The following is a 57,671-nucleotide window of genomic DNA, read 5'->3' as shown; positions in this document are numbered from 1 at the left end:
ATCCAGCAAACCTGCTCGTCTTTTTTCCCGTTCCTTGCCCAGGATACTACCGATGTGATCGAGGGCAAGTTTGCGCTCTTCCATGATACTTTTGGTAAACTTCACGCCTACTTCCCTGTTTTCTACCAGGCCGGCATATTGGTTCATGATTTCTTCATCAGCATTTAATAAATTCGTCTCTACCTGGATCAATACATACCGTAGAAGAGGCCAGGTAGAAGCTTGTGCCTGGATCTTACTATAGTCCTCGGGATGCTTTCTTTTCATCTGATCGAGTGCCGCCCCTATGCCGTACCAGCCGGTAAGATTAAACCTGGATTGGCTCCAGCTAAAAACCCAGGGAATGGCCCGTAGGTCATCCAGGGACCGCTCACCGGTCCTTCTCGATGGGCGTGATCCAATCTTACTCAGTTCCAATATATCGATAGGCGTGGCCTGACCGTAAAATTCCAAAAATTCAGGATGGCCAACCAGCTTTTGGTAATGCTGCCGGGCGATGCTTGCCATCAATTCCAGGCTTGTCAATGGGTAGGAGATTCCCTTTTCCGGGAAAAGCGAAAAGGACGTTTGGAGTGCGGCTCCGGAAAACAACATTTCCAGATTATAGGCAGCGGTGAGCATATTGGCAAATTGCTGGGCAATCGTCTCGCCCTGCACGGTAATCTTGAGGGAACCCTGCAAGCTTCCCGCGGGCATGCTCTCCAGAAACCGATGGTATTTGCCGCCTCCGCGACTGATGGTTCCACCTATACCATGGAAAAAACGAAGTTTAATGTGGTGTTTGCCGGCTGTTTGCGTTAATTTTTGTTCGGCTTGAAAAATATTCCACCTGCTTGCGACGATACCTCCGTCTTTGTTGCTATCGCTATAGCCCAGCATGACTTCCTGCAAGCCGGATGTATTGGGATACGCAGGATGCGACAAAAATGTCTCCAGGATGCGGCTTGAATGCTGAAGATCTTCGATCGTTTCAAAAAGGGGTACGACCTGAAAATCCCTTCCTTCCAATCCGGCCTCCCGTAAAAACAAATATACTACCAGAAGATCGCTCAGGCTTCTGGTCATGCTGACAATAAAGGAGCCAATGCCTTCGGCACCGAATTGGTCAATATGGTTCCTTACTGCCTGAAAACAAGCCAAAACCTTATCGGCCTCCGGACCAAAAGATTTACCGGGGTAGGCAAACGGTCTCTTGCTTTCTAATTCTTTGCTTATAAATTGGATTTTTTCTTCCTCAGACCATTCGGAATAGGGCGCGAGATCCGCAAAGGTTCCCGCAATGATCTGTTCCATGGCCTTTTCATGAAAGCTGCTGTTTTGGCGGATATCCAAACGTGCCAGGTGAAAACCAAAGCTTTTTACCTGTCTTTCGAGCGGTAGGATAAACTGGCTGACTATATGATCTGCATCGATATCCAATAGGCTTTTGCGCAATACATGCAGGTCTGCACGCAGATCAGATGCTGAGCTATAGATGGATTTATCCCTGGCATTTTGGAAGGTATTTTTTGCCTGGAGCAGTATAAGATTGATAAATTGTCGCCAGGGTTCCATAGGATTCCGGGAAAGTGCAGCATCGCTTTCCGGCCCGATAAGTTTTGCCTTTTCCTGTATTTTTTCTTTAAAAAATTCGGGTACGGTGTTTCTTATGGCAGAAAAGCTCATTCTTGATCCCAACAACTCAAGATTTTCCAACACCAGAGAAAGTGCAGCTTTTCTATGCTCCAGCAAGGTGTTTTCTGTAAGCGCAGCACTAACGTAGGGGTGTCCGTCACGGTCTCCACCCACCCAGCTTCCCAACTGGAAATCCGGAAAGGCATCTGCATCGGCAAACACCGAAGGGTCAAAACCCATCGCAGCCCAGCTATCCATCAATTGCTGATCAGCTTTAAGCAATGCTTTCGGAAATACTTTTGTAAAATAATGCATGACATTATTTCTTTCCATCTCCAGCGTTGGTTTTTCCAGATATACCTCACCGGTTCGCCACCAGCGTTCCAGCAGGGCAATGATTTCCCTTTTCAATCCGGACCTTTCAAATTTTGAATAGGCATTGTTTTCCAATTTGACCAGGTTCAGGTAGATTTCCCGGTGCAGCTCCAGAATGGATTTTCTTTTGGCCTCGGTAGGGTGTGCCGTCAATACCGGATATACTTGCACCTGACGGATGGCGGTTGCCATTTCATTGCTTGTCAATCCTTGGGCTTGCCAGCGCTGTAGGGTCTCACCCCAGGATCCTCTTATGGCAGCAAGACCGTGTTCATTTATCTCTCTCCGGCGTATCTGAACCCCGGCGTTTTCTTCTACCAGGTTCATCAGTTGAAGGTAAATACTGAGTACCTGTATGTGTTTTTCTTCAAAATCTCCGGCTTCCAAATCTATTTCCATCGGCTCGGTCCTTTGTATGACGGCCTTCTCCAATTCATGTTCACCAAGCTGTTGCAGTACCCTGCGAAAGCAATCGGTGAGGAATTCCATATCTTGTGTAATTTTTTCGAATAGTGGTTTGTTAGTAGTCATCGTCAATGTTAAGCTTGTTTTTCGGCCTGATGTTATAAAGATAAGCCTTCGGCACCGGGGATAAAAGTTATAGGCCATACAATGCATTCCATTTACCAAAATGGTGCAGGAGCCCTTGATAAGAAACTTGAAAGGCAGTTAGAGAAAGCGGAGACTGTAGATATCGGCATTATACTACCAGAATTAAGTATTCAAGCACTGTGAATGATATTTGGGATTCTCCTGGGAATGATAGATGTGCTGTTGAGATAATAATGGATTTATTCAATGCAGGTTATTTTAATTGGAACTAAAATTTCTATATTCAGCTATTGTTTTTTGTTTACCGAAAAAAACCATTAGATGAAGTTTCCTTCAACACCATCCATACTGATTATGGGTTGTTTCGATACCAAGGCAGCCGTTTTTTCCAGGCTACGGGACCAGATTATGGCTTGTGGCGAAAATGTTTTTTGTGTAAATGCGGGTATTATGGGTACGACCGACTTGTTTCCTGTGGATCTGGAAGCCGAAACGGTAGCGGAATATGGAGGGATGTCACTTCAGGAGCTAAGGAACAAAAAAGACAGGGGACTGGCTCTTGAGGTGATGGCCGAAGGTCTGCAGAAGATACTTTCCATCTATGACAGGCAGCAGCAATTGAAAGGAGTGATCGGTATGGGAGGCGGCGGAGGGACCTTTCTTACGCTTTCGGCAATGCAAAGTCTGCCCCTTGGTTTGCCCAAGATGTGCATTTCTACGCTTGCCAGTAAAGATGTATCTGCACTGATGAGGTACAAGGATATCGTGCTTATACCTTCTGTGGTAGATGTGGCGGGATTAAATAGTGTAATAATACCCATTATTGACCAGGCGGCAGCAGCCATAGTGGCCATGGGCCGGGTGGATGTTTTGTCAGCGATCAAGGTTCGGGGAGTCATTGCCATCAGCATGTTTGGCAATACCACAGCATGTGTCAATGAATGCACCCGGATACTGGAAAAAAAAGGATTCGAAGTTATGGCTTTTCATGCCAATGGATTGGGGGGACAAACCATGGAGGCGCTGATCAGGGAAGGTGTGTTTGATGGGGTGATCGACCTGACCACTACTGAATTGGCAGATGAACTTTGCGATGGAATCCTGAGCGCTGGTCCGGAAAGGCTGACAGCAGCGGTGGATACCAATCTGCCACTGATAATTGCTCCGGGATGTCTGGATATGGTCAACTTTGGCCCACGACCATCTGTACCGGATAAATTCAAGCACAGGAAGTTTTATCAATGGGCGCCGGATGTGACCCTCATGCGGACCAATGAGGAGGAAAACCGGGAACTGGCAAAGCGAATTGCAAGAAAACTTAACAAGAGCAGGGACAAATCAAAGATCAGGGTGATGATCCCGCTGCATGGGTTTTCGCAACTGGATGCTCCGGATAATATTTTTTATAACAGGAAAATGACGACCGCATTTCAGGATTCCCTTTCCGGACACCTGAAAAAAGATATTCGTATAATAACAACCGCTGCCCATATCAATGATCCGATTTTTGCCGAAATGCTCGTTGAGGAGCTTTTGGGTATTATGGAAAGGGATTGCCTCTGACTAAATGTCTTGCCAGGATTTAAAATACCTCTTCCCAGGTTTTATGCTTGGGAAGAATTTTTCATTTCATCAATAGGCCAATGGATCAGGCCGCATTTGGAAATGGTACACCTTACTGGTGGTGCCCTTTCCGCCTTCCATATGAAATGGAGCCCGGGTACTGATAGTAGCCCATATCCCTCTTCCTTTCCATCCTGTATCGGGATCATCGATGCGGCCATCCATCCACTTGGTATAAAATCCCATCGGATAGGGTACCCGCAGCACGATCCATTCTCCGTCTTTCAATACCAGCAATCCTTCCGATTCGTTTCCGGTGTTGATCGGAATGTTTTCGCCCAGGCCTAAGGTGTTGAATTGATCCACCCAGGTATAATAGCTGGATTCGGCACTTCCCGGATAGTCTACACCTTTCATTTGGGGAAGAGGTTCCGGATAAAAGGTCCAGCCTTCAGGGCAATGCTGTCCGGTAGCATCCGGTCCATTTAGCGGGCCGCTACACTTACTCCTGTCAAAGCTGGCCATATGGCCGCTGGCAAGAGCAACCCAGGCTACCCCATTTCGGTCGATATCCATTCCCCTTGGCGACCATCCTTCCAAGGGTTCCCCCGCCTCATCCAATGGCAATTCGTAATATTCGGTTATTGCTGTTTCAGATGGATTGTCGCCTGGATCTATCCGTACAACTGCTCCCGGATATCCGAGAGAAGAACCCCATACTGAACCATCTGCTGCCGGTGCCACCGCATAAAGGCCGTTGGTGATCCGTTTGTCTTTTTTCGGATCTACAGGTTCACCCGGCTCCACATAATCATCCCTTTTCCCATTCCCATTGGTATCGAGAATGAGCGGAGTCCAACCTTGTGAAGAGATTTCATCTCCCGTTTCAAGATATTTTTTGGTGTCGAGCCATCCTACCACCTGTCCACCACCGCTGGTCCAGAGGGTATTGGTTTCGTCTTCAGCAAACATCAGGTGATGGGTACTGAATCCCGTGCTGATATGTTCGTAGGTTTGGGTTTCGGGATCATATACACCCAGGTGCCGGCTGGCTCTGTTTAATGGAAAAACCTGGGCCGAAGGATGCGCCGAACCCGCTCTAAATTCCTCAGGATTGTCAAAAGGTCTTACCGCGGCAGTAATCCATACCCTCCCTTCTTCATCCAGCATGGGGTTGTGCACATTCGCTTTGCTGTTCCAGATGGCTTCTTCCCCCCAATAGGGTGAAGCCGCCGGCATTTCCGGTCCTGAAGCTACCGGAGTATTTGGGTCCCGCACGGTGAGTGGTACCCGCGAGGTAGTATGGTTGACGGGATCCAGTACGGGTAGGTAGTCTGCGCTGGCTTCCAGCGCACCATATATCAGCCCATTGGCGTTGACAGTTGGGTTTCTTCGGTCTGTGGAGACCAGGTCATGCAAATAAGCCTTGGGATCTGCCCAGTCCCACTGGGTGATCACTACATTTCTTTCCAGGCCTTGAGGTCGCTCCGGCATTTCGGGCGTTTCCCCTGCCGCTATTCGATCGGTCCAGTCGGCAAACATTTTCAAAAATCCTTCTTTTCCCAATTGGTGGAGAGAAGAGGTCATACTGCCGCCTGCCTGCCCCGATTGCAGCCGCCTTTCCCAGGCAGCCGCTGAACTTTCAATTTCTCTGAAACTTGGGTGAAATTCACGGGTACCTTTGCTGCCCAGTTGATGGCATGCCAGGCAATTGCCATTTTTTATGTTTCTCAAATACTGAGCCTGATTGGTAATATCGGGAGATATGCCATTGCCGTCTGGTCCGGTGCCCGGAAAATTACTTGCATCAGGAACTTCCAAAAGGGAAAACCAATAGCCGGCCGGATAATATTCAGCGGCTTCTTCAGGTCCCGACGCTGCGACAGCTTCCAGATCCAGAGATTGGCCCGGCCGGGCTTTTTCTTTGGGAGAATCCACCAGCCCATAGCCCCTCACCCAAACATCAAAGTCTGCATCCGGTAGGTTCGGGATCAGGTACCGGCCCTCATCGTCCGTGACAACAATTTTGGCGTAGCGGGTGGGGAGTTCGTGGGTTTCGGCAATAACCCAGACACCAGCCTCCGGCCCGTCTGGCCCGCTGACCACACCGGAAATGTCCATTTCGCCCCTGGGGACGCTCTTTTTTTCGCCCTGGCAAGCAACCAGCCCAAGGAACAGGAAAAGCGCAATAACTTGCAGTAGGGTTATGAAATTCAGGTGATTGAAAATTCTTTCTTTTGGGTCCATGGTCATAGTAGGGTTAAAATACGGTGGAAATGATCTGAAAGGAAATATTTTATAAGTTAATCAATTTTAAAAAACCAAGCAAAAAATGAAAAAAATAGATCTTTTAAACTGTCCGCTTCTTTGAATCCATCCTGCTTTTGAGGTATCTTGCTTTTTTATTTATAAAATTAAACTTTAGTTCAATATGCCTAACCCCTGGACAGGAAAGGGCAATCCCTATACACGAGCGGAAGTAAGGGATCGCCTATGGAAGACCATCAATCAAAATCATGCTGTCATTGCTGCCGGAGCGGGCACCGGGATCAGCGCTAAATTTATCGAAAAGGGTGGTGCTGACCTGATCATTATCTACAATTCCGGCAGATTCCGCATGTCTGGGCATGGCTCTACTGCCGGTTTAATGGCCTATGGTGACGCCAATGCTGTGGCCATGGAGATCGGAGAATATGAAGTATTGCCGGTCGTGGAAGATACCCCCGTAATATGTGGTGTCCATGGTTCTGACCCCAGACGACGTATCTGGCACCACTTGCTGAAAGTCCGGGATATGGGCTTTTCTGGCATCAACAACTTTCCCACCCATTCTATTGTCGATGGGCAGTTCAGGCAGGTTTTGGAAGAGACAGGTATGGGCTTTGAAAAAGAGGTCGAAATGGTAAGTATTGCCAACAAAATGGAGCTTTTTTCCATTGTTTATGTGGCCAGGCCTGAGGAAGCTGTCGAAATGGTAAAGGCCGGCGCTGATGCGATCATTTCCCATGTGGGTACCACGGTAGGGGGCTCTGTGGGAGTGAAAGGTGCTTCCTGCACCATGGATGATGCGATTTCCCGGACCCAGGCCATTGTCGATGCTTGCAAAGGGCTGAATGAGGACCTTATTTTTCTTGCCCATGGCGGGCCAGTCAATACGCCGGAAGATGTCAGGCAGGTTTTGGCTCATACGCAGTGTCATGGTTTTGTAGGAGCCTCGTCTCTTGAACGGATGGGTGTGGAACAATCCCTTTTGGACCTCACCCGCTCCTTTAAAAAAATCCGGCTGGATCAGTAACATTTGTTTTGATAGGCGTTTCTATTCCACGTGAAAGACCACAAAAACAGACTGATTGAGGACTTGCTTCGGCTTGGTTTAAGCGGTGGGGATCACCTTTTGGTGCACGCCTCATTAAATGCGGTAGGAAGATTTCGGGACCGGGCTGGTATCTTGGTGGCTGCCTTGACGGAAGTTCTGGGGAGCTCAGGCACATTGTTGATGCCCTGTCTTTCCTACAAAACTGTCACGCAAGATCATCCCGATTTTGATGTATCAGCAACACCTTCCTGCGTAGGAGGGCTTGCCGAATACTTTCGTACTTGTGAGGGAGTAGACAGAAGTCTGCACCCTACCCATTCTGTCTCCGCACGCGGTCGTCTTTCAGTCTTCTTTCTGGCGGAACACTGGAAGGACAGCACGCCCTGCGGCACACATTCGCCTTTTGCCAGATTGCCGGAAGTGCAGGGTAAAGTCATGTTTCTCGGCTGCGGAAGCAGGCCAAATACTTCCATGCATGCGATCGAGGAAAAAGTAATACCTCCCTACCTGTTTGGTAGTCGGGTCCGTTACCAGCTCAGATTGAAGGACGGAAGCCGGATGCAAAAAATCTATCTTGCTCATGGGTTTAAGAATTATGAGCAGAGATATGATAGACTACTCTCACTCATGGATCCAGGTGCCTGCAGAAGGGGGAAGGTGCTGGATGCAGATACCCTGGTATTGGATAGCAGGGAAATGTGGGCAAAAGGGTTCCGCCAGCTAAAGGAAAATCCATTTTTCTTTGTGGATCAAATGTAACCCTTTGAGGAGATCATTTGAGAGTGCGGGTTACAGAAATTAGTAGGTTAGCGGTAGTAATGCAAACAGAAGATTATCATGTACAGATAGAAAATTTTGAAAATATGGTTCAACTTTTACTCGATTTCCCTAATTTCAAAAATTAAAATTCCCGGTAATGCCCGAAAAAGATCATTCATATTGAAATAGCCCGAAAACCGCCTGCCAAAATGAATACATTTTTAAGTTGCGATTGGGGAACGAGTTCCTTCAGGCTCCGTCTGGTCAGCAGGACCGGTGGACATGTGCTGCAGGAGTATACCTCACCTGATGGGGTCCAGCAGATTTACAACGCGTATCAGCAGGAATTGCAGTCTTCCGATAGAGAATCGTATTTCTTTGCGTTTTTAAACAACAAAATAAGTGCATTCTCTATGCAAACGGATATTGATCTGGATGGATTGTTACTGGTCTGCTCGGGGATGGCTTCGTCTTCGATAGGAATTAAATCCTTAGCCTATGCCGGTTTGCCTTTTAGTTGTTCAGGCAGGGATGTTGTTTTTCATTTTTTTAAGCCTTCTGCGAATTTCGGACATCCCTTGCTTTTGGTCTCCGGGGTTCGGGCAGAGGAAGACGTGATGCGGGGAGAGGAGACCCAATTGATAGGTGTAATGGCCAAAATAAAAGATGTTAAGGGCAATGGAATGTTTATTTTTCCGGGCACCCATTCCAAGCATGTTGCTGTTCAAAACCAGAAAATATCAAATTTTCAGACATTTATGACCGGTGAGGTATACAGTTTGATGTCCCGCGCCAGCATATTGTCAAAAAGTGTTTCAAGCTCCGATTCGCAGGGTCCTGAAATGGAAAAAGCCTTTGAACAAGGTGTCGCTGACGGAGCAGAGCAGAATTTGTTGTCTGCGTTTTTTAAGGTTAGGGCAAAGGACTTGTTTGGCAAATTCAATAAGTTTGAGAACTCACAATATTTAAGCGGTTTGTTGATTGGAAACGAACTGGGTAATTTGGCAGATGAATCAGGTAACAGTGTATTCCTTTGTTCAGATGCCCGGCTTTCCGGGTATTATTCGAAGGCTTTGCAGATATTGGATATTCCTTCAACGGTACTTTCTCCGGAACTCCTCAGGTATGCCGCTGTTTACGGGCAAATAGAAATAATCAATCAAATAGAAATGCATGAGAAAGACATTTTCCTGGGATGCCTTTGAGAAGGCACCCATTGTATCCATTTTCAGAAACCTGGACAGCCGGGATTTGATGCAAGTGGCTTCCTGTTTTCGGGAAGCAGGACTTTCAACCATGGAGATTACGCTAAATTCTGTCAATGCCACGGAAGATATTGCCCGTCTGGTTGAATCATTTGGTGAGGATCTGAATATAGGAGCCGGCACTGTGTGTGACCTGAATGGCATGCACCGGGCCCTGGATGCCGGAGCGCAATTTATAGTAACACCTATTTCCGACATAGACGTGATCAATTTTTGCGTAGCACAAAAGATCCCGGTATTTCCCGGAGCTTTTACACCTACTGAAATCTATAAATCCTGGCAGATGGGAGCGACCATGGTGAAGGTTTTTCCATCGGGATCTGTGGGACCGGAATACATCAGGGACATACAGGCTCCGCTGAATGAAATCAAATTAATGCCTACCGGAGGAGTAAATCAAGATAACATTAGGGCGTATTTTGAAGCAGGTGCCCATGCAGTGGGCGTAGGCAGTGCGCTCGTACCCAACAAATATCTTAATACCCAGGACTGGGAAGGGCTGACCAAACACCTGAAAGCCTTTCTCGGCGCCTATCAGCAGTACGCTACTGATCAGAAATCCTGATTCAGCAAAAAATTCAAATTATTATTGACCGCATTACCCAAGATACCTATGGATCCGACCATCTACCTTTTGACCATTACCATACTTTCCATTTTGCTCTTGTTGGTTTTGGTAATGAAATTAAAAGTTCATGCCTTTATCTCTTTGCTTCTGGCGAGCGTTTTTGTAGGCCTGGCTGCAGGCATGCCGTTTATGGAGTTGATAGGCAGCTTGCAAAAGGGGATGGGAGATATACTGGGTTTTATCACCATCGTGGTCGGGCTGGGTGCTATCCTGGGCAAGTTGCTTGAAGTATCCGGAGGGGCACAGACCATGGCACATTTTTTAATCCGGGGATTTGGAGAAAAGCGTACCTCCTGGGCGCTGATGCTTACAGGATTTATAGTTTCCATTCCGGTTTTTCTGGATGTAGGCTTCATCATCTTGATTCCCCTTGTGTATGCCCTTGCGCATAAGGCCGGTAAGTCGCTGCTTCATTTTGCGGTGCCGCTTTTGGCAGGGATGGCGGTGACCCATGCATTTATCCCTCCAACACCCGGGCCGGTGGCAGTAGCTGAAATCATCAATGCGCCTCTGGGATGGATGATCCTCTTTGGCGTTCTGGTAGGTCTTCCCTGTGCCATCCTTGCCGGACCGGTTTTCGGAACATTTATTTCAAAAAAGATATTCGTACCTGTACCGCAGCACATTGAATTTTCCGATGAGAAAGCAAAAAAAGCATCGAGGGCTGATTTTTTTATGATCGCCTTTATCATCATTCTGCCTTTATTCCTTATATTAATAGCCACTACTTCTGATATGCTGATGGATATGGGCTATTTCAATCCCGAAAATGCGCTCATACAATTGGCACAGTTTGTCGGTCACCCTTTTATCGCACTTACCATTGCCACCCTTCTGGCATCCTACTTTCTGGGCTTTCGAAAAGGGTTTAAGGCAAAGCAACTATTGGAGTTTTCCGATAAAGCCCTTGCGCCTGCAGGGTTGATCATTGTCATCACAGGGGCAGGAGGGATGTTTAAAGAGATCCTGGTACAAAGCGGAGCGGGAGAAGCCCTTGCAGCGGTATTTATTGCCTATAATGTTGCACCCATTATCATGGCTTATCTGATCGCCGTGATCATACGTGTGATACAGGGATCTGCTACCGTAGCCATGGTAACGGCAGCGGGCATGATAGCACCTATCATTATCGATATGGACATTTCGGATCCGCAAAAAGCATTGATCGGAATTGCGATTGCAGCCGGTTCCTGTATACTTTCCCATGTGAATGACAGTGGGTTTTGGCTGGTAAGAAAATACCTGGACATCTCCGAAAAGCAGACGCTCAAAACATGGACAGTATTGGAAACGATCATCTCACTTACTGGTTTTGTTTTGGTTTTGATCGTATCTTTGATGGTACCTTGAAAATTTTTCAATCACATTAATAAATACCCGGCAAATGAGAATTTACAGAACTACCCAGGGAATCGCCATCGAAAAGGAAAATAAGTTTTACGCTTGGAAAGATCAGGATTGGGATACGTTTGTCAACGATGACCAGCTCCATTCAAAAATTAAAGATTTTCTGGCCAATGCGGCTCCATCTGATGCAGTCCGGGAATGGACCCGCGCAGGACTGCTTGCTCCCGTGGATACTCAGGAAGTATGGGCAAGTGGAGTAACCTATTACAAGAGCAAACTGGGGCGGCAGGAGGAATCCAAAGATAGTGGCGGAGGCACTTTCTATGAAAAGGTATACCATGCGGAGCGACCTGAATTGTTTCTGAAATCCAGCGGGTCCAGGGTACGTGGACATGGGCAAACCGTGCGGATCCGAAAGGATTCTACCTGGGATGTACCCGAACCAGAGCTTACCTTGATGGTATCTTCGGGAGGTAAAATCATTGGCTACACCATAGGTAATGACATGAGTTCGAGAAGTATAGAAGGGGAAAACCCTTTGTACCTGCCCCAGGCCAAAGTTTATGACGGTAGCGCTGCCTTGGGTCCCTGTATATTAGTTACCGACGATGCCCTGCCATCAAATACCGAGATCAAGCTTGAAATTGTCCGGGATGATATTGAGGTTTTTACCGATACCATTACCATTGATCAGATTAAAAGAGATTTTAATCAATTGGTAGAATTTCTGTATCGGGAATATTCGTTTCCCAGCGGAGCGTTTTTAATGACAGGGACAGGCATTGTACCGGACCAATCTTTTACCCTGCAGTCTGGTGATGTGATCAAAATTCATATCGATCAAATCGGTTCGCTGATCAATACTGTGGCCTGAATTTGTCTGGTTTATCCCAGGGATGGGTAATCTCTTGCTATTGGGGAGGTTAGCGGCTTTTTTTGTAGGCCAGCAGGAATGCGCCATGTTTTTGTCCCAAAATTTTAAACCGTTTAGAGTCAAGCAAGTCAATTATTTTACGTAATTTTGAATCCCATAAGAATATAAACAAAATATCATATAAGCGTTCTTATGGGTTCACCTACTAAACACATCTTTATAACAGGAGGGGTTACTTCTTCACTTGGAAAAGGTATTATTGCTGCTTCCCTGGCCAAACTTTTGCAATCCAGGGGAATTTCTGTTACCATACAAAAATTTGATCCCTACCTGAATATAGATCCGGGCACGCTGAATCCCTATGAGCATGGTGAATGCTATGTCACTGAAGATGGGGCCGAAACAGACCTTGATCTTGGACACTATGAGCGTTTTTTAAATAATACTACCTCGCAGGACAACAATGTCACCACCGGAAGGATATACAACAATGTAATCACAAAAGAGCGGAAGGGAGAGTATCTCGGCAAAACCGTTCAGGTAGTGCCCCATATCACAGATGAAATCAAGAACAATTTTTACAAGCTAGGACGGGACGGCAAGTATGAAGTGATCATCACCGAAATTGGAGGCTGTGTAGGAGATATAGAATCGCTCCCCTTTGTGGAATCCGTCCGGCAGGCACGCTGGGATTTGGGTCCAAACAATTTTCTGGTGATACACCTGACGCTGATACCCTATCTTTCGGCGGCCAAAGAGCTTAAAACCAAGCCCACTCAGCATTCCGTAAAGCAATTGCTGGAAGCAGGTGTGCAGCCGGATATTCTGGTATGCAGGACTGAGCACCATTTGCCGGCTGATGTAAAAAAGAAGATTGCGCTATTCTGCAATGTGCAGTTAAACTGTGTCATTGAAGCCATGGACGCGGATTCCATTTATGATGTTCCCCTCCTGATGAAGAAGGAACGTCTGGATGAGCGGGTCATGAGCAAATTAAAGATCTCCTCCAAATCCAACACCGAATTGGAGCAATGGAAGGAGTTTCTGGGCAAACTGAAAAATCCCACGATTGAGGTAGATGTGGCATTGGTGGGCAAATATGTATCCCTGCCTGACGCATATAAATCCATTATCGAATCCTTTATTCATGCCGGAACCTCCCTGGAGTGTAAGGTCAATCTCCATCTGGTATCATCAGAAGAGTTGAATAAAGACAATGTGGACAAGAAAATGCAGGACATGGACGGCGTGCTGGTAGCACCCGGCTTTGGTATCAGAGGCCTTGAAGGCAAACTTGAAGCCGCCAAATTTGCCAGGATCAACGAAATCCCCTATTTCGGCATTTGCCTCGGCATGCAGGTAGCGGTAATTGAATTTGCCAAAAATGTGGTAGGATTAAAAGAGGCTTCTTCAACAGAAATCAATCCGGACTGCAAGGATCCCGTTATATTCTTAATGGAAGGACAAAAGGACATTACACAGATGGGAGGGACCATGCGGCTGGGATCCTATCCCTGTGAATTGCTTAAAGGAAGCCGGGCATTTACCGCCTATGGAAAACAAAAAATAACGGAACGGCACAGGCACCGATATGAGTTTAATAACAAATATCTGAAGGATTTTGAAGCACATGGCATGATCGCCTCCGGTAAAAATCCGGAAAAGGGACTGGTCGAGATCATTGAAATCAAAGACCATCCCTGGTTTGTAGGCACCCAATTTCATCCGGAGTACAAAAGTACGGTTTTGAGTCCCCACCCTTTGTTTGTCCGATTCATCAGATCGATGATCGATAAGAAACAAAATAGATCATAAGAAAAATCAAATAAAAAAGCAGGTTACTGAAACCTGTGCATAAATGTTTACAATATGGATAGAAATCAAGCGACAGGACTAATTCTTTTCGCCGCGGTAATATTGGTTTACTCACTTTTTTTCGCAAGTGAGCCCCAGCCGGTATCTGAGCCATCCCGGGACAGTACCACACAGGTACAGTCGAAAGCTGATGACGACGACAATCTGGATCAGGGGGATACTGATGTCTTGAGAGATAGTATAAGGAAAGAACAAACCCGGCAAAGGTTTGGTGACTTTTCCAGTCTGCTCGAGGGGGATGAACAAAACTATGTTCTGGAGAATGAAAATCTCAGGATAGTGCTCTCCAATAAGGGGGGAGAAATTCAGCAAGTAGAGCTAAAGAATTTTAAAACCTACGACCAACAACCATTGATCTTATTTGATCAGGAATACGGAGAACTGGAATATGAGATCAACTCCAGACAGGGGAAGATCAGCTTAAATGACCTGTTCTTCTCGGTGGAAGAGGACAGAACTGAAGTAGATGGTGTACCTGTTCAGCAATTGACTTTTACGGCCAATGTCGGATCCGGATCCCTTTCAAGGACCTATTCTCTGGCAGGTAGCGGATATGAGCTGGACCATGTGCTGCAGCGTTCGGGACTAGATGACCTGGTTGCGGATGACCTGCTTACCGTAAACTGGAGCAGTGAACTCAAAAAGCTGGAAGAAGATATGGAGGAGTCCAGGAGGAAAACCTACATGAATTTCTTTACCCTGGATGAAGATTACGACTACCTCACCACCGGAGATTCGGAGGATGCCCAGCAAGTCGGGGAGCCTCTGAAATGGGTGGCATTCAAACAACGGTTTTTCACTTCAGGGATCATTGCCAGGAATCAAATCAACGGAGCCAACCTTGCTCAGGAGACACCCTTGGACGCCTCGGCGGTAAAACACATGTACGCGACCCTTTCGCTTCCGGTAAACGAGGAGGTAGCCTATTATTTTGGGCCCAACAACTACAAAATCCTCAAACAGGTCGCCCCTGAGTTTGACAAAAACGTGGACATGGGCTATGTGCTGGTAAGCTGGGTAAACAAATACATCATCGTCAATCTTTTCCATTGGCTGGAGAATTTTTTCGATAACTATGGGGTCATCATTATTTTGATTGTGTTTATCATCAAACTGTTTTTACTGCCATTGACCTATAAATCGTACATAGGGATGGCAAAGATGAGGGTGATCAAACCGGAGATAGACGAACTGAAGGAGAAATACGGTGAAGACCAAACCAAAATGCAGCAGGAGCAAATGAAGCTCTTTTCACAACTGGGTGTGAGTCCCATCTCGGGCTGCCTGCCAATGGTTTTGCAAATGCCATTTCTTCTGGCCATGTTTTTCTTCTTCCCCAATTCTATCGAGTTGCGGCAGGAATCGTTTCTCTGGGCACATGACCTGTCTACCTATGATTCCATCCTGAACCTGCCCTTTACCATTCCATTTTATGGTTCACATGTCAGTCTGTTTACCCTGCTCATGACGCTTTCACAGATTGCGTATACGCATTTTAACAACCAACTGACCACAGCACAGGGCCCCATGAAAAACATAGGCTACATCATGCCTGTCGTGTTCATGTTTGTGCTCAATTCCTTCCCTGCGGCACTGAGTTTCTACTATTTTGTATCCAATATGGTAACATTTGGCCAGCAGGCCCTGATCAAGCAATTTGTAGATGACGACAAAATCAGGCAAAAAGTAGAGGAAAGCAAGGCGAAAAATGCCAATAAGAAAAAATCGAAGTTTCAAATGAGAATTGAGCAGGCCATGAAGGCTGCTGAAAATAAAAAAGCTGAACCTAAGAAAAAGAAAGGCAAACAAAAGTAAGCGGTTTAAGCAGCATTTAATGGGCATGAATCTTTTCATGCCTTTTTTTGGACCCGTTCCGGGCAAAGCGAAACAGATTCATCAGGCCTTTACCGGCTAGCCTGACTACTTATCCATAAATATCTGCCGGTTTTCCACCGATAGGTGTGGAAAAGTAGCTTCCCATAGTTCCGATTTTAATGATATATTTGTAAACCTATCAGAAAAAGGAAAATCAAATGAGTATGATTGAACTCAAATATTTTGGTCATTCCAGCTTCCTGGCCAGGATAAACGGAACCGAAATATTATTTGATCCATTTATATCACCCAATCCATTGGCTTCGGCTATCGATATAGATGCGATACAACCGAAATACATATTGATCACCCACGGGCATGAGGACCACGTAGCTGATGTGGAAAGAATTGCACAAAATAGTGCAGCCATGCTGGTGTCTAATTTTGAAATCGTCACCTGGTTTCAGGGAAAGGGCATCGAAAACGTTCATCCGATGAATCATGGAGGCAGCAAGGAGTTTGATTTCGGGAAAGTGAAATATGTAAATGCCATTCACAGCAGTACATTGCCAGATGGGTCACCTGGGGGAAACCCGGGAGGATTTGTCATCAGCTCAGAGCAGGGAAATTTTTATTTCGCGGGAGATACTGCGCTTACCTACGACATGAAGTTGATCGGTGACTCCTACGACATAGATTTTGCCGTGCTGCCGATTGGAGATAACTTTACGATGGGGATCGGGGACGCCACCAAGGCGGCAGATTTTGTGGGAACGGACAAAATTGTAGGCATGCACTACGATACCTTTCCATACATCGAGATCAATAAATCAGCAGCGATACAAATGGCTCAGGAAGCCGGGAAAGAGTTGTATTTGCCTGCCATAGGGGAAAGTATTACGCTATAAAAATAATGGGAAAAGTAATAGCTATTGCCAATCAAAAAGGGGGAGTGGGTAAAACCACCACCGCTATGAATCTGGCGGCCAGTCTGGCTGTTTTGGAGTACAAAACTCTTGTCATTGATGCAGATCCACAGGCCAATACTACTTCGGGATTAGGTTACGATCCTAAGAGCATCGATACCAGCATTTATGAATGCATGGTGAATGAAAATGACATAGAGGAGATCATCATTTCCACTGAAATAGACAACCTTGACCTCGTGCCCTCCCATATAGACCTGGTAGGCGCAGAAGTAGAAATGGTAAACCTCGAAAACAGGGAGGAAAAAATGAGGGAGGTGATCAGTGAAGTTCGGGAGCGATATGATTTTATCATTATCGACTGTTCACCCTCGCTGGGTCTGATAACCATCAATGCCCTGACTGCTTCCAACTCCGTGATCATTCCGGTACAATGTGAGTATTTTGCCCTGGAGGGTCTGGGCAAGCTATTGAATACCATAAAAATTATTCAGACCCGGCTCAACCAGGATCTGGAAATTGAGGGGATTTTGCTGACCATGTATGATGTCAGGTTAAGGCTTTCCAATCAGGTAGTAGATGAGGTCAGGATGCATTTTAAAAACATGACCTTTGAAACCATTATACCCAGGAATGTTAAATTAAGTGAATCACCTAGTTTTGGTATGCCGGTAGTGGCATTTGATGCCACAGGTAAGGGAGCCGTGGCATACCTGAACCTGGCCAACGAAATAGCTACGAAAAACGGAATGGCTAAGGTTAATTGAATACGATATAGAAAATGGCTGTCAGTAAAACAAACAAGAAAAGAGGGGCATTGGGAAAAGGACTGGGTGCCTTGCTGCAAGATTCACCCCAAAAAACGGAGCGTGGTGAAAACCATCCTATAGCAGGTATATTTGAAGTACCGCTGGACCAGATCCAGGTGAATCCGTTTCAACCGAGGACGCATTTTGACAAAACAGCACTTGAAGAACTGGCTGAATCCATTACTGTTCAGGGGATTATCCAACCGATTACCGTCAGGAAGCTGGCAGATGATGAATACCAGTTGATCTCCGGTGAGAGGAGGTATCAGGCTTCGAAGATGGCCGGTCTGGAAAAGATTCCGGCATACGTCCGTTTGGCGAATGACCAGCAGATGCTGGAAATGGCACTAATCGAGAATATCCAGCGGGAAAATCTGAACGCCCTGGAAATCGCCCATTCCTACCAGAGACTCTTGTCGGAGTGCGACCTGAAGCAGGAACAGCTCGGAGACAGGGTGGGTAAAAACCGCACGACGGTAAACAACTACCTTCGCCTGCTCAAATTGCCACCAGACATACAGGCGGGGATCAGGGATCAGAAGATCAGCATGGGACATGCCCGCGCCCTGATCAATATAGAGGATGTAGACAAGCAGCTCGCTATCTTCAAAAGAATGCTAAATGAGGAGCTGAGTGTCAGAAAAGTGGAAGCTCTGGTAAAGGATCTGAGTGAAAGTAAAGAGAAAAAGGATCCTGTATCCGGTACCAATACCGACCCGGTCAGGAAATATGAGATCAACAAACTCCAGCAGAAACTGGCTTCCCATTTTGGCACTAAAGTATCTCTGAAGGCAGACAATAAGGATAAGGGTGAAATTAAAATTCCTTTCCATTCTACCAGTGATCTGAACAGAATTTTGGAAATTCTTGAATTGATCTAAGTGAAATGCCAGATCGTCTTTAAGCCATTGCTCACAGGTGCGAAATATAAAATTTCATGTTACCTGATGTTCTTTTGCTGCATACTTTATCATCAAACGGTGAAGGCGCAGGAAAGTGATTCCCTGGTCTACGAACAGGATTCGATAATCCTGGAGGAGCCCGAAAATGTTAAAGATCCTAAAAAAGCCCTGTTTTTATCCTTATTTTTGCCGGGTGCCGGACAGGTATATAATGAAAAAGTCTGGAAATTACCTTTACTTTACGGGGGAGTAACCACCGCTGTGTATTTTTTGGGATTTAACAACCGGAGGTACCAGGAATTTTTGGTTGCTTTGGAAATCGTACGGGAAGGCAATGAGCCCAGTCCGTTTCCAAACCTGAATGAAGACGGAATAATAAGAAATGTAAATTACTGGAGAAGGAACAGAGATGCGATGTATATGGTTTTTGGTGCCATCTATGCAGTAGGTGCTGTGGATGCTTTCGTAGATGCGCACCTGTCGAGTTTTGATATCAGTGACGATTTGAGCTTGAAATTTGAACCCTCGGTAGAGCCGCTACTTGCAAATCGCAGCAGTATGGGGTTTTCTGTAAAATTAAATTTTTAAATGAATATTTTGATTTTAGGTTACGGCAAAATGGGTAAAATTATCACCCGGATAGCCGAAGAAAGGGGCCATCAGATCGTGGCCAAAATAAACATAGAGAATGTGGCAGACCTGGAGAAGCTGGATACCAGTCAGATTGATGTTGCCATTGAGTTTAGTCAACCGGATGCGGCTGTAGGTAATATGGAATGGTGCCTGAAAAAAGGTGTACCGGTCGTGGTGGGTACTACCGGATGGCTAGACCAGAAAGAGCAGGTCAGCGCACTTTGCCGGCTGAATAACGGAACCCTATTCCATGCTTCCAACTTTAGCATCGGCGTCAACATTTTCTTTAAAGTCAACGCATACCTGGCCAGGATGATGCAGGATCAGAAGGGATACAGGGCCAGCATAGAAGAGATCCACCACACTGAGAAAAAAGATGCTCCAAGCGGGACCGCGATTTCACTTGCAGAGGGCCTGATTGAGAGCAATGCCAATTATAAGAAATGGGAGCTTCAGGAGGGGAAACCGGTAGCGGAAAACACCCTTGCTGTCAGCTCCAAGAGGATTGACCCTGCTCCCGGCACCCATATCGTCCGGTATCGGTCTGAAATAGACGATATCACCATTCAGCACGAAGCCCATAGCAGAGAGGGTTTCGCATTGGGAGCTGTAAAGGTAGCGGAATGGCTTCCCGGGAAGAAGGGGATATTGTCCATGAATGATTTTTTGGACTTTTAACGTAGAAAAAATGAGTCAAGAAAAAAAGAAAAAATCTGCCGCCAGAGAATGGGTGGATGCTTTACTGTTTGCCGTTATCGCTGCAAGCCTTATTCGTTGGTTGCTATTGGAACCATTCACCATTCCTACTGCCTCCATGGAAAAATCTCTACTGGTTGGCGATTTTCTGTTTGTCAGCAAAATGCATTATGGCACCAGGGTACCCAGGACGATCCTTCAGGTTCCATTGACCCACCAGAAGGTCTGGGGAACCGATATTCCATCTTACTCAGAAGCCATACAATTACCCTATTACCGCCTTCCGGGATTCACATCGATCAAGCGAAACGACGTGGTAGTATTCAACTATCCGGAGGAATTTCAGTATCCGGTAGATTTAAAAACCAACTATATCAAACGAGCTGTTGCAGTTCCGGGGGATGTCATTGAAATCAAAGAGGCACAGATATTCGTCAATGGTGAGGCCGCCGAGACACCGGAAGAAATGCAGTTTTCCTACGATGTGATGACCAACAGGCCGTTGAATGCGGAGTTCTTCGACCGTTACGGGATCAATCCCGACAGTTATTTCCCCTTCAAGGACAATTCCGGGTATTTTGTGTTTGCTACTGATGAAATGGTGGCCGAACTGGAGAAGTCTCCGGCCATTGCCTCAGTCACCAAAAGACTAAATAAGCCGGGACAGGGGGATCCTAATATTTTTCCGGATGGGGCGTATTACAACTGGAACAAAGATAATTTTGGTCCATTGGAAATTCCGGCGGAAGGGCAGACCATCACCCTGGACGAAGACAATGTAAGGCGCTATGGATATACCATCAGGGAGTTTGAAGGCCATGAAGACATCCGGATTGATGGAAATGAACTTTTTATCAATGGAGAAAAACAGGAAACCTATACTTTCCAGCAAAATTATTATTTCATGATGGGGGACAATCGCCACGACTCCCTGGACTCCCGCTTTTGGGGCTTTGTTCCGGAAGACCATGTGGTGGGTAAAGCCTGGTTTCTATGGCTCTCTCTGGAAAAGCACAAATCCATGTTCAACAAGATCAGATGGAGCCGCTTCTTCAAATCCATTGATTAGCATGCGGTTACTTCCGCTGGAAATATGGCCTACCTCCGGTAAGGGTCGTATTTGGATTCCGCGGGGGCTCTGCTGAAGAGAGAAATTAAAAAAGTCCTTTTGCCTGTGCTGTAAAAGGGCTTTTTTAATTTACCATTGAATGGGCTCTTTCCCGTTTTCTGCCAGGTACTCATTGGTCTTGCTGAAATGCCGGCAGCCGAAAAAACCCCTATGGGCAGAGAGGGGACTCGGGTGTGGTGCATGGAGTTTGAGGTGTTTGTGCTCCGGGATTATCCCCGCTTTCTTCCGGGCATAGGCGCCCCAAAGCATAAAGGCCAGGTTATCTTTTTGGTTTGCCAGTTTCTGTACCACCACATCGGTAAATTGCTCCCAGCCTTTTTGCTGATGGCTTCCGGCCTTGTGGGCTTCTACTGTCAGCGTAGCGTTGAGCAACAATACCCCCTGTTTTGCCCATTTTTCCAAATTGCCATGGGAGGGAAGCGGGATGTCGAGGTCGCTCTTCAGTTCCTTAAAGATATTTAATAAGGAGGGAGGAAAGGAAACACCCTCCGGAACCGAGAAGGATAGCCCATGGGCCTGTCCCGGGCCATGGTACGGATCCTGGCCGAGGATGACTACCTTGACACGGTCTACCGGGCACAAGTCAAAGGCCCGGAAAATATGCTCTCCTCTGGGATATATGGTCTTATGTTGATAGGCATTCTTCACAAACTGTACAAGTTCGATGAAATAGGGTTGCGAAAACTCATCTTCCAGGAGCTGTTTCCAGGTATTTTCTATTTTGACGTTCATTTATATCGTTTCTCTTGGTATATTTGCTCTGCGAGTCAAATTTCAGTTAAGTTTCTGTATTTTAAAAAAACATGGTAACCGCAATTACAGAAGGTGTAAAAGTAAGCGTTGAAGCCGAATACCAAAAGGGTTTTTCCAATCCTGGTCAGCACCACTATGTTTTTACCTATAAGGTTACCATAGAGAACCACAGTAATTTTACCATTCAACTGTTGAAAAGGAGGTGGGAAGTGTATGATGCCACTTCAGAATTAAAGATCATGGAAGGTGATGGGGTGGTTGGTCAGCAGCCTGTGCTGGAACCTGGTGCTACACATTCCTATATTTCCGGTTGCAATCTGAAATCAGGAATGGGAAAGATGACCGGACAATATACCATGGAGAAGCAGGTTGATGGCAAAATAATCCATGTGGCCATTCCGGAATTTCAACTTATTGCCAATATTTTTGACAATTGAGTCGGTCTTCATGCTGTTTCATTTCTGGGAATACCTGATTTATTTTTTAAGAAAGGAAGATAGCCATAGCATACACTCCCCCTTTTTCTATAAGCTGTATCGTAACCTGCAATCCTACCTTAAGGAACACAGAAAGGGGGATGCTGCTATTGAAGCCAGTAGATACAATTTTCTGAGATCAACGGAAAGGATACCTGTTACCGACTACGGTGCAGGTTCGCGCTGGATGAGAAGAAGGGAAAGGCGGGTTTCTTCCATTATGAAAATAGCAGGCACACCACTCAAATTTTCGTTGGTGTACAGCTTTTTTTGCAGGCAAACGCCGGGTATGACTGCGTTGGATCTGGGGGGCTCTCTCGGGATAAATACAGCCTATTTGTGCAAAGAGGTGAAAGGAATACTCTATAGTTTTGAAGGAGATCCTGCTTTGTTAGGCCTGGCACAAAGCCATCTTCACCGTTTCCCGTCAGCCCAGTTGATTGAGGGTAATCTGGATGAATCGCTGTATCCGATATTGGAAAGACTTCGCTCCATCGATTTTGTTTTGATGGATGCCAATCACCGGTATAAGCCCACCATGGCATACTTTAACGCTATTTTGCCCAGGCTGCATGCAAAAAGTATTGTCGTGATTGCGGACATTCACTGGTCCTGTGAAATGAAGAGGGCCTGGCAAGAGATAAGTTCAGGGCCGCATATCCGGGCCTACATAGATTTATTTGACTGCGGCATATTATTTTTTCAACCCTCAGCTTACAAACAACAGTATGTGTGGGAGATATAATTATTCTAGGATTATGAGGAATCTGTACAAATTGTTAGCTTTCCGGCATGATTTGACGGGAAGGATGACATCCGGATAGATTAGGCATCAGGGGTTTTGAAACGGTAACTATTCCGGACTGCCTTTCGAACAATGGGAGATCCCGAAATCGGAAACAAAAGCTACCAACGTAATTTAGGAGCATTGCGCAGGGAACAGGTCTGCAATCGGATAATTCGGGTAAAAAACCGAAGTTTAACCGAATTGGTCTAATAATTGAGGCTTCATGTGTTTCGTCCCGAAAGTAAATTTCGCGAATCAGTAGCAATAAATTACCGATTAATGATAAAGTTAAATGATTGATTTTCATAAGCTATGACAAAGGAAGAGCAGCCAGAAAATAATCAAAATGGCACAGAAAAAGGGAAGAACATCCTGATCATCGTGTTGATCATTTTGGTGATTCTTAGTGGATGGAGGCTTTGGAACGACCATCGCGAAAAATCGCAGAAGAACGAAGAAATATTGATCTTAACTGAAGAAAATAGTGATCTGAATATACGACTGGATTCCATGACCTACCAGTTGGACCTGAGGATTCAGGAAATTGAGAAGCTGGGAGGTAATGTAGATTCTTTGCTTACAATCAAGGACCAATTGATCAGAGAAAGGCAAATGGAGCGGAGCAGGTCTGCAGCCGAGATAGAACAGCTTAACTCCAGAATCGATGCCTATGGTAAGATGCTGAGCGAGAAAGATGCCGATATTCTCAGATTACGGGAGCAAAACGTACAGCTATTTGCAGAAAATGAGGAATTGAAAACAGACAAGGCAGAGGTTGAGGAGGAAGTGGTCAAACTCAATATTGAAAAGGGCGAACTAGAGGAAAAAGTCACCATTGCTTCGAAATTGAAGGCAGAGAACATCGTAGTTTCTGCGGTGAATTCCCGGGGCCGGGAGCGGGAGGACGAATTTCGAAACAGGCAGTTGACCAAACTGAAAGTATCATTCAATATTGCGGAAAATTCCGTGGCTCCGGAGGGTATCCGGGATGTTTACATTCAGGTACTCTCGCCTAATGGTCAGGTGATCTTCGATATCGCCAAAGGCTCAGGCACTTTTCAGATGAACGGGAAAGAGGAATTTTATACTTCAAAGCAGGATTTTTTATTCAATAATTCTCAACAGCAGTTGACCTATTATTATGAAAAGGGGTCTGATTATGCAAGAGGCATTTATTCGGTAAAGGTTTTTTCGGAGGGAGCGGAAATCGGCCAGGGAACGTTCGAAATAAAATAAAGCACCAATTTTTTGTTTATCTGTCTATATGCCTTAATTTTGCAAACTGTTTTAAAATAACAAACAAAAATTTAAAAGAATGTTCCAAAAAAATTACGAGACGGTATTCATACTTACTCCCGTTTTGTCTGAAGTTCAGATGAAGGATACTGTCGACAAGTACGTAGGCTTGTTAAAAGAATTGGGAGCAGAAATTACTAATGTGGAGAATTGGGGGCTTAAAAAATTGGCCTATCCCATTCAGAAGAAGACCACTGGGTTTTACGTATTGGTCGAGTACAAGGCTGAGCCGACTGCAATCAAGAAATTTGAGCTTGGCTTCAGGAGAGATGAAACGGTTTTGCGTTTTCTGACTACTTTCATGGACAAACATGGTATCAAGTATGCGGAGAGAAGAAGAAAGGGTGAATTCAATAAAAAAACCGAAGCTAAGGAGGAGCCAGCGAAATGACATTAAAAAACGAACCGATCAACAGAGAGCAAAACAGGAAAAAATATTGCAGATTCAGGAAACTGGGTATTGAATACATCGATTACAAAGATCCTAACTTCCTGTTGAAATTTGTAAACGAACAAGGCAAGATCCTTCCCAGAAGGCTTACAGGCAATTCCGCAAAATTCCAAAGAAGGGTCGCTCAGGCTATCAAAAAAGCCCGACACCTGGCCTTATTGCCTTATGTAGCAGACGGCTTGAAATAAAGTGGTCTGTATCCTTCATTTAAATAAATTATTACAATAATGGAAGTCATCTTAAAAACAGATATAAAAGGACTTGGCTATAAGAATGACCTGGTGGACGTCAAGCCCGGTTATGGCCGGAATTACCTCATTCCGCAGGGATTTGCAGTTTTAGCTACTTCTTCCAATAAGAAAATATTGGATGAGAACATCAAACAGGCAGCGCACAAGGCGGAGAAAATAAAAACTGAAGCTCAGGGAGTCGCTGAGAAACTGGAAAACATTACCCTTGAAATCAAGGCAAAAATTGGTGATTCAGGTAAGATTTTCGGAAAAGTTACCACCTTGCAGCTTTCTGACGCACTGGCAGAAAAAGGTATTGATATAGACAGAAAGAAAATTTCAATTAACCAGCCGGTATCGACAGCAGGTGAATATGAAGCTGAAGTAGATTTGCACAGAGAAGTAAAAACCAATGTCAAATTTCAGGTAGTAGCCGAATAGGTCAACCCCATCAGTTTAATGAATTAAAAAAGCCAGGCTTGTCCTGGCTTTTTTTAATTTATAGCTGCATAGGACCTCAATTTTGTCCTTTGGCTGGTGGTCCCGCCTGAGCCGGTTTACTTTATACTCTGCAGACTTTTCTTCCTCCGTGTCTTTTTTTAATTTGCTATTAATTTAAGGAAAAATGAAAAGTTTCAGAACTGAATTTTCGATCGATCCCAGTCCGCATCCCATCAGGCATTCGGATCGGCTCATTACCATGGGCTCTTGTTTTTCCGAAGTGATAGGTGAAAAATTGACACAAAGTAAATTTCCCGTATTGGTAAATCCTTTTGGGATAATTTACAATCCCATATCTATTTTTGAATTGCTTTCGCTGTCGTTGCGACTGCAAAAACCGGAAACGAACCTTTATCTGAGCAGACATGGCAGGAATTATCATTTTCAGTTTCACTCTCGTATCCATGCCCGCAGCAGGGAGGATCTGGAGGACCTGATTCAGAGAAGACTGCAAGAAGTGTATCAAATGTTCAGTAAGTGTAGCCAGCTAATGATCACGCTGGGTACTGCATTCGTCTTCCGCCATCTTAGTACTGGCAGGATTGTTGCCAATTGCCACAAGCAGCCCTCCAAACAATTTCAAAAAGAACGACTGAGTCTGGACCAAATACTTGCAGCGTTTGATAACTGCTATCGCCCGTTAAAAAAATGTAATCCCGATATCAGGATTGTGCTGACGGTAAGTCCTGTGCGGCATGTGAAAGATGGTATTCCGCAAAACCAGGTGAGCAAATCCCTGCTCAGGTTGTTTTGCGATGAGGTAGTGAAAAGGTATGAGGATATATATTATTTTCCGGCCTACGAACTTCAAATGGATGACCTGAGGGATTACCGCTTTTATAAAGATGATTTGATACATCCCAATGCCACTGCTGAGAACTACATCTGGGAAAAATTTAGGGCAACGTTTTTTGAGCAACATACTTTGGACATTTTAAGTGACCTGGATCAGGTTCGAAAAAACTTAAATCACCGTCCCTTCGACCCTTTATCCGAAGCTCATTTTCATTTTTTAAACCATCTGCTTCAAAAGATCGATCAGATGCCTTCCGAATTGAATTTTTCTGAGGAACGAAATGGTATCCTTGCACAATTACAGCAGATAGAAGCCTACCTGCAGCACCAAAAATTAAATCCAGGAAATGAAAGCAAACAGATTAGTTGATAGCAAGAGCCTCTACTTATTGCAACACGCCTACAATCCGGTGAATTGGTACCCATGGTCTGAGGATGCCCTGCAAAAAGCCAGAACCGAACACAAACCCATGCTGGTAAGTATCGGGTATTCCGCCTGCCATTGGTGCCATGTCATGGAAAGAGAATGCTTCGAAGACCAGGATGTGGCGAATATGATGAATGAATCTTTTGTCTGCATAAAAATTGACCGTGAAGAACGTCCGGACCTCGATAATATTTATATGGAGGCGATTCAGGTGATGGGCCTGCAAGGAGGATGGCCATTGAATGTTTTTTTGATGCCCGACCAAAAACCATTTTACGGGGGAACCTACTTTCCAAAAGAGCAATGGGTGAAAGTATTGTCCGGAATTGCGAATGCCTTCAAACATCAGTATAACGAGCTAAAGCAGAGTGCAATAGGATTTGGCAACAGCATAAACCGATCATTGGTAGAAAAATACGGTCTCCGGGAAAGCAATTCGCCTTTTAATGCCAAAGAGCTAATCGATATTGCCGATAAACTGATGGAGGGATTTGATCCGCAATGGGGTGGTATGAACCGGGTACCCAAATTTCCCATGCCCGCGATCTGGAATTTTCTGATGGACATGTCCATAGCCAGCAGGCAGCAGGATCTTGGCGATAAGGTTTGCTTTACGCTTGAAAAGATAGGTAAAGGCGGCATTTACGACCAACTGGGTGGTGGCTTTTGCCGGTACAGTGTAGACGGAGAATGGTTTGCCCCCCATTTTGAAAAGATGCTATATGACAATGGTCAGCTACTTAGCCTGTATTCCAAAGCGTTTCAATACAGCCAGAATCCCTTTTTCCGCGAAAAGGTCAGTGAAACCATTTCCTGGCTCGAAAATGAGATGCGGGATGATTCGGGGGCTTTTTATGCTGCTTTGGACGCCGATAGCGAGGGTAGGGAAGGTAAGTTTTACACCTGGACCTCTGAGGAACTTGCGGATGAATTAAAGGGAGATTTTTCCTGGTTTGCGCAGCTATACAACATCAAACCGGAAGGCAATTGGGAGTCGGGAGAAAATATCCTCTTCCAGCAGAAAGATTATAGCGATATTGCCAAAGAATTGAACATGTCGGTGGATGCTTTTTTAGCCAGGCTAAAGGAGACTAAAGCTGCGCTGCTCGCCAGGAGAGGGCAGCGACAGCGGCCAGGGCTGGATGATAAGATCATAAGCGGTTGGAACGGCTGGGCCATCGACGGCCTGTGCCAGGCTTATCTGGCCACCGGTGATAAGCACTACAAAGAAATGGCACTGGCGGCAGGCCGATTCATCTGGAATCATATGGTTCGCGAGGGGGAGTTGTTCAGAAACTTCAAAGCCGGCGAGGCCTATACCTCTGCTTTTCTCGAAGATTACGCATCACTGATCAACGCTTTTATATCACTGTACAGCGTTACTTTCGAGGCCAGCTGGCTTTTCAGGGCAGATCAACTGACCGAAAGGGTAATGGACCGTTTTCTGGATGCGTCTGATAGCTTGTTTTATTTCAACGATCCATCCCGGGAAAAATTAATTGCCGACAAAAAGGAAGTGTTTGACAACGTGGTACCGGCTTCCAATTCTGTAATGGCCAGAAATTTACACCGCCTGGGACTGTATTTTTACAAAGAAAATTACCTGAACCAGGCCGAAAAGATGTTGCAACTTGTAAAGGATTTGGTTCACAAAGAGCCATCCTTTCTGGCCAATTGGGCCAATTTCTATCTGGAAAGGGCCATTCCTACCGCGGAAGTCGCTGTAGCAGGTCCTGATGCAACAAAGAATGCTTTGGCATTCCTGAGAACCTACCGGCCGAACAGGATCATTTCAGTAGCAGAGCAACTATCTGAATTGCCACTCCTGCAGGACAAGCCGCTGGATAAAGACCTCTTCTACGTGTGTTTTGACAAATCCTGCAAACGGCCAGTGGAAGCCCTGTCTGAAGCCCTTAGCCAATTACCTTACCTTTCCTGAGCCATTAAATCGTTTCATCTTGGAAGATCTTTTTGCCGACCAATACCCTGCGACAGCGTCGAAAAATCTTTTTGCAGATATCATACTGCCGGTGCCCATTCCGCGCTGGTTTACTTATAGCGTAGGACCGGACATTCAGGATCATATAGGGATTGGTTATCGGGTCATGGTTCAGTTTGGTAAGAAAAAGATATTGACCGGCATAGTAGCAAAGGTACATCAAAAAGCGCCGGAAGTATACCAGGCCAAGCCTATCCTGGATTTGTTGGATGATTTCCCGGTGGTAAATGCCCTGCAAATAAAATTCTGGAGTTGGATGGCTTCCTATTATTGCTGCCATATGGGCGAAGTAATGAATGCCGCTCTGCCGAGTGGTTTGAAATTGTCTACCGAAAGCAGGGTACAGCTTCATCCCGATTTTGATTTTGATAATCCGGGCTTTCCCATGGACGAGAGGGAGTTGTTGCTTCTGGAAACTCTGGGGAAAAATGAGGAAATGAATGTGGAGCAATTTGACCAGCTCCTACCGGGAAAAACCAGCCATAAGATCATCAAAAGCCTGCTTGGGAAGGGTGCCATTCTCGTGTATGAATCTGTAAAAGAGAAATACAGTCCCAAAACCGAGCAGCGTGTAAGGCTGGCGTCCAAATATACCGGAGAGGATAGTTTGCTCCAAAGTCTTTTTGAAGCACTAAAGGGAAAAGAAAAGCAGGAAGCAGTATTGCTGAAATATTTGCAGCAGGTTGACGTATTTCGTGACAGTGGGAAAAATACCGAAGGCCTTCCCAAAAAAGTACTGACAGACCAGGGTTGCTCGGCCAGTTCAATTGACACGTTGATCAAAAAGGGGGTTTTGGACGCTTTTAAAGTACTGATCAGTCGTTTTGATTCTGTGCCGATGACGGAACGGGAGTTTACACTATCGCCGCCCCAGGCAGCGGCTCTGGAGGATATTCACAGGCATTTTGAAGAAAAAAACACCGTGTTGTTGCAGGGAATCACCGGGTCGGGAAAAACGGAGATTTACGCGCAATTGATCAGGGAGGTACTGCAAAGCGGCTCGCAGGTATTGATGCTGTTGCCGGAGATAGCCCTTACTACCCACCTGGTCAACCGCATGCAGCAAATTTTTGGTGATAAAATGGGGGTTTTCCATTCCAAGTATTCGGATAACGAAAGAGTGGAAGTGTGGCAGGGAGTGCTGAAGGGAAGGTATAATTTTATCATTGGCGTAAGATCCTCGGTTTTCCTACCCTTCGATAGTCTGGGGCTCGTCATTGTAGATGAGGAACACGAAAGTTCCTACAAGCAGTATGATCCTGCCCCCCGTTTTCATGCCAGGGATGCTGCGATCATGTTGTCCTGGATGCATCAGGCCAAAACCCTGCTGGGGACGGCTACGCCTGCTTTCGAATCCTATTTCAACGCCCAGAATGGAAAATATGGATTTGTAAAGCTTGATCAGCGTTACGGAAATGCGGAGCTCCCCCATTTTCGCCTTGCCGATATACTTCAGGACAAGAAGAAAAACCTCTTGAAGCTGGATTTTACGAGGTTAATGCGGGAGAAAATTCAGGAAACACTGAACCGGCAGGAGCAGGTACTTATATTTCAGAATAGAAGGGGATATGCGCCTTACCTGTCTTGCGACGAGTGTGGTTGGATACCGCAATGCGAACATTGCGACGTAAGCCTGACTTACCACCAATACCAGGAAGAGTTGCGGTGCCATTACTGCGGGTTTAAAGAAAAAGTACCTGTGTCCTGCCAGGCATGTGGCAGTCAGAAAATCACTACTATTGGCACTGGTACCGAGCGGATTGAGGAAAGCCTGAGCCTTTTGTTTCCCGAAGCGAGGATCGCCAGGATGGACCTGGATACTACACGTAGTAAATATGGATACCAGAGGATCCTGGATAATTTCGGCGCCGGAAATGTGGATATTCTTGTCGGCACCCAAATGATTACGAAGGGTCTGGATTTTGATAAGGTGTCTCTTGTCGGCATTGTCGATGCGGATCGGATTCTTTTTTATCCGGATTTCAGAGCGGGAGAGCGGGCTTTTCAGCAAATTACACAGGTGGCGGGTCGCGCTGGCAGGCGGGATAAGATCGGTGAGGTGATCATACAGACCAGAAGGCCGGATCAGTTGATCTTCAAGCAGATCATATCGGGCGATTATGCAGATTTCTACCGCCTCGAAATGGCAGAAAGAAAACAGTTTTTTTACCCCCCTTTTGTCAAAAACATTAAAATTGTTGTCAAACATAAGGACTTTAAGACGTCCGAAATTGCAGCAAAGAAATTAAAAAATCTGCTTACCGACATACCGGCCAAGAAGATCGTACTGGGTCCCGAGAAATCGATTATCGGTAAAATAAAAAATCTGTATTTGTTCGAAATATGGATCAAACTCGATCGCTCAGGAAATGTGCAGCAGTTTTTTAAACAACAATTAATGGGACGAATAGCTGAACTTCAGGCAGACAAAAGATTTCGCGCAGTCCGGTTTTTGGTGGACGTGGATCCCTATTGAAAATCAATACTCCCCACTGCCGTTTCTATTCGTTGTCATTCCAGATATCGTGGGTGGTTTTCCAGCTCCCATCGGGTTGCCGCTCCAGAATATTCAGGTATTTGGAACTGCCCCGGATGGTGTCGCCACTCGCTTTATCGATCAGGGTTACTTTCGCAAATCCTCTTCCGAAAGCCAGGTCGCCGTCCACTTTTACCTCCTCATATCCGCTTTCCAGTGCCGTATGATAGGTATCAAAAATTTGCTGGTAGTAGGCCTCTACAGCTTTGGGCCCAATTTTTTTTCCGGTTCCCGGCGCCATCAGAAAGGCTCCATCCGTAAAATGAACCGCAATAGCTGAGGCATCACCGGCATTGAAAGCTTCCGCCCGTGCTTTGCTCATATTTTCGATGGCTTTGATATCTTCCTGCTGATCCCGGCCTGCCAGATCTGTCTTGAAAGAAAGAAAAACGCCTGCCATTACCAGCAGCAGGAGTGTACCGAAAGGAAGTAGATTTTTCATGCATCAGTCGTTTTGCTATGCAAAGATATGTTTTTTGAGGCCCGCAGAAAATTTTTTCCAGGGACGGCCGGGAAAAATATTGAAAATACTGTTTTTATTGTATTTATTATTTATGATATTTTGTTAAATTAACAGTTATAAAAATATTTGTAATGAATCAATATTTCGAGACCATAGAATTTGAAGCTTTAGATGGTTTTAAGTGTGACTTGAGGCGGCTTAAATCAGATAGTGCTACGAAAGGGCCCGTCCTATTGGTTCACGGGGCAGGTGTAAGCAGTAATATTTTCAACCCACCCTCAGAAAACAATATTATCAGGCAGCTCGCTTCCGCAGGCTATGATGTGTGGCTGGAAAACTGGAGGGGAAGCATACACCTGGAGCCCAATGAATGGGATCTGGATCAGGTGGCCCGAAACGATCATCCGGCTGCCGTACAGAAGATCGTCGAAATCACCGGCACTAAGGAAATCAAGGCCATCATTCACTGCCAGGGAAGTACCAGCTTTATGATCTCTGCTGTAATGGGTTTGCTGCCGGAGGTTAACCTGATCATTAGCAATGCCGTCTCCCTGCACCCGGTGGTCCCCCTTTTCTCCAGGTTTAAATTAGATGTGCTGATGCCTGTAGTCAGCAAATTTTTCACCTACCTTGATCCTCAATGGGGTCTGTATCCACCCGATTTGAAATCAAAGGTTATCCTGAATTTTGTAAGAGCCACGCATTGGGAGAAGGATACCAGGGTAGGAAAGATGGTGAGCTTTACCTACGGCTCCGGATTTCCCGCACTTTGGGAATTGGAAAATCTGGACGAAAAAACAAAATCCTGGATACAGTATGAATTTGCACATGTACCACTCTCTTTTTTCAGACATATAAAAGAATGCATTCATCACGGTGCCCTGAAAAAATTGAATGATGACGGATCAGACTATGTCTCCGAGCCGCCAAAGACAGCGGCCAGGTTTGTGTTGTTTGGAGGTAGGAAAAACAAATGTTTCCTTCCTGAGAGCCAGGAAAAAACCTTTCAATACCTCGACCGGTTCAAACCGGGGTTTCACAGCTTGTACCTGCTGGATGGCTACAGCCATCTGGACGTTTTCTTCGGTAAAAATGCACATGTAGATGTGTTTCCTAAAATGATTAGTGAATTGGATAAGGGTTAAATTGTCATTATGCCTCCCAAAAGAATCAAGCGATATTCCGGAAGACATGCACTGGTAGACGGTATTCCGTACCAATTGCCTGTAAGTTCTTCCGATTCTCCTGCTTTGATGGCAGGTTTTTCCTGCGACTGGGAAAAAGCCAATGCATTGTTGCCGGGAAATGAGATACATGCCATGAAATTGCCGAATGGCCGGGCAGCACTTCTGATCACGGTGATCAATTACCTGCATACCAGTATCGGCAGGTACATCGAATACAGTATTGCTATTGCATGTACCCATGGATCAAAGCCTGCGCCCAGGTTGCTAAATGCGCTGTTGTTGGGCCATTATGGCACAGGGCAATACATTCTGGATTTGCCTGTCAGCAGCGAAATTTCAGTAAAGGGCGGAAAGGGGATATGGGGAATGCCCAAGCACCAGGCCAACCTGGATTTCAATGAAACCCCGGAAACTGTCAGCAGCCAGTACGAAAAAGATGGGCAATTTGCCTTCCGGATTGAAATTGAAAAACCAAGATCTCCATCGATTCGGTTGAAGGTAGGTGCAACCAATTACTGTCGTTTCAGGAATATGCTGATGGCATCTTACATTTATTTTGAAAGCAAGGCGGGAATCAACTTATTTGGCAAAGCCAGGGGCAAACTTTTCATTGGAGATCATCCCAATGTGGCACAATTGAGAGAGATACAAATCAACCCGGACCCCTTTTTTACGACGTTCATGCCAAAAACGAATGGAATCCTGGATGATCATTTTCAATGCTGGTTTATGACCTACGATTCGCTACCCTCTGTTATGCCCGAGGGTTTGGAAAGTGTCTACCCGCTGGGTTACGGAGAAGACTGGTTAGCCCCGCCTTCCATAACCGATTACCACAAGTACCGCATTTGACCATAAAATCTTCAATGAGCCATGAATCCAATAAAGAAAACCTTACTTGATATCAACAATGCCTATATTTTTTTCTGTGCCTCGATATATCTGGGTATGTTTTGGTCACTTCACTTTTTTTGGTTTCCCAATTACCCCAAAACCCTCAACCTGGACAATTACTACGACGCCATTATCCCACAAACCGATCTGGCTACGAAGTTTTTCTTCATCACCATTCCCATCATGTCGGTGGCATTGCTTATCATGCTCATTACAGAGTGGAAGACGGGTTTGCGCTGGGTTCCGCTATCCTGGATACCCGGACTGCTGATACCCGTGATTGTCCAGCAAAGATACATAGAAGACATAAACAACCAGTTTAAAGCAGGGGTAACCGATGAAGTTATCCTGCAGGAGCTCTTACAGGAATGGATGTGGCTTAACGACATCAGGTGGATCATTTTGACCATCATGTGGGGCATTACCATGTATTTTTTCATCGCCAAGGCCAAACCAAAATACCAAGCTCAAAGTCATGACTGATCAGAAAAATATTTTCGGCATTTCTCCCAGATACGTGGAGTTGCTGGTGGTACTAATCGCTTTTATCACCCTGATCTCCGGCCTGGTCCAACTGATATCTCCGACCACAGTTTTGGACCTGATAGGCAAGTCCGTCCCTACACCTGAATCTGCCCATTTTTTTGCCATCGTCGGGATGTTCATGGCCTTATTTGGCGGGATGGTATTGCATGCGGTATACAGTGCTGTTACCAATAAGCAGGTGATGCTCTGGACAGCCTTACAAAAATTCGGGGCCTTTATCGCTGTCTCCCTGGGTGTATTTCAGGGCTTGTTTTCCATACTTGCCATGTCCGTCGCAATATTCGACCTTTTCTCGGGGATAGTGTTTTTGATGTACCTAAAAGTGTTGGGCTCATGGGAAAGTTAAACATTGATCGTATCCGGCAACAAGGTGATGCCTACGGAAGCGTATCTTCAATTCAGATCCTGCTTTTATGCTGATCGAACATAAAGATTCGGAAGCCGGAAACCGTGCTGCCCTGGTTTTGGCAGGGGGAGGCATGCGGGTAGCTTACCAGGCAGGAATCCTTAAGGCCATGGAAGAGGAGGGACTGCGGTTTGCCCATGTGGATGGCACCTCCGGGGGTATTTTTAATGCGGCCATGCTGGCTTCCGGCCATGGAACGGTGCACATGATGGATGTCTGGAAAAGTTTGCCTGTAAAATATTTTGCTTCCCTGGCCAATCTGAAAGAATATTTCACCCCCTGGAAATTGAAAGGGCTTGGTGATGCGGATAGCATCCGGCGGAAGGTATTGCCGCATTTTGGGGTAAATGTGAATACCATGCATCAATTGGATTTGCCGGTTACCTTTTCCCTTTGCAACTTTACAAACAAGACCGTGCAGGCCATTTCAGCCAGAGAAATAGATGAGCGGCATTTGCTGGCAGGTGTTTCTCTGCCCATACTCATGCCGGCATTGAAGGTAGGAGCGGACTGGTACATAGATGCGGTCTGGATCAAAGATGCAAATCTCATGGAGGCGGTCAGGCGGGGTGCTGAAGAAATCTGGCTGGTTTGGGCAATAGGCAATTATCCAAGCTATTTAAATGGTGCCTTGCACCAGTATGTGCATTCGATAGAAATGAGCGCCAATGGGGCACTCTGGGAGGAATTTCAGCAGATTCAACTGATAAATAGGGCTATAGCGCACGATGATAGCCCCTATGGTCAGCGAAAGACGATAAAAATTCATATCATCAAGCCAGACTTTCCGCTGCCGCTGGATCCTGAGCTGTTTTTTGGAAAAATCACCAGCCGTGATTTGATAAATATGGGCTATCAGGATGCAAAAAATTATTTTCTTAAACAACAATCCGAGGCTGTAAAGCCAGATTTCCATGCTACCAAGACGCCGGATGCCGGAGATTACCTGTGTCTGAGGCTTCAGTATACCGGCAATCTGGAATTTGAGAAAATATCCGGTGAGGTAAGGTACCATGTACTTTTGCGATTTTCTTCCCTGGAAGACAGGGATCGCCTGGATGTATTTTCCAGTTTGTATTTAGACCAATACCAACGGGAGTTTCAGGGCGGCAAACATGGAGTAAAAATAACAACTAGGGAGTCGGTTAACTTGCTTGAAGTGACAACCACGCTGCATATTGACGGCAGGGAATGGCTGCTAACGTCGAAATTTTTCTGCAAAGGTCCCTGGTATTGGTTTGCCGGATTGGACTTCAAAGCTTCAGATATTATTTTACACCCTAAAAATGAAGCAAATCCTGAGGTGGCCATGCAGGGTAGGTTACATCAATCTTTCGGATCCAGACTCAGGAGTACATGGACGGCTTTGGCCAGGAAGCAGAGTGGACTCCGGGGAGGGATGGCCTTTAAATTTAAAATGGTAAAAAAAATGATTCAATATGAAGTTTGAAAAAAGACCAATGGTCAATTGGTATGACCCGAAACAACTGGCGTTTACGGCTGTAAAGACTGTTTTATCGGCGGTATTTGGAAACTTTGCAGACCGGAGAGAACTGCAGGCCGCATTGGATCGGGAGAATAAATTTTACGATTATTCAAAAAAGGAGGAGATCTGGGTGGATTTTGTTTCTGATCTGGGTGATGGATTTAATCCCACCTATGCGCTGGCAGCACTATTGTCCAGAGATTCCCTTCATCTGAGAGGTAAACCGGTTAAAAGGGGCGACATCCTGATCATGGGTGGCGATGAAGTGTATCCCACGCCGGAAAAGGTAGAATACGATAACCGGCTCAGGGGACCCTATCATGCTGCTTTTCCAAAAAAACAGGGAGATATGGACCGGCCCGATTTATTTGCCATTCCGGGAAACCATGACTGGTATGATGGCCTGACCAATTTTTTGAGGTTGTTTACCCAAAAACGATCGCTTGGCAATTGGCAAACCCGCCAGAGCAGGTCCTATTTTGCGTTAAAATTGCCTCATGATTACTGGGTCATAGCAGTAGATGTACAGTTGAATGCGGATATTGACTATCCACAGATATGCTATTTCAAGGAAATTGCGGAAAAGCATTTTAATGAAAAAAGCAAGATCATATTGTGTACTTCTGAGCCATCCTGGGTCTATAAGTCATTTGATACAAAAAATGAATCCTTCGACAGGCTGGAGTTTTTTATCAACAGAGTTTTGTTTGGGAAAGGTGAGAAGGTATACGAAGAAAAAAACAAAACCATACAGATAAAGGCTGTTTTGACCGGAGACCTGCACCATTATGCCCGATATGAACCTCAGACTAGCACGGAGGGTACATGTCAGTTGATTACAGCCGGGGGCGGAGGGGCATTCATGCATCCGACCCATACTTTAAAACAGCAAATTTCTGGTTTAAACGGGGATAAAGCAGACTTAAAAAAGGTTTTTCCATCAAAAGAATCCTCAGTGCGCCTGAGCTTCTTGAATTTACTATTTCCGTATTTCAGTCTCACCATGCTTTTTTTCTTCGGCATGTATCACCTTTTCACCTCCTGGGTTTTACAAACCAAACTGGACAGCGGAATTTCATTGATGGAAAAAATGGGGCAATTAAATATTTTTAACGGGCAGGCCAATGAGTTTTTTCATGCGGTCTTTACGGGGATTAGTCACCACCCGGGCGCCTTGTTTCTAAACCTGCTGCTGTTTATTGGTATAGTCCTGTTTTCCGATGTCAAATCCGGTGCTAAAAACTGGAATTACCTGGCAGGACTGGTGCATGGCTTGCTCCATTTGTGCAACTTCTATCTGCTTTTTTGGCTGTTTTCACGAATCAATCTGTTGCACCTGGGACTGGACCTGAATGCGCCTGCACAGGTATTTCTTTTTGCCGGAGAGATGGTCATCCTGGGAGGTATTGTCAGTGCCATTCTCTTTGGCCTGTATTTGACATTCTGTGTGGTGGTGCTCAAAAATCACATTACAGAGGCCTCGTCTTCCTACCGCTGGGAGGGATATAAAAATTTTCTCCGAATATCAATTGACAGAGAGGGGATCACCATCTTTCCCGTGGGCTTAAAAAGCGTCCCGGACAAGTGGAATAATGTGGGTACAGAAGAGCAGCCCCGGTTTGATTCGGACCATATACAATACGATTTGATCGAAGACCCAATATTTATAAAAAATGAAAAGATTAGCAAAGCCTTTAACGGAAATTAAATCATCTTATGACTATGTGGTGATAGGTTCAGGCTACGGAGGCAGTATTGCAGCCTCCAGAATGGCAAGAAGTGGTCAGTCCGTTTGCCTTTTGGAGAAGGGAAGGGAGTTTTTACCGGGGGAATTTCCCCAAACCTTGTTTCAGGCATCGAAGGAAATGAATTTTGTAGGAGGGAAGTCCGTCAACCTGGAGAAGAATGGCTTGTATGAATTCACAATGGGAAATGGCATCAACGTCTTTAAAGGTTGCGGCTTAGGGGGTACCTCTCTGGTAAATGCCAATGTGTCTATCGAGCCGGAACAAAGGGTAATGGAGGATCCCGCATGGCCGGCTGCGCTGAGAGAGGATCCGGATTCGTTTTCATCGGGACTGAAGCGGTCCAGGGAAATGCTGAAACCAAACCCCTATCCGGAAAATAAAAACGGCTATCCGAAGCTGAAGAAGACAGAGGCCATGCGAAAATCTGCTGCCCACATGGCTGCACCTTTCCGGCTTTTGGATATCAATGTCAATTTCGAGGACAAAACCAACCATGTGGGAGTTCACCAGGCCAAATGCACCAACTGCGGCGATTGTGTTACCGGCTGCAATATTGGGGCAAAGAATACCACAGCAATGAACTATCTGCCCGATGCCCGTAACCATGGAGCAGAGATTTTTACAGAAATCAATGTCCGCTACGTTAAAAAGCAGATGGGTTTTTGGCAGGTATATTTTCATCCTATAGGCATAGGCAGGGATTATTTTGATGCGCCACTTATGTTTGTACAAGCCAGAAATGTCATTTTGAGTGCCGGCTCCCTCGGATCCACCGAAATCCTGCTCAGGTCCGCAAAGCTGGGATTGCAGGTTTCCGGAAAGCTGGGGGAACGGTTTACAGGCAATGGGGATGTGCTGGGTTTTGGCTACAACAATGAACAGCGTATCAATGGCATTGGATTGGGTAAAAAAGGTACAAACAGCATCGCCAATGTGGGCCCATGCATCACCAGCGTGATCGATCTGCGGGAAAGAGAAAAACTGGAAGATGGGATGACCCTTGAGGAAGGAACTATTCCGGGACCCATCCGGGCGATCATGCCCAAGGCACTATTTGCTTTTTCCAGGCTTGCAGGTAGAGATACAGACCGTGGCATAATCGACTATCTGAAAGAGAAATGGAGGGAGCTGCGCAGTATATTTCTGGGTCCTTTCCATGGTGCATTGGCCCGGACACAGATTTATCTGGTCATGACGCATGATGATGGAAACGGTGTCTTAAAAATGGATGAGACCGACAAGCTGAATATCAACTGGCAGGGCGTAGGAAAACAGGAAATATTTAAAAAGGTAAACGGCGAAATGTTCACTGCCACCGAGGCACTGGGAGGGACCAAGATACCGAATCCTACCTGGAATGAATTGATGAACTATGATCTGGTAACCGTACACCCTTTGGGAGGCTGCGGCATGGCAGATGATGCAGCCCAGGGGGTGGTCGATCACAAAGGGCAGGTTTTTGCAGGACAGCAAGGCAATCAACTGCATGACGGCTTGTATGTCATGGATGGTGCGGTCATTCCCAGACCAGTGGGCACCAATCCATTGTTGACCATAAGCGCACTGGCTGAAAGGAGTTGTCAGCTCATTGCAGGAGAAAAGGGTTATGAACTTGATTATGGGTTTTCTGAGGTAGAAAATAGTCCGGGCGATGATTCGCCGCTGGCTACGGGGGTACAATTTACCGAGTCCATGAAAGGATTTATCGGGATGGGGGAGACGACAGATTACGAAGCTGGTTTTGCCAGGGGAAAAAAAGACAATACTCCCTTTGAGTTCATCCTGACCATTCAGACTGAGGATATTCAGGAATTTGTGAAGCTGGAAAATCATCCGGGGAAAATGATAGGGACGATGGTGGTCCCTTCGATTTCCGAAATGCCGCTCACAGCTTCCAACGGAATATTCAATCTTTTTGTGGCAGACCCGAAAAACGATTCCGGAAAGAGAATGAACTACACCGCCCATTTGACAAGTGCAGACGGTAAACCCTATTTCTTTGAAGGGTTTAAGGAAGTAGCCAATGACAATATTGTAGATGCCTGGAAGGATACGACTACGCTCTTTATTTCCCTTTATGAGGGAAATTCCGCAAAGGGACAATTGCTGGGAAAAGGTATGCTGGTCATCAAGGTAGCCGATTTGTTGCGTCAATTGAGAACAGTAAAGGCCATTCATCCTCAAAGTAAAAACGATGGTCTATCAGCTATCGCTACATTCGGCAAATTCTTCGCAGGTAATGTGTATGAAACCTATTTCAGCTTCAAATAACGAATTGCAGAGCGGCTATTGAAACACCTCTGAAATGCTGGATTTGCTTTCCCATCTTTCTCCAAACCAGGCCTTGGTTTTCGTAATCAAGTCCCTGTTTTGAAAACGGCTGTGGCTGGTATACAAGCTGTCCAGATAATGCACGAGCGTTTCCTGCTGGTCGGGATCAAGAGCAGATTCGGTGTGGGGCCCATGCTGTATGGCAGCAAAATTCGCAGCAGACCTGATAATGATCAGGCTGTCGATGGATATGCGCTGCCAGTCCGGGCTATCATCTGCAGCCAGTAAATCCGGACGGCTTACCTGATCCAATGGGATGTTGAATTTGATCAACCTGTTATTTTCACCCGGCTTGAAAAGCCAAAAGCTCTCCGGATCAGCGCTAAGCTCCGTGATGGTGTCAGTTTTGCTGATGGTCTCAATAGAATTCTTTTGAGACCTCCATTGAGCAAACAACTCCGGGTCATACCTCAATGGCTGGATCAGGTGCAATAAACTATCTCTGACAGCAGGCCTGGGTTTAAAATATTCAAAAACCACGCTATCCTGCTTAAAAACGACATTTCTGATTTTTTTGCTGGTTTTTTCCATTGTTTTCCATATCTCCAGCGAGGTGGAGTCTACCTCAAAAGCACCTAATGGCAGGTTTTTTTTGCTTAGCTGATGCAGACCTTCACTGAAGAGGGCACGTGACCATAATACATCGCCTTTGGTCCAGAGACTGACGGTCAAACTATCCGAAGTCTCTATTCTGGCATAAGCCTTCATTTCTCTCCATTCGTTCTCATCAATCAGGGAATCTCTGGCGATTTCGTACCAAAACGTAGCAAACTGATGGTAGGGCAAGTCCTGGGTTTCAAATTCCAGTTGCCGGAGTTCCGCAATCATCTGCACCAGCGTATTCCATTTGTTTTGAGCCAGATTCCGGTTGTTGTACCGGTCCTGAGAGGCGCTTCTCAGCGAATCAATGGTGTTTAGCTCCCGGGAAACGGCGTTTTCAAATTGCGCCGCTTCTTCGTAATTGATAAAACGGTCTGCTTTTATCTCACGGGTAAGCTGTATGATTTTATCGTGATGGAAAATCACTTTTTTAACCTCTTTTCCGGTCAGCATGGTAAATAAGCGGCTCAATGTTTCAGCCCCGTTGGATTCGGCCTGATCGATGATGCCTGCCTTCCGGGCGTTGGCCTTCAGTTTTTGTACCGCGTATATTTTGACCCTGCGGCTATCTTTGAAATCAACTTTACCATTGTAGGTGAGGATGTCAAATCCGGGAATACCCTTTTCGGGTATAAACCAGGGATTGATGTCTGAATTGAGAATTTCAGGGGCAAGCCCAAAAAAATGCAATTCACCTACTTCTTCATTAAAATGAAACATACTTTGATCCAGATCCTGGAAATTAAACCCGGCCTTTACCGTGCCGCGGCCTATCATGGCCAGTTTTTTTCTGGATTCTCTCCTTGAGAGAGAAGACAACCTGCTCTCAAAATAGCTGTTGGCAAAGGCTTCAGATTGCCACCAGTCCTCGACGGTGTCGGTGTACCAATGGAAAAGTATACGGCTGGTTAATTTGTCCGTGAGACCAGCACCGGCAGATACGCGTTGCGCTTCCGTACCAAGAAATAAGAGCACTTCATTGTACAAAGGCATTTGACTGGTAGTGGCCCATTCTTCAAGAAAATACAGTTTTTCGAGAATATTTTTTTCGCTCACAGGGTCAATCAGCAGCTTTTTGCGCTCCCGTCTTTTCAGCTCGTTATTCGCATCTGCTATACTTATTCGCGTTTCTGCGGAAAGGCTGTCGAAGTGTTTAAGGTTTTTAAGCGCAGTCAGTATTTCCTGATATATCAGCTCTCCCTGAGTAATGATTTCCTCTTCTTCAAGAAGGTTTATCTGAGCTTCATCAATCGAGGCCAGGACCTCTCCGTAATATTCAGCGGTAATCATCTCTCCAACTTCACGAATATTAGAAACGATGTTGGCTGTTGGTTGCAGTTCTGGCTTGCCACCAAATATATAGAGTGGATTCCACCATATAACCAACACCACCAGGGCTCCTAGCAAAAGGACCTCAAAAATCAATCGACCGCTACTCAATATCTGCCGTATCATGGATTCATCAGGTTTTCGGGGCTGTTGACCTGTCGGATCAGCAGCGAATCACTTTTGAAATGAATGTATATTTCTTCAAAATCAAAACTTTTGAGTACCATGTGGATGAGTTTCCGTGCATGATCCTGACTCGTGCTGAGCAGTCCCATATGGGGCAGATTGTCCCGGATGTCCATCTCGGCCATCCTGAAGAAGGTCTCCTGATCCTCCAGATTGATCTCATTGAGAAAACGGTCCGGGTTTGATATCAGGCTGTCTTCTACGAAGTCTTCTGGCGGATAGGAAAAATTAATGACTTCAATGGGCGGTAATCTCAGGGTAATTTTCCTTTCATCGATTTCTATATCCTGTTCGGTGATTTTCTCCAGATCAATACCTGTTTTTATTTTTGCCCTTGAGTAGGCTAAAAAAGAAGCTTCATTGACAGGAATAAAGAGGAGGTTTCTCGTTTTCTTACCGAAAACTACCTTGTCAACCACAAATTCGGAGACCACCAAATCACTTGCCTGTTGGATTTTGCCAATGACCATTCCTCTTTCATCCTTCTCGCAGGCAGAAAATCCCAGTATCAATAACAGGCCAATGGCCATGCCTTTGCGTTTTATGTTAGCCATGTCCCTTCCTTTTTGAATTTTTCGTAGTGCTGCTGCATCTTGATATGGTATTGATTGACCTTATATCCGCTACCATTATATCCATAGGCAAAACTTTCCCAATCATACTTGTCCTGCATATCTTCCGCGATATATGCTATCAAGGCTTTGCTCCGTACTTTTTTTGTCTTGATAAACTCCAGAAAATCCAGGAAGTGAAAATATTCCGACTCGTGCTGCCGGCTCTCAAATTCTTCTACGTTTTTGTATTTGCGGCCTTTTATGTTGTGCTCCAGATTTTCACCCAGAATCTGAAAAAGCCCCCAGGAGGTAGCGTATACCGCGGCTTTCGGATCAATGCTTCTGGCCTCTTCAAGGCGTTCGTACTCAGCGGCTCCGACCCGGTAGTGCTTCCTCGTCCATTTTTCATAGATAATATGTTCCCTGCCCTTGCTCAGTGACCTGGGGTCTTTCCCAAATTTTTCCAGCCAGTACCAGAACTTATGCCCTTCAAATAAAATTTTGGCCCGGCCATCCTGAAGGTGCCCCCGGCCGGCTGACTCTACCGTGACCACGGCTTTGATGACAGGAAGACTGATTTTGATATGGTCACGCTGCTCCATTTCATCTAAGGCCATACGGATGTCCATATCACTCAAAACCTTGCTGTTGACATTGTCTTTGATTTGCACATATTCCTCCCGATACATCAAATCCTCTGTAGGACTATCAAAGGATGTGGACAAAACCTTACGCTGCGCACTCAAGTCACTTTTCGGCTGCTCCTCTTCCCTGAGTTTGAAGCTGGTATCTTCCATTTCAAAAAAACTGTTGTCCATGTCCAGGCTGCTCAATGGATGGGGCTGTGCCTGAGGAGCGGGTGCAGTTGAAACTGTGCCGGGCTGATTTTGAGTTTCCGTGGTCTCCTGAGGTTTACCCCTGCTTACCCACCTGTTTTGCAGGTACTTGAGTGACTTGTCACCAAAATAGAAAGCAATCATCATTAGGAAAGCAGTTTCAAAAAATTCAAATTGCTGGCTCAGCAAGGCGGCATCAACCCCTGTATATTGGGTTCCAAAACTTGCGATCAATAGGGCCATTCCGCCCATCAGCAAAGTGAATGCGATCATACCCCGTACTGTGCCGGGAGGAAGGCCGAATGTCTGGCTGCGATAGGGATTGTGGTCCGGCATGGTCATTTCCGATGCTTTAACGGGCAAACCCTTACTGTACCTGTCTCTGGCATCGTATATGCGTTGCCAATCCTGATCCGTCAATCCGTAATTGATATTGTAGTGGTAGACCGACCACATGAAATAAATCAGAAACAATGCAATCCATACTACGGAGGTGGCCAGCCCCACTGCCTGAAAAAGGTTGTCATATTCTACGTACACAAAAAACGCTCCCAGAATCCCGAAGGTCACCAGGACAGAGGACAGAATGACCGTACCTTTGAAAAAGAAGGTATGGTAAGGATTGTGATTCGGGTTTCTGTCCTTGCTTTTGGGACCAAAATACCTGGTCAATAAGACATAAATAAAAATCAAGCCAGTGACAACCACCAGCCCGGATCCCAAAAATTGGTTGGTCGCTTCCATCCCGGGGACGATAAAAATGAGTATCGCCAGCATGATGAGCAGGATAGCTCCGATATGTATGTAGAGGTACCTTTTTTCGGAAAAGCCGGTATCCTTTTCCTGCGCGTTTTCTTTGTTTTCTTTATCCGTTTCCATGATTTTTATAGGCGTCTTTCTTGATGTTTATTCAGTTTTGTGGTAGTGCATGCGCTTCATTGGCTTTGATTTTTGCCATTTTTATCCAGTTTTCGTCAAAAATCCGAATAGCAAGCGGAATGTTGGCCTTCACCCTGGGATAAATGGACCGGTAAAATCGCTCGTATGCTTTTCGGGAATAGCTGACCATTTTCTCGGGGCTTGCGGCGTTCACGCCATCTGCCAGTAAAATGCATCCCCTGGTATCCTGATGGGTGTTGCCAATGTGTATGTACACCAGATCATAATTGGGGATATCCATTATTTCTATATGGTATTCAAACCAGGGAAAGCGATTGCGGTACCTTCTGGTCAGATCTGTCAGATTGCGGTTGTATGACAGGGGATACCGGCCTGCAGGTATGCGCGTATTTCCTGAGACCTTTTCATCCCTGTGGGTGTCTTCCAGGGTATAGGCAAAAAACTGCCCCTCAATAAATAACAGACCCAGTGTGGTATAACCATCATCCATATAGCGCAATAATGTCAGGTTTTCCTGAGACAAGCTGTCCATTTGCGGTTGGCTTTTGGCCAATAAGTTTTCCAGGCCTTCGATATCGGGTTCATTTTTACTCAATTTTGTCAGTAATGTATCCGTGCCGGAAGATTTTTGTTCGTCTTTGCTTTGAGCTGTGTCGGGCTCAGGAGTTTTGAATGCGTTTTTTAAGGTATCCGCTGCCTTATTAAAAAAATAAATCAGGTAGCCGATCAGCCCCACCAACCACATCCATATTTCACCCAAAATCTCCGGGTTGTAAATAAAGAAGGCAATGGCAAGTAACACCAAGGCGATCAACACAAGACCTGTAAACCGTTTCATCGGGGCAATTTTAGTAGGATGGTGCAAAAGAAAAATAATGTTGGTTTTATTGGTATCAAAATTTAATTATTAAAAACAGAACATCAAAAAAATTATTTGGCTTTTTTACGCAAATGCCGGACCGCGTATGCAAGAGAGAAGGGGCTTTCCTGAGTTTTATTAATTAGATCAATTATAGATAGCGCTTTTCGTCCTCAAAATGTTGGATTATTTCCTTATAGTCCATGAAATTTTCTCTGATTTTTGTTAATTTTCATTCCGAATTCAAAACAGGCAGGGCTGGATAAGTGTCTATCCATTAACCATTTTGGAAAATATACCTTGAGATAAAAAGTACAATGTCCGGGATACAGCATCCGGTAAGGTTCAATCTGATACATGCAAACATTCAAAAAATAATAGAGATACGAAAATGGCTAATTACAAACTTCAAATTAACGGAAAGAGCTACGAGGTGGATGTCGAGGAGGACACACCTTTATTGTGGGTACTCCGGGACAACCTTGGACTGGTGGGTACCAAGTATTCCTGCGGCATAGCCCAATGTGGAGCCTGTACGGTTCACCTCAATGGGGAAGCAGTACGGTCTTGTGTATTGCCTGTTTCTGCGGTAAAAAGCGATAAGGTGACCACGATAGAAGGTTTGTCTGAAAATGGCGACCATCCGGTGCAGCAGGCATGGGAAGAAGTAGATGTTGCTCAGTGTGGCTATTGCCAGGCGGGGCAGATCATGACTGCTGCGGCTTTGCTGAAAAAGAATCCATCACCCAGTGATGAAGAGATTGTAGAGGGAATGAATGCCAACATTTGCAGGTGTGGTACCTATCACAGAATTAAGGAAGCAGTAAAACTGGCATCAGCAAAAAGCAAATAACCATGGAAAAAGGATTGAAAACAAACAGAAGAGATTTTCTGAAAATCGCTGCCACAGCCGGTGGTGGGCTTTTGATCGGCTTTAACTGGATGGGCTGTGATTCTCCGAAAATGAAGGTGATCAGCGACGAAGAGGTTTTAAACAGCGCACTGAATTTTAACAGTTACCTGTCCATTTCACCTACAGATCACGTGGTGATTTATTCTCCAAACCCCGAATTGGGTCAGAATATCAAAACCTCATTTCCAATGATCGTGGCAGAAGAGCTGGATGTCGATTGGTCTAAAGTGCGGGTACAGCAGGCTTTTCTCGACACGGAAAAATACGATCGACAGGTAACCGGAGGGTCGGGGGCCATGCCGCATTCCTGGGAAAGGTTGAGGACTGCAGGTGCCACTGCCAGACAGATGTTGATGGAAGCTGCCGCCAAAAGACTTGCTGTGCCCCTTACAGAGTTGAAAACAGAAAAAGGGCAGGTCATTCACGGCTCCAAAAAGCTGAGTTATGGAGAATTGGCCAATGAAGCCGCTCTTATACCTGTGCCGGAAAATGTTCAGCTCAAAAATCCCAATGATTTTAAAATCATTGGTACACCGATAAAGAATGTGGACAACAGGGCCATGTTTACCGGAAAGCCATTGTATGGGCTTGATTTTTACCGAGAGGGCATGGTGCATGCCATGATCCAGCGACCTCCGTTTGGCATGAAACTAAAATCCGTAGATGCCGAAGCCGCCAAAAAAATCAAGGGAGTAAAGGATGTGGTTACCTTCAAAAACAATGTGGCCCTGGTAGGGGAATCTACCTGGCCGCTTATGAAAGCCAGGAAAACGTTAAACATACAATACGAACCCATCGATGGCAAACTGGAGTCGACTGCCTTCCACAATCAGGTATTTGATGAAATGCTCAATACCGGAAAGGGAGACGTCAAGAGACAGGATGGAGATGTAAATGCAGCATTCAGAAGTGCCGCCAGGGTGATAAAAAGTGAATATCAATGTCCGTTTTTGTCGCACAGTCCAATGGAGCCGATGAACTTCTTTGCCCATGTGAAGGCAGATGGAGTCGAATTGGTAGGTCCTACTCAAACACCCGACCGCGCCCGAAATGCCGCTGCAGAGATCTGTGGTATATCTCCCGATAAAGTGACCGTAGAGATGACCCGGCTTGGAGGAGGGTTTGGCCGGCGGTTACGTGCGGATTTTGTCGAAGAGGCGGTGGAATTGTCTAAAATGCTCCAGGCTCCTGTCAAGCTAACCTGGTCAAGGGAAGATGATATCACCGGAGGAGCCTATCGTCCCGCTGTAAAATACCGCTTTGAAGCAGCTCTGGACAAAGACAACAAACTGATAGGCTACAAACTCAGAGGTGTAGGGATCAATGCAGGCAACTGTACCCGGGAAAATAATTTTCCTTCAGGCTCCGTAGACAACCTCCTGATTGAATCCCTGGAATACAAATCACCGATTACCACCAATGCCTGGCGGGCACCGATCACCAATTTTCTTGCTTTTGCTGAACAATCCTTTCTGGATGAAGTAGCAGATGCCGCCGGCAAAGATCCCGTTGCCTTCAGATTGGAACTGCTGGACAGGGCCAAATCCAATCCGGTCGGAGAGATCCACTATGATATAGACAGAATGCGTAAGGTGGTAGAGACAGTCGCAGAAAAGTCAGGATGGGGCAAAAAGCAGGGTGTTTCACAGGGCTTCAGCGTCTATTTTTCCCACAGGTCCTATGTAGGGCAGGTGGCTGAAGCGAGGATGGTAGATGGTGTACCCGTTCTGGACAAGATTTACGCCGTGACAGATTGCGGTATTGTGGTCAATCCTACGGGTGCGGACCAGCAGGTTAGGGGAGGCATGGTAGATGGCATGGGACATGCCATGTTTACCAATATGACCTTTACAGATGGTATATCGGATCAGAAAAACTTCGATTCGTACCGCCTGATCAAAATGAAGGAAATTCCCGAAATAGAAACCCACTTCATCAAGAATGGAATCGATCCTACTGGTCTGGGCGAGCCGGCCTTGCCGCCTACAGGTGGGGCAATTGCCAATGCCATTTACAAGGCTTCTGGCAAGAGAGTAAGAAACCAGCCCTTTATGGAGCAGGAGGAAATGAAAAATGTGAGGCTGGGCGATCCGGCTTAAAAACGTGCTTAGGCATATTAAAGGCGAAACAAATTGGTGTTTCGCCTTTTTTAATTGTTAGCGTACCGGAAGTTCAGTACCCCGGGCATTGTCTACTTCCAGCACTTCAGTGACCACATATTCGCTGGCTCCCCTCCACGGGATTGGATTCAGGTATTCCTTATACCTGAGCTCTACAAATTTCCCGCCCGACCGTTCCAGGACAGCAGATACGGAATCACTTTCTGCGGCGCTGAATCTGAATTCATTGCTCTGCAAGGCTCCCGGGTTTGGACTCTGAAAACCATCCTGAACCAACCGGCCCTCCCAGGTCTTAAAAATAAACCCCTTTTTTTCAAAATAATTGAGGTTGCCGGCTTTTACTCCCTCTGCAAAAACGAAATAATACCGCCACCAGAAAACAGCCGCAAGGAGGATGACCAGAAACACGATGGCCGGGCCGATAAATTTTTTCATAAACTTAAAGTTGAAGTTGTACCCTTTAAAGATATGAATAATTCCTAATTTTTGTATATTCCCACTTTAATGGTCAAAATCCCAAACTATGAGTACCACCTTAATTATCCTGATCGTAGCCGTAATCATCGGTATCTTTGTTGTCTCTTTGTACAACAAACTGGTAGCCTATAAGAATAACCGTGAAAATGCTTTTGCCGATATTGACGTTCAACTCAAACAACGCCATGACCTGATTCCTCAACTGGTAAGTAGTGTGAAAGGCTATATGGAACATGAAGCAGGTGTGCTGACACGGGTTACCGAAGCCAGGTCCCGCGCAATGAAAGCAGATACTATCGATGGGAAAATTGCTGCCGAGCAGGAACTGGGAGCAGCCTTGCAGGGATTGCAAATTCAGGTTGAAGCCTATCCCGATCTGAAAGCAAATACCAATTTTTTACACCTGCAGAACGAAATATCTGATGTTGAGAACAAACTGGCCGCCGCCCGGAGGTATTTCAACTCAGCCACCAAGGAGTACAATGTAGCCGTTCAAAGCTTTCCTTCCAATCTCATTGCAGGCATGTTCGGTTTTCATACGGAACCAATGTTTGATGTAGGCAATACTGAAAGAGAGCGGCTGGATAAAGCACCTGACATAAAATTTTAGGCGATAGATGGCTGGCTATATCGGGATTCAGACCCAGATACAAAGGAATAACACACGGTCTGTATTGCTGTTGCTTGGCTTTCCGCTCTTGCTCCTGGGTGCGGTTTACGCATTTCTGTATTTCACCCTTCCAGCGGATTCAGGCAATGTCTCGGTCAATGACACCTTTGTGCAGACCATTCCGGGAGTACTGATTGCTGTGGGTATCTGGTTTGTCATTGCGTATTTCTTTCATTCGAAAATGATCAGCAGTGCAGCAGGGGCGAGGCCATTGGAGAGAAAGGATAACTTGCGCGTGTACAATCTGGTAGAAAATCTTTGTATCAGCAAAGGCATGCGCATGCCAAAAGTAAATATCATAGAAGACCAGGCACTGAATGCTTTCGCAAGTGGCATCAATGAAAAGACCTATACTGTCACATTAACCAGGGGAATCATCGATACCCTCAATGATGAGGAACTGGAAGGCGTTATTGCCCATGAACTGATGCACATTCGCAATAAGGACGTGAGGCTGCTGATAATCTCCATTATCTTTGTGGGGATTTTTTCTTTTATTGCTCAGATCCTTTTCAGAAGTATGCTATTCGGAGCCGGCAGGCGGAGAGGTAAAAATGACAACCGGGCCCTTCTGATCGCTATGGTCATTGCCTTTGTAGCCTTCCTGTTGAGTATGCTTTTCCGATTTGCCATTTCGCGCAAACGGGAATACATGGCCGATAGTGGAGCGGCCGAAATGACCAAAAAACCCTGGGCGCTCGCAGCAGCATTACGTAAAATCTCCGGTAACTATAGGGTGGAAACCGTGAAAAGTGATGATGTAGCGGAGTTGTTCATTGAGAACCGACCAGATAAATCCTCTGGTTTGATGTCTGCCATTACTGGTTTGTTTGCAACGCATCCTCCCATAGAAAAGAGAATTGCTATTTTAGAACAGTTTTGATTCAAAATATTTTCAGCTCAAAGGTAAAGTAAAATGGATTTTATAGACTATTACAGCCTGTTGGAAATACCCAGAAATGCCAGCCAGGAAGAAATTAAGAAGGCCTACAGAAAATTGGCCAGAAAATACCATCCCGACCTTAACCCGGATGATAAGGAAGCCCAAAGGAAGTTTCAGGCCATCAATGAAGCCAATGAGGTCCTGAGCGATCCTGAGAAACGAAAAAAATACGACCAGTTTGGTAAGGAGTGGAAACATGCCGATGCTTATCAGCAGGGGGGAGCGGGTCGCAGCCGTGAGAGAGGCAGGTCCCAGCAATACAGTTCCGAAGACTTCGAGCAGGCGTTTGGTCAGGGCGGATTTTCTGATTTCTTTGAATCCCTTTTCGGAGCTGGCGGAGCCGGCTTTGGGGGCGGTAGCACCCGGTCAGGTTCACGAATCCGGTTTAAAGGGCAGGACCTCAACGCCCATTTGGAATTGCCCCTGCGGGAAGTATTTACCACGCATAAAAGAACCCTCGATATCAACGGGAAAAAAATCCGGTTAACGATTCACGCCGGAGTAGAAGATGGTCAGACGATCAGGATAAAAGGCCACGGTGGTGAGGGGGTAAATGGTGGCCCAGGTGGCGATCTGTACATTACCTTCCGGATTTTGCCCGATCCAATCTATAAGCGAGAGGGTAATGATCTGTATAAAACGGAGAAAATTGGTTTATACACCGCCGTGCTTGGTGGTGAAATCCTGGTGGACACGCTGACAGGAAAAGTAAAGCTTAAGGTACCAGCCGGAACCCAAAATGGATCTAAGGTAAAATTGAAGGGCAAAGGATTTCCTTTGTATAAAAAAGACGATATTTTCGGAGATTTATATTTAACTTATCAGATCAACATCCCCAGACACCTCAGTGAAGAGGAAAAAAAGCTGTTTACGCAATTGGCAAACCTGAAAACCCATGAATAACTCAGATAAATCTTACATTCCCGTAGACTTGTTTTGTGAAACCTGTGGAGTAGAAATCTCATTTGTCCGGGAGCTATCGGATTACGGCCTGTGCGAGGTAATCATAGTAGAAGAAAAAAGTTATATCCTGCCGGATCAGGTCGCCGAATTGGAGCGGCTTTCCCGATTACATTATGATATGGAGATCAATTTGGAAGGCCTTCAGGCCATTGTACACTTGCAGGAGAAAATTAAAGCGTTGAAGGAGGAGGTAGATATGCTGAATCGAAAATTAAACCGCCACCAATAAGGGTAGAAAAAAAGTAGGTCGTACCAGGCTCGAACTGGTGACCTCTGCCCTGTCAAGGCAGCGCTCTGAACCAACTGAGCTAACGACCTGGGTTCTGTGTGCAATATTAAGGGAATTCATTTAATTGCGCAACAAAACCATTTTATTAATGTTAATCCCGTTAGATCCTCTGCCAGGTTTTCCAGCTTTTTTGGCATATTTCCTTGGGCGTTATCCGGTTTTAATTTGACTGGGAAGCCATTTACTGATGCATCGTATCTGGTTTGTTTTTAACCCTATGCACATAAGTTTAAGCCCCAACCACAATTAGTGTACTTTCTAAAATTTCGTAAGAAATTGTTTTACCTGACCAACTTAATAAGCCCCTACCTGCGGTTTTGAACATCAATGCCTCGTTTCAGAAACTCACTGCTTCAATCCGGAGATTCAACAATTCGCTTCAAAGTTTCAACCGCTCATTTGTTTTATTCTGCGGTGTACCTTTTAGGTGAAGCGTTGTATAAAAAAAGGAGTAAAAAGCTTCCATGAAGCTGCGACGATTCACCTCAAAATCGAAATAAAATGTCGAAATTTTGCTTGCCTCCTAATCCGAAATGATTAATTTGAACGCACAAATAATCAGGGAGGCCTGGGTAAAGTTGGTGATTTCTATTAAATTCAAAAAGGGTATACAGATCCAGCACCCTCTTGCTGGATTTATATAATTTTGGTAAACAGATATACGAGTTGAACAAAACCTCCTGCGTCGGTAGTTTTATCACATTTTATTTTTTTAATACGCTTAATATCAGTGATATAGCTTATTTTTATTCATGTAACATCTTTAAACTTTACTTATCATGGAAAAAAAAGCCTACGTCAACAGATGTATGAGGAGATGCAGATCAGAAACTACTCTCCCAGAAGTATCAAGAGCTATATTGCCCTGGTATCCACAGTATCCAGTCATTTTGGGAAAAGTCCCGAACACATCAGCATTGCCGAGTTAAAAGCCTATCTTTTCCATAAGGTTGAGACAAAAAATCTTTCGGCCTCGGGTATCAACCAGACCATCAGTGCCTTCAAAATTCTTTTCAAAGATGTTCTCGGCAGGGATTGGGACCCGGTAAAGATCAAACGGCCAAAACGCCCCAAGCAGCTTCCGGTTGTTTTTTCAAAAGAAGAGATATCGCTTATCCTCAACCGGATCAGAAACCGAAAACATTATTGCCTGATTGCACTCACCTATGCCTCCGGGTTAAGGCTGAGCGAGGTGATCAGCCTGAAGTTGGGAGATATCGACAGCGACAGGATGCAGTTAAAGGTCCGTGGGGGTAAAGGAAACAAAGACCGGTACACCCTGCTTCCCAAAGGGCTGTTGGAAAAGCTCCGGGAGTATTACAGGTACTACCGGCCCAAGACCTATCTTTTTGAAGGCCAGACAGCAGGCACTGTCTATAGCCCCGGAAGTGCTCAGAGTGTACTCAAAAAATCCCTTCGTGAATGCGGGATAAAGAAACAGGCCTCTTTCCATACCCTTCGGCATTCCTTTGCCACCCATCTTCTTGAGCAGGGGACCAATATCAGGGTGATTCAGGAACTCTTGGGCCACAGATCGCTTAGAACGACCTCGGTTTACCTGCATGTAAGCAACTTAGACCCCTCTCAGATTAAAAGTCCCCTGGATGAACTGTGATGGAAACGGTCAACCAAAGGAATGGCGACACAGAACTCTCCGACATTCTGAGATCCCAAAAGGAAAACTTCCTGATAAGGGGAAGGCTTTGCACGGACCAGATGAGAGCATATAATGATATCCTGCACTGCAGGACCTCAAAAATGGGCAGCCACACCCTTACCTGTGATACCTGTGGTGATACCCGTACGAGTTATAATAGCTGCCGGAACCGTCATTGCCCCAAGTGCCAGTATGTAAAACAGCTGTTATGGGTAGAAAAGCTGAAGTGCAGGCTGCTCCCGGTAAGGTATTTTCATGTAGTATTCACGGTTCCTGAATTCCTCAAGCCTCTGTTTTACCTCAACCAGCGGGAATGTTATAGCATGCTCTTTGCCTCTTCGGCACTTGCAGTAAAGAAAGCAGCTTCAAACCCTGCCTTCCTTGGAGTGGAAAGCGGCTGTCTGTCTGTATTGCACACTTGGGGACAGGCACTCAATTACCACCCCCATATCCATATGCTGGTACCTGCCGGAGGGCCTGATCTCGACCACATGGAGTGGGTGGCAGCCAAAAAAATGTTCTTTGTGCCCGTGAAAGCCCTCTCACAGATATTCAGGGGCATATTCATGGAAAAGCTTTTCTTTGCCCTGGAGGCAAACCAGCTGAGGGTACCTGAAAAACAGAAATGCCTGTATGCTGCTATGGGAATTTTAAAAAAGGAAGCTTATTCAAAGTTCTGGCATGTTTATATCAAAAAAACATTCAAAGGGGCCAACCAGGTGGTCAGCTATCTGGGCAGGTACACCCACAGGGTGGCCATCAGTAACAGCAGGATAGTATCGGTAAACGCCACTACGGTAAAATTCAGGTGGAAGGATTACAGGGACAACAAGACCAAAATCATGGACCTTCCATGTGCAGAATTTATCCGCAGGTTCATGCAACATGTACTTCCCAACGGATTTTACAAGATAAGGTATTACGGGATCATGTCATCGGCGAACAGCAAAACCAAAATGGAGGAATGTTTCAGGTTGCTGAGAATAACGAGGTTCATTTCCTTCTACCAGGGATTGTCCACCTATGAGATTTTGGAAGAAATACTTGGCCGGGATCCTTTCAGGTGTACCTGTTGCAATCGTGGAAGGATGGTTTACGGCCTGGCAAAAGGGAAAGGCAAGGAGCCCTGATATGCCGATAGATAGAAAAGTTCTTTGAAATCATGATCAAAAAATCAGAACGTAACGGCGTTAATGGGAAAGGACTGCCCTTATAGCATTGGAAAAATCCGAAAGCCGGGGATTTTAGAAAACTTGATTGAGGGTTCTGCGGTCTCACCGCCAAAAATCATCCAAATGAAGAAACATAAATGCCCATAGAAAAGCACCGGCTTAGTCCAACTAAGTTTTAACCGCAATCTTGATAGCTTTAAATAAATAGTTTTTTTTTTGCTAGATTGCGTTTAAAACTCTTTACGTTGTAAACAATTACTAAAATGACATTACAAGAAGAAATAGAATCAAAATCAAAAGAAATACATACTGAAAACCTTAGTATGTCAATAGGTGAGATATTAAGCATGTATTCCGATGGGGATCTTGATATCCATCCAGAGTTCCAAAGATTTTATCGCTGGAGTGACAATCAAAAATCCAAATTGATTGAATCAATACTTCTCAATATTCCCATTCCATCAATCTTTGTTGCACAGAGAACTGATGGTGTTTGGGATGTAGTTGACGGTCTTCAAAGACTTTCTACAATATTTGAATTTATTGGAACACTTAGGAACAATGATTATGATCTTGTACCTGCTTTAAAATTAACTAAAACAAACTTACTTCCTTCCCTTGAAAATAAGGTGTGGGATACAGAAGATGATAATTCCTTCACTGAAGCTCAACAAAGGTATTTCAAAAGAAGCCGCCTTAATTTTGTGATAATTCAGAAGGAAAGTGATGCAAGTAGTAAATATGAGTTGTTTCAAAGATTAAATACGGGAGGAAGTTCTTTAACCCCTCAAGAGGTTCGCAATTGCCTTCTCATAATGAGCAATGAAGAGTATTTTGAAAAGTTAAAAGAACTTTCAGAATATAAACCGTTTCTGGAAACTATTAATATTTCGGATAAAAATATTGATGAGCAATATGATAAGGAATTAGTTTCAAGATTTTTGGTTCTAAAAGATACGGAACCTTCTGAAATGAGTTCAGTTATAGATTTAGGTAATTTCCTCGATGACATGACGGTAAAGTATTTTGATGCCAATTTTGATTCATGGGATGAAACCAAAGAACTGTTTGAAAGAACATTTAAACTCATAAAGGAGAAAGTTGGTGATGATGCGTTTAAACGATATAATTTAGAGAAGGATATTTTTTACGGAGGATTTATAGTCTCGGCTTTTGAAATGGTTGCACTTGGTGTAGCAAAGAAGATTGACCATTGGGAGGAACATGGTGATCAAATCAGACAGAAAATAATTGATTGTTGGCAAAAAATTTCAGATGACAACATAAGTTGGAAAGGATATAGTGCAGCTGGTCGATTACCTAAAACTATTTCAATTGGTCAAGAAATATTTTCATGAAGGTTCGAACTTTAATAGAGCTTCAAGATAAACTCGACAATGATATTCAATGGCGAAAGAAGGAAATTGTTGATTTCAAATTTATTATTGAAAACAATCGTAATTCGACAAGGATAGCCCCATTGGTCAGAGGAGGCATTGCATTAAGCTATGCTCATTGGGAAGGCTTTGTGAAAATGGCTTCTTCAATATTCATTAGCTTTATTTCAACAAAGAAAATACCACTGGATAATCTACAAATGAACTTTGTTGCGCTTTCTTATATAAAAAGGTTAAACAAAGGAAATGGAATTGAAGAATGCATTAATCTGATTGATGAAATATTGAATAGTGGTCAAAAGGCTTGTAAGATTTATGATAAAGATGTAATTGAGACAAAATCCAATTTGAAGTTTAATGTACTCAGAGATATTCTATTATCATTGGGATTAGACGAATCACATTTCGCTGCAAATGAAAATTTCATTGACAAGAAATTGGTTGAACCCAGAAATGATATTGCACATGGAACTTATCGAGACATTATATACGATGATTTTAACATTGTCTATCATAATATTATTCCTCTTATGGAATACTATAAGACACTGATTGAAAACAATGCTACCCAAGGTGCTTATAAGAAGTAGCTGTTTACAATCGAGTGGATGGCCGCAGGCCATAAGCCTGCGGAGCACCCCTCACACCACCGAGCGTACGGGTCTCGTACTCGGCGGTTCACTGGATTGTGGGTTGAGATTTGAGGTAATAGGAAAGCATGGATTCATACCCTTTCCTCCTTAGGCGGGATAAAGTGATCGTAGTAATCAGAATCGGACTCTGAGCTACCGCCCATCCACCTTTTCTGGTACGACTCCAAGCATACGCATGGTCTTGGTCCACGCCCAATCTGATCAGGTTTTTGCGTTTCCGCTCAGGCTCTCCCCGCATTCCTGGCCCAAAGCTCCCGCTTTGTCCTCAATCATGCCAGATACAATAGCGAACTCGGTTTCTCAACCACTCGTCAATCTGTTTGAGTTTGGCATGAATACTTGCCAACCGGTAGTTGTTCACCCATCCCATCCAGACTTCTCTGAGTTTGTGAAGCCGTTCCTCGAAACTGTACGGTCTGGTTTTCTTGGTAATCTGTTTGAGCTTTCGCTTGAGTGATTCCCAGCTGCTCTTCTTCACCACCAGCTGGTATTTTCCTTTGTCCCCCTTCTGATATGTCGGTACAAATGCATGTCCCAACAACTCAAAATTGGAAGGTCTTCGGATACCGCTTTTCTCCCTGTTGATGGGCAATCTGAGCTTATCTCTTAAAAAGAGATAAATCTCGTTGCCCACTTTTCTGGCTTCCTTCTTTGACTTGGTGTAGATACTGAAATCATCAGCGTAACGGACGTATTTCAGGTTTCGCCTGTCCAGTTCCTTGTCCAGCAAATCCAGCAGGATATTGCTCAATAGGGGGCTGAT

The 57,671-nt window shown here is 45.2% G+C and carries 51 protein-coding genes and 1 tRNA gene (1 of these 52 running past the window's edge); 41 read left to right on the top strand and 11 right to left on the bottom strand.

Annotation, left to right across the window (positions count from 1 at the left end):
* Nucleotides 1–2,520: the 5' portion of a phosphoenolpyruvate carboxylase gene (locus BUB19_RS20950; RefSeq protein WP_073097482.1), read on the bottom strand. The gene continues 159 nt to the left of window position 1, outside the view; only the first 2,520 of its 2,679 coding nucleotides appear in the window; its start codon is at nt 2,518–2,520; its stop codon lies beyond the left edge, outside the window.
* Between the two features lie 342 nt (nt 2,521–2,862).
* On the opposite strand from BUB19_RS20950, the gene BUB19_RS20945 reads away from it, so the two are divergent.
* Nucleotides 2,863–4,104: a Tm-1-like ATP-binding domain-containing protein gene (locus BUB19_RS20945; protein WP_073097481.1), complete on the top strand. Its 1,242-nt coding sequence runs from the start codon at nt 2,863–2,865 to the stop codon at nt 4,102–4,104.
* Nucleotides 4,105–4,173: 69 nt separating this feature from the next.
* Here BUB19_RS20945 and BUB19_RS20940 read toward each other — a convergent pair whose 3' ends face one another.
* Entirely contained in the window at nt 4,174–6,351 is a 2,178-nt protein-coding gene (locus tag BUB19_RS20940) for a carboxypeptidase-like regulatory domain-containing protein (protein ID WP_143156120.1), read from the bottom strand.
* A gap of 184 nt (nt 6,352–6,535) precedes the next feature.
* Between BUB19_RS20940 and BUB19_RS20935 the strand changes: the two genes are divergently transcribed.
* From BUB19_RS20935 to lepB, 14 genes are all read left to right on the top strand, one after another.
* The gene (locus tag BUB19_RS20935) at nt 6,536–7,399 is read left to right on the top strand and encodes a phosphoenolpyruvate hydrolase family protein (protein ID WP_073097477.1); all 864 of its coding nucleotides are present in this window, start codon (nt 6,536–6,538) and stop codon (nt 7,397–7,399) included.
* A 30-nt stretch (nt 7,400–7,429) separates the two neighbouring features.
* Complete coding sequence (locus BUB19_RS20930; protein ID WP_073097475.1) at nt 7,430–8,179, top strand: AAC(3) family N-acetyltransferase; 750 nt, start codon at nt 7,430–7,432, stop codon at nt 8,177–8,179.
* 209 nt (nt 8,180–8,388) lie between these two features.
* Nucleotides 8,389–9,384, top strand: a complete 996-nt coding sequence (locus BUB19_RS20925; RefSeq protein WP_073097473.1) for a 2-dehydro-3-deoxygalactonokinase — start codon at nt 8,389–8,391, stop codon at nt 9,382–9,384.
* Nucleotides 9,353–10,009 (top strand): bifunctional 4-hydroxy-2-oxoglutarate aldolase/2-dehydro-3-deoxy-phosphogluconate aldolase, encoded by a 657-nt coding sequence (locus tag BUB19_RS20920; protein WP_073097471.1) that lies wholly within the window; start codon nt 9,353–9,355, stop codon nt 10,007–10,009. The genes BUB19_RS20925 and BUB19_RS20920 overlap by 32 nt, the downstream gene beginning before the upstream one ends.
* A gap of 48 nt (nt 10,010–10,057) precedes the next feature.
* Nucleotides 10,058–11,422, top strand: coding sequence for a GntP family permease (locus BUB19_RS20915; protein ID WP_073097469.1), 1,365 nt, complete (start codon nt 10,058–10,060; stop codon nt 11,420–11,422).
* A 34-nt stretch (nt 11,423–11,456) separates the two neighbouring features.
* Entirely contained in the window at nt 11,457–12,293 is an 837-nt protein-coding gene (locus BUB19_RS20910; RefSeq protein WP_073097467.1) for a fumarylacetoacetate hydrolase family protein, read from the top strand.
* Nucleotides 12,294–12,485: 192 nt separating this feature from the next.
* Nucleotides 12,486–14,108: a CTP synthase gene (locus BUB19_RS20905; protein WP_073097465.1), complete on the top strand. Its 1,623-nt coding sequence runs from the start codon at nt 12,486–12,488 to the stop codon at nt 14,106–14,108.
* Nucleotides 14,109–14,162: 54 nt separating this feature from the next.
* Nucleotides 14,163–15,983, top strand: a complete 1,821-nt coding sequence (gene yidC, locus BUB19_RS20900; RefSeq protein ID WP_073097463.1) for a membrane protein insertase YidC — start codon at nt 14,163–14,165, stop codon at nt 15,981–15,983.
* A 224-nt stretch (nt 15,984–16,207) separates the two neighbouring features.
* On the top strand, nt 16,208–16,891 hold the full coding sequence (locus BUB19_RS20895) for a metal-dependent hydrolase (protein WP_073097461.1): 684 nt from the start codon (nt 16,208–16,210) through the stop codon (nt 16,889–16,891).
* A gap of 5 nt (nt 16,892–16,896) precedes the next feature.
* Complete coding sequence (locus BUB19_RS20890) at nt 16,897–17,676, top strand: ParA family protein (protein ID WP_073097460.1); 780 nt, start codon at nt 16,897–16,899, stop codon at nt 17,674–17,676.
* Between the two features lie 14 nt (nt 17,677–17,690).
* The gene (locus tag BUB19_RS20885) at nt 17,691–18,599 is read left to right on the top strand and encodes a ParB/RepB/Spo0J family partition protein (protein ID WP_073097458.1); all 909 of its coding nucleotides are present in this window, start codon (nt 17,691–17,693) and stop codon (nt 18,597–18,599) included.
* Between the two features lie 99 nt (nt 18,600–18,698).
* Nucleotides 18,699–19,208: a DUF5683 domain-containing protein gene (locus tag BUB19_RS20880; protein ID WP_245802919.1), complete on the top strand. Its 510-nt coding sequence runs from the start codon at nt 18,699–18,701 to the stop codon at nt 19,206–19,208.
* Nucleotides 19,209–19,931 (top strand): 4-hydroxy-tetrahydrodipicolinate reductase, encoded by a 723-nt coding sequence (gene dapB / locus BUB19_RS20875; RefSeq protein ID WP_073097454.1) that lies wholly within the window; start codon nt 19,209–19,211, stop codon nt 19,929–19,931.
* 10 nt (nt 19,932–19,941) lie between these two features.
* The gene (lepB, locus tag BUB19_RS20870) at nt 19,942–21,018 is read left to right on the top strand and encodes a signal peptidase I (RefSeq protein WP_073097566.1); all 1,077 of its coding nucleotides are present in this window, start codon (nt 19,942–19,944) and stop codon (nt 21,016–21,018) included.
* 129 nt (nt 21,019–21,147) lie between these two features.
* Here lepB and ung read toward each other — a convergent pair whose 3' ends face one another.
* The gene (gene ung, locus BUB19_RS20865) at nt 21,148–21,810 is read right to left on the bottom strand and encodes a uracil-DNA glycosylase (RefSeq protein WP_073097452.1); all 663 of its coding nucleotides are present in this window, start codon (nt 21,808–21,810) and stop codon (nt 21,148–21,150) included.
* 71 nt (nt 21,811–21,881) lie between these two features.
* On the opposite strand from ung, the gene apaG reads away from it, so the two are divergent.
* From apaG to priA, 9 genes are all read left to right on the top strand, one after another.
* The gene (gene apaG, locus BUB19_RS20860; RefSeq protein ID WP_073097451.1) at nt 21,882–22,268 is read left to right on the top strand and encodes a Co2+/Mg2+ efflux protein ApaG; all 387 of its coding nucleotides are present in this window, start codon (nt 21,882–21,884) and stop codon (nt 22,266–22,268) included.
* Nucleotides 22,269–22,278: 10 nt separating this feature from the next.
* Nucleotides 22,279–23,052: an O-methyltransferase gene (locus BUB19_RS20855; protein ID WP_073097449.1), complete on the top strand. Its 774-nt coding sequence runs from the start codon at nt 22,279–22,281 to the stop codon at nt 23,050–23,052.
* 354 nt (nt 23,053–23,406) lie between these two features.
* Entirely contained in the window at nt 23,407–24,330 is a 924-nt protein-coding gene (locus BUB19_RS20850; RefSeq protein WP_073097447.1) for a hypothetical protein, read from the top strand.
* A 79-nt stretch (nt 24,331–24,409) separates the two neighbouring features.
* The gene (rpsF, locus tag BUB19_RS20845; RefSeq protein WP_073097446.1) at nt 24,410–24,781 is read left to right on the top strand and encodes a 30S ribosomal protein S6; all 372 of its coding nucleotides are present in this window, start codon (nt 24,410–24,412) and stop codon (nt 24,779–24,781) included.
* Nucleotides 24,778–25,029: a 30S ribosomal protein S18 gene (rpsR, locus tag BUB19_RS20840; protein WP_073097445.1), complete on the top strand. Its 252-nt coding sequence runs from the start codon at nt 24,778–24,780 to the stop codon at nt 25,027–25,029. Before rpsF ends, rpsR begins: the two co-directional genes overlap by 4 nt.
* A 39-nt stretch (nt 25,030–25,068) precedes the next feature.
* Entirely contained in the window at nt 25,069–25,512 is a 444-nt protein-coding gene (rplI, locus tag BUB19_RS20835; protein ID WP_073097443.1) for a 50S ribosomal protein L9, read from the top strand.
* Between the two features lie 184 nt (nt 25,513–25,696).
* Nucleotides 25,697–26,737: a GSCFA domain-containing protein gene (locus BUB19_RS20830; protein WP_073097441.1), complete on the top strand. Its 1,041-nt coding sequence runs from the start codon at nt 25,697–25,699 to the stop codon at nt 26,735–26,737.
* Nucleotides 26,715–28,733, top strand: a complete 2,019-nt coding sequence (locus BUB19_RS20825) for a thioredoxin domain-containing protein (protein WP_073097440.1) — start codon at nt 26,715–26,717, stop codon at nt 28,731–28,733. The genes BUB19_RS20830 and BUB19_RS20825 overlap by 23 nt, the downstream gene beginning before the upstream one ends.
* Before the next feature lie 19 nt (nt 28,734–28,752).
* Entirely contained in the window at nt 28,753–31,269 is a 2,517-nt protein-coding gene (gene priA / locus BUB19_RS20820; RefSeq protein WP_073097438.1) for a replication restart helicase PriA, read from the top strand.
* Nucleotides 31,270–31,294: 25 nt separating this feature from the next.
* Here the strand turns inward: priA and BUB19_RS20815 are convergent, their stop codons facing one another.
* The gene (locus tag BUB19_RS20815) at nt 31,295–31,771 is read right to left on the bottom strand and encodes a YybH family protein (protein ID WP_073097436.1); all 477 of its coding nucleotides are present in this window, start codon (nt 31,769–31,771) and stop codon (nt 31,295–31,297) included.
* Nucleotides 31,772–31,923: 152 nt separating this feature from the next.
* Between BUB19_RS20815 and BUB19_RS20810 the strand changes: the two genes are divergently transcribed.
* The 7 genes from BUB19_RS20810 to BUB19_RS20780 all read left to right on the top strand — a co-directional run bounded on the left by BUB19_RS20810 (nt 31,924) and on the right by BUB19_RS20780 (nt 40,330).
* Nucleotides 31,924–32,937 (top strand): alpha/beta hydrolase, encoded by a 1,014-nt coding sequence (locus BUB19_RS20810; RefSeq protein ID WP_073097434.1) that lies wholly within the window; start codon nt 31,924–31,926, stop codon nt 32,935–32,937.
* A gap of 9 nt (nt 32,938–32,946) precedes the next feature.
* Complete coding sequence (locus BUB19_RS20805) at nt 32,947–33,831, top strand: acetoacetate decarboxylase family protein (protein ID WP_073097432.1); 885 nt, start codon at nt 32,947–32,949, stop codon at nt 33,829–33,831.
* Between the two features lie 21 nt (nt 33,832–33,852).
* Nucleotides 33,853–34,356, top strand: a complete 504-nt coding sequence (locus tag BUB19_RS20800; protein WP_073097431.1) for a hypothetical protein — start codon at nt 33,853–33,855, stop codon at nt 34,354–34,356.
* Nucleotides 34,349–34,765 carry a patatin gene (locus tag BUB19_RS20795; RefSeq protein ID WP_073097429.1) on the top strand — a complete coding sequence of 139 codons (417 nt, stop codon included), beginning with the start codon at nt 34,349–34,351 and terminating at the stop codon, nt 34,763–34,765. The genes BUB19_RS20800 and BUB19_RS20795 overlap by 8 nt, the downstream gene beginning before the upstream one ends.
* A 67-nt stretch (nt 34,766–34,832) precedes the next feature.
* On the top strand, nt 34,833–36,275 hold the full coding sequence (locus BUB19_RS20790) for a patatin-like phospholipase family protein (protein ID WP_073097427.1): 1,443 nt from the start codon (nt 34,833–34,835) through the stop codon (nt 36,273–36,275).
* A complete protein-coding gene (locus BUB19_RS20785; protein WP_073097426.1) occupies nt 36,265–38,019 on the top strand; it encodes a metallophosphoesterase in 1,755 nt (584 codons plus the stop codon). The genes BUB19_RS20790 and BUB19_RS20785 overlap by 11 nt, the downstream gene beginning before the upstream one ends.
* Nucleotides 37,985–40,330 carry a GMC family oxidoreductase N-terminal domain-containing protein gene (locus tag BUB19_RS20780; protein ID WP_073097424.1) on the top strand — a complete coding sequence of 782 codons (2,346 nt, stop codon included), beginning with the start codon at nt 37,985–37,987 and terminating at the stop codon, nt 40,328–40,330. Before BUB19_RS20785 ends, BUB19_RS20780 begins: the two co-directional genes overlap by 35 nt.
* A 15-nt stretch (nt 40,331–40,345) precedes the next feature.
* Here the strand turns inward: BUB19_RS20780 and BUB19_RS20775 are convergent, their stop codons facing one another.
* From BUB19_RS20775 to BUB19_RS20760, 4 genes are read right to left on the bottom strand one after another with little or no spacing between them, the layout of a single operon-like run.
* A complete protein-coding gene (locus tag BUB19_RS20775; RefSeq protein WP_084097515.1) occupies nt 40,346–42,445 on the bottom strand; it encodes a DUF4230 domain-containing protein in 2,100 nt (699 codons plus the stop codon).
* Entirely contained in the window at nt 42,442–43,059 is a 618-nt protein-coding gene (locus BUB19_RS20770) for a DUF4230 domain-containing protein (protein WP_073097564.1), read from the bottom strand. The genes BUB19_RS20775 and BUB19_RS20770 overlap by 4 nt, the downstream gene beginning before the upstream one ends.
* Nucleotides 43,047–44,774 (bottom strand): N-acetylmuramidase family protein, encoded by a 1,728-nt coding sequence (locus BUB19_RS20765; RefSeq protein ID WP_073097422.1) that lies wholly within the window; start codon nt 44,772–44,774, stop codon nt 43,047–43,049. Before BUB19_RS20765 ends, BUB19_RS20770 begins: the two co-directional genes overlap by 13 nt.
* Before the next feature lie 31 nt (nt 44,775–44,805).
* Complete coding sequence (locus tag BUB19_RS20760) at nt 44,806–45,633, bottom strand: DUF5675 family protein (RefSeq protein ID WP_073097420.1); 828 nt, start codon at nt 45,631–45,633, stop codon at nt 44,806–44,808.
* Nucleotides 45,634–46,045: 412 nt separating this feature from the next.
* Here BUB19_RS20760 and BUB19_RS20755 point away from each other — a divergent pair, with 412 nt between their 5' ends.
* The gene (locus BUB19_RS20755) at nt 46,046–46,507 is read left to right on the top strand and encodes a (2Fe-2S)-binding protein (RefSeq protein ID WP_073097418.1); all 462 of its coding nucleotides are present in this window, start codon (nt 46,046–46,048) and stop codon (nt 46,505–46,507) included.
* 2 nt (nt 46,508–46,509) lie between these two features.
* Complete coding sequence (locus tag BUB19_RS20750) at nt 46,510–48,666, top strand: xanthine dehydrogenase family protein molybdopterin-binding subunit (protein ID WP_073097416.1); 2,157 nt, start codon at nt 46,510–46,512, stop codon at nt 48,664–48,666.
* A 57-nt stretch (nt 48,667–48,723) separates the two neighbouring features.
* Here BUB19_RS20750 and BUB19_RS20745 read toward each other — a convergent pair whose 3' ends face one another.
* Complete coding sequence (locus BUB19_RS20745) at nt 48,724–49,122, bottom strand: hypothetical protein (RefSeq protein WP_073097414.1); 399 nt, start codon at nt 49,120–49,122, stop codon at nt 48,724–48,726.
* An 88-nt stretch (nt 49,123–49,210) separates the two neighbouring features.
* Between BUB19_RS20745 and BUB19_RS20740 the strand changes: the two genes are divergently transcribed.
* From BUB19_RS20740 to BUB19_RS20725, 4 genes are read left to right on the top strand one after another with little or no spacing between them, the layout of a single operon-like run.
* Nucleotides 49,211–49,774, top strand: a complete 564-nt coding sequence (locus tag BUB19_RS20740) for a LemA family protein (protein WP_073097412.1) — start codon at nt 49,211–49,213, stop codon at nt 49,772–49,774.
* A 7-nt stretch (nt 49,775–49,781) separates the two neighbouring features.
* The gene (locus BUB19_RS20735) at nt 49,782–50,717 is read left to right on the top strand and encodes a M48 family metallopeptidase (protein WP_073097410.1); all 936 of its coding nucleotides are present in this window, start codon (nt 49,782–49,784) and stop codon (nt 50,715–50,717) included.
* A 33-nt stretch (nt 50,718–50,750) separates the two neighbouring features.
* Nucleotides 50,751–51,680, top strand: coding sequence for a DnaJ C-terminal domain-containing protein (locus BUB19_RS20730; RefSeq protein ID WP_073097408.1), 930 nt, complete (start codon nt 50,751–50,753; stop codon nt 51,678–51,680).
* Nucleotides 51,673–51,969 (top strand): chaperone modulator CbpM, encoded by a 297-nt coding sequence (locus tag BUB19_RS20725; RefSeq protein ID WP_073097406.1) that lies wholly within the window; start codon nt 51,673–51,675, stop codon nt 51,967–51,969. The genes BUB19_RS20730 and BUB19_RS20725 overlap by 8 nt, the downstream gene beginning before the upstream one ends.
* 14 nt (nt 51,970–51,983) lie before the next feature.
* Here BUB19_RS20725 and BUB19_RS20720 read toward each other — a convergent pair.
* Nucleotides 51,984–52,058: transfer RNA gene (locus BUB19_RS20720), tRNA-Val, on the bottom strand.
* A gap of 776 nt (nt 52,059–52,834) precedes the next feature.
* Here BUB19_RS20720 and BUB19_RS20715 point away from each other — a divergent pair.
* From BUB19_RS20715 to BUB19_RS20700, 4 genes are all read left to right on the top strand, one after another.
* Nucleotides 52,835–53,644 carry a tyrosine-type recombinase/integrase gene (locus tag BUB19_RS20715; RefSeq protein ID WP_073097404.1) on the top strand — a complete coding sequence of 270 codons (810 nt, stop codon included), beginning with the start codon at nt 52,835–52,837 and terminating at the stop codon, nt 53,642–53,644.
* Complete coding sequence (locus BUB19_RS20710; RefSeq protein ID WP_073097402.1) at nt 53,644–54,816, top strand: IS91 family transposase; 1,173 nt, start codon at nt 53,644–53,646, stop codon at nt 54,814–54,816. The genes BUB19_RS20715 and BUB19_RS20710 overlap by 1 nt, the downstream gene beginning before the upstream one ends.
* A gap of 305 nt (nt 54,817–55,121) precedes the next feature.
* Nucleotides 55,122–56,216: a GmrSD restriction endonuclease domain-containing protein gene (locus BUB19_RS20705; protein WP_073097400.1), complete on the top strand. Its 1,095-nt coding sequence runs from the start codon at nt 55,122–55,124 to the stop codon at nt 56,214–56,216.
* Nucleotides 56,213–56,845 carry an MAE_28990/MAE_18760 family HEPN-like nuclease gene (locus BUB19_RS20700; protein WP_073097399.1) on the top strand — a complete coding sequence of 211 codons (633 nt, stop codon included), beginning with the start codon at nt 56,213–56,215 and terminating at the stop codon, nt 56,843–56,845. Before BUB19_RS20705 ends, BUB19_RS20700 begins: the two co-directional genes overlap by 4 nt.
* A 328-nt stretch (nt 56,846–57,173) precedes the next feature.
* Here the strand turns inward: BUB19_RS20700 and BUB19_RS20695 are convergent.
* Nucleotides 57,174–57,671, bottom strand: a 498-nt coding sequence (locus tag BUB19_RS20695) for a reverse transcriptase domain-containing protein (protein WP_245802918.1), incomplete at its 5' end; no start/stop codon positions are given.

Origin of the sequence: Cyclobacterium lianum, from assembly GCF_900143075.1 — a bacterium.
GTDB lineage: Bacteria > Bacteroidota > Bacteroidia > Cytophagales > Cyclobacteriaceae > Cyclobacterium > Cyclobacterium lianum.
This window is presented reverse-complemented; position numbering and strand designations above follow the sequence as displayed.

Excerpts from the sequence above, each read along its gene's own strand:
- BUB19_RS20945 (WP_073097481.1), top strand. The coding sequence starts at position 2,863 with ATGAAGTTTCCTTCAACACCATCCATACTGATTATGGGTTGTTTCGAT.
- BUB19_RS20940 (WP_143156120.1), bottom strand. The coding sequence starts at position 6,351 with ATGGACCCAAAAGAAAGAATTTTCAATCACCTGAATTTCATAACCCTA.
- BUB19_RS20935 (WP_073097477.1), top strand. The coding sequence starts at position 6,536 with ATGCCTAACCCCTGGACAGGAAAGGGCAATCCCTATACACGAGCGGAA.
- BUB19_RS20925 (WP_073097473.1), top strand. The coding sequence starts at position 8,389 with ATGAATACATTTTTAAGTTGCGATTGGGGAACGAGTTCCTTCAGGCTC.
- BUB19_RS20920 (WP_073097471.1), top strand. The coding sequence starts at position 9,353 with ATGAGAAAGACATTTTCCTGGGATGCCTTTGAGAAGGCACCCATTGTA.
- BUB19_RS20915 (WP_073097469.1), top strand. The coding sequence starts at position 10,058 with ATGGATCCGACCATCTACCTTTTGACCATTACCATACTTTCCATTTTG.
- BUB19_RS20910 (WP_073097467.1), top strand. The coding sequence starts at position 11,457 with ATGAGAATTTACAGAACTACCCAGGGAATCGCCATCGAAAAGGAAAAT.
- BUB19_RS20905 (WP_073097465.1), top strand. The coding sequence starts at position 12,486 with ATGGGTTCACCTACTAAACACATCTTTATAACAGGAGGGGTTACTTCT.
- yidC (WP_073097463.1), top strand. The coding sequence starts at position 14,163 with ATGGATAGAAATCAAGCGACAGGACTAATTCTTTTCGCCGCGGTAATA.
- BUB19_RS20895 (WP_073097461.1), top strand. The coding sequence starts at position 16,208 with ATGATTGAACTCAAATATTTTGGTCATTCCAGCTTCCTGGCCAGGATA.
- BUB19_RS20890 (WP_073097460.1), top strand. The coding sequence starts at position 16,897 with ATGGGAAAAGTAATAGCTATTGCCAATCAAAAAGGGGGAGTGGGTAAA.
- BUB19_RS20885 (WP_073097458.1), top strand. The coding sequence starts at position 17,691 with ATGGCTGTCAGTAAAACAAACAAGAAAAGAGGGGCATTGGGAAAAGGA.
- dapB (WP_073097454.1), top strand. The coding sequence starts at position 19,209 with ATGAATATTTTGATTTTAGGTTACGGCAAAATGGGTAAAATTATCACC.
- lepB (WP_073097566.1), top strand. The coding sequence starts at position 19,942 with ATGAGTCAAGAAAAAAAGAAAAAATCTGCCGCCAGAGAATGGGTGGAT.
- ung (WP_073097452.1), bottom strand. The coding sequence starts at position 21,810 with ATGAACGTCAAAATAGAAAATACCTGGAAACAGCTCCTGGAAGATGAG.
- apaG (WP_073097451.1), top strand. The coding sequence starts at position 21,882 with ATGGTAACCGCAATTACAGAAGGTGTAAAAGTAAGCGTTGAAGCCGAA.
- BUB19_RS20855 (WP_073097449.1), top strand. The coding sequence starts at position 22,279 with ATGCTGTTTCATTTCTGGGAATACCTGATTTATTTTTTAAGAAAGGAA.
- BUB19_RS20850 (WP_073097447.1), top strand. The coding sequence starts at position 23,407 with ATGACAAAGGAAGAGCAGCCAGAAAATAATCAAAATGGCACAGAAAAA.
- rpsF (WP_073097446.1), top strand. The coding sequence starts at position 24,410 with ATGTTCCAAAAAAATTACGAGACGGTATTCATACTTACTCCCGTTTTG.
- rpsR (WP_073097445.1), top strand. The coding sequence starts at position 24,778 with ATGACATTAAAAAACGAACCGATCAACAGAGAGCAAAACAGGAAAAAA.
- rplI (WP_073097443.1), top strand. The coding sequence starts at position 25,069 with ATGGAAGTCATCTTAAAAACAGATATAAAAGGACTTGGCTATAAGAAT.
- BUB19_RS20830 (WP_073097441.1), top strand. The coding sequence starts at position 25,697 with ATGAAAAGTTTCAGAACTGAATTTTCGATCGATCCCAGTCCGCATCCC.
- BUB19_RS20825 (WP_073097440.1), top strand. The coding sequence starts at position 26,715 with ATGAAAGCAAACAGATTAGTTGATAGCAAGAGCCTCTACTTATTGCAA.
- BUB19_RS20815 (WP_073097436.1), bottom strand. The coding sequence starts at position 31,771 with ATGAAAAATCTACTTCCTTTCGGTACACTCCTGCTGCTGGTAATGGCA.
- BUB19_RS20810 (WP_073097434.1), top strand. The coding sequence starts at position 31,924 with ATGAATCAATATTTCGAGACCATAGAATTTGAAGCTTTAGATGGTTTT.
- BUB19_RS20805 (WP_073097432.1), top strand. The coding sequence starts at position 32,947 with ATGCCTCCCAAAAGAATCAAGCGATATTCCGGAAGACATGCACTGGTA.
- BUB19_RS20800 (WP_073097431.1), top strand. The coding sequence starts at position 33,853 with ATGAATCCAATAAAGAAAACCTTACTTGATATCAACAATGCCTATATT.
- BUB19_RS20795 (WP_073097429.1), top strand. The coding sequence starts at position 34,349 with ATGACTGATCAGAAAAATATTTTCGGCATTTCTCCCAGATACGTGGAG.
- BUB19_RS20790 (WP_073097427.1), top strand. The coding sequence starts at position 34,833 with ATGCTGATCGAACATAAAGATTCGGAAGCCGGAAACCGTGCTGCCCTG.
- BUB19_RS20785 (WP_073097426.1), top strand. The coding sequence starts at position 36,265 with ATGAAGTTTGAAAAAAGACCAATGGTCAATTGGTATGACCCGAAACAA.
- BUB19_RS20780 (WP_073097424.1), top strand. The coding sequence starts at position 37,985 with ATGAAAAGATTAGCAAAGCCTTTAACGGAAATTAAATCATCTTATGAC.
- BUB19_RS20775 (WP_084097515.1), bottom strand. The coding sequence starts at position 42,445 with ATGATACGGCAGATATTGAGTAGCGGTCGATTGATTTTTGAGGTCCTT.
- BUB19_RS20770 (WP_073097564.1), bottom strand. The coding sequence starts at position 43,059 with ATGGCTAACATAAAACGCAAAGGCATGGCCATTGGCCTGTTATTGATA.
- BUB19_RS20765 (WP_073097422.1), bottom strand. The coding sequence starts at position 44,774 with ATGGAAACGGATAAAGAAAACAAAGAAAACGCGCAGGAAAAGGATACC.
- BUB19_RS20760 (WP_073097420.1), bottom strand. The coding sequence starts at position 45,633 with ATGAAACGGTTTACAGGTCTTGTGTTGATCGCCTTGGTGTTACTTGCC.
- BUB19_RS20755 (WP_073097418.1), top strand. The coding sequence starts at position 46,046 with ATGGCTAATTACAAACTTCAAATTAACGGAAAGAGCTACGAGGTGGAT.
- BUB19_RS20750 (WP_073097416.1), top strand. The coding sequence starts at position 46,510 with ATGGAAAAAGGATTGAAAACAAACAGAAGAGATTTTCTGAAAATCGCT.
- BUB19_RS20745 (WP_073097414.1), bottom strand. The coding sequence starts at position 49,122 with ATGAAAAAATTTATCGGCCCGGCCATCGTGTTTCTGGTCATCCTCCTT.
- BUB19_RS20740 (WP_073097412.1), top strand. The coding sequence starts at position 49,211 with ATGAGTACCACCTTAATTATCCTGATCGTAGCCGTAATCATCGGTATC.
- BUB19_RS20735 (WP_073097410.1), top strand. The coding sequence starts at position 49,782 with ATGGCTGGCTATATCGGGATTCAGACCCAGATACAAAGGAATAACACA.
- BUB19_RS20730 (WP_073097408.1), top strand. The coding sequence starts at position 50,751 with ATGGATTTTATAGACTATTACAGCCTGTTGGAAATACCCAGAAATGCC.
- BUB19_RS20725 (WP_073097406.1), top strand. The coding sequence starts at position 51,673 with ATGAATAACTCAGATAAATCTTACATTCCCGTAGACTTGTTTTGTGAA.
- BUB19_RS20715 (WP_073097404.1), top strand. The coding sequence starts at position 52,835 with ATGTATGAGGAGATGCAGATCAGAAACTACTCTCCCAGAAGTATCAAG.
- BUB19_RS20710 (WP_073097402.1), top strand. The coding sequence starts at position 53,644 with ATGGAAACGGTCAACCAAAGGAATGGCGACACAGAACTCTCCGACATT.
- BUB19_RS20705 (WP_073097400.1), top strand. The coding sequence starts at position 55,122 with ATGACATTACAAGAAGAAATAGAATCAAAATCAAAAGAAATACATACT.
- BUB19_RS20700 (WP_073097399.1), top strand. The coding sequence starts at position 56,213 with ATGAAGGTTCGAACTTTAATAGAGCTTCAAGATAAACTCGACAATGAT.